This is a genomic window from Pseudomonas sp. 1912-s, from assembly GCF_029269205.1.
Taxonomy (GTDB): Bacteria; Pseudomonadota; Gammaproteobacteria; order Pseudomonadales; family Pseudomonadaceae; genus Aquipseudomonas.
Map to the genome: position 1 here is coordinate 1 of NZ_JARIXR010000021.1, position 57,140 is coordinate 57,140.

At 63.0% G+C, this 57,140-nt stretch carries 53 protein-coding genes and 1 pseudogene (1 of these 54 running past the window's edge); 37 read left to right on the plus strand and 17 right to left on the minus strand.

Going from position 1 to position 57,140, the window contains the following annotated elements; all coding sequences use genetic code 11:
- The 10 genes and pseudogenes from P3C29_RS22825 to P3C29_RS22870 form a co-directional block, all read left to right on the plus strand.
- Positions 1-248, plus strand: a pseudogene (locus tag P3C29_RS22825) (hypothetical protein); the annotation flags it as partial.
- 412 nt (positions 249-660) lie between these two features.
- Entirely contained in the window at positions 661-1,650 is a 990-nt protein-coding gene (paaA, locus tag P3C29_RS22830; RefSeq protein WP_003208897.1) for a 1,2-phenylacetyl-CoA epoxidase subunit PaaA, read from the plus strand.
- A gap of 27 nt (positions 1,651-1,677) precedes the next feature.
- Positions 1,678-1,959 carry a 1,2-phenylacetyl-CoA epoxidase subunit PaaB gene (gene paaB, locus P3C29_RS22835; protein WP_003208899.1) on the plus strand — a complete coding sequence of 94 codons (282 nt, stop codon included), beginning with the start codon at positions 1,678-1,680 and terminating at the stop codon, positions 1,957-1,959.
- An 8-nt stretch (positions 1,960-1,967) separates the two neighbouring features.
- Complete coding sequence (gene paaC / locus P3C29_RS22840) at positions 1,968-2,729, plus strand: 1,2-phenylacetyl-CoA epoxidase subunit PaaC (protein WP_275965506.1); 762 nt, start codon at positions 1,968-1,970, stop codon at positions 2,727-2,729.
- Positions 2,716-3,249, plus strand: a complete 534-nt coding sequence (gene paaD / locus P3C29_RS22845; RefSeq protein ID WP_201123164.1) for a 1,2-phenylacetyl-CoA epoxidase subunit PaaD — start codon at positions 2,716-2,718, stop codon at positions 3,247-3,249. Before paaC ends, paaD begins: the two co-directional genes overlap by 14 nt.
- Positions 3,250-3,282: 33 nt before the next feature.
- Positions 3,283-4,359, plus strand: coding sequence for a 1,2-phenylacetyl-CoA epoxidase subunit PaaE (gene paaE, locus P3C29_RS22850; protein ID WP_275965507.1), 1,077 nt, complete (start codon positions 3,283-3,285; stop codon positions 4,357-4,359).
- A 48-nt stretch (positions 4,360-4,407) separates the two neighbouring features.
- Positions 4,408-4,716 carry a DUF485 domain-containing protein gene (locus P3C29_RS22855; protein WP_275965508.1) on the plus strand — a complete coding sequence of 103 codons (309 nt, stop codon included), beginning with the start codon at positions 4,408-4,410 and terminating at the stop codon, positions 4,714-4,716.
- Positions 4,713-6,359: a cation acetate symporter gene (locus tag P3C29_RS22860; RefSeq protein WP_010173639.1), complete on the plus strand. Its 1,647-nt coding sequence runs from the start codon at positions 4,713-4,715 to the stop codon at positions 6,357-6,359. Before P3C29_RS22855 ends, P3C29_RS22860 begins: the two co-directional genes overlap by 4 nt.
- 29 nt (positions 6,360-6,388) lie before the next feature.
- Positions 6,389-8,443 (plus strand): phenylacetic acid degradation bifunctional protein PaaZ, encoded by a 2,055-nt coding sequence (gene paaZ, locus P3C29_RS22865; protein WP_275965509.1) that lies wholly within the window; start codon positions 6,389-6,391, stop codon positions 8,441-8,443.
- Between the two features lie 141 nt (positions 8,444-8,584).
- Positions 8,585-9,136 (plus strand): GNAT family protein, encoded by a 552-nt coding sequence (locus P3C29_RS22870; RefSeq protein ID WP_275965510.1) that lies wholly within the window; start codon positions 8,585-8,587, stop codon positions 9,134-9,136.
- Here the strand turns inward: P3C29_RS22870 and P3C29_RS22875 are convergent.
- The 5 genes from P3C29_RS22875 to P3C29_RS22895 form a co-directional block, all read right to left on the minus strand.
- Positions 9,133-9,609: an AAA family ATPase gene (locus tag P3C29_RS22875; protein ID WP_275965511.1), complete on the minus strand. Its 477-nt coding sequence runs from the start codon at positions 9,607-9,609 to the stop codon at positions 9,133-9,135. The genes P3C29_RS22870 and P3C29_RS22875 overlap by 4 nt on opposite strands.
- 14 nt (positions 9,610-9,623) lie before the next feature.
- Positions 9,624-10,457 carry a taurine dioxygenase gene (gene tauD, locus P3C29_RS22880; RefSeq protein WP_275965512.1) on the minus strand — a complete coding sequence of 278 codons (834 nt, stop codon included), beginning with the start codon at positions 10,455-10,457 and terminating at the stop codon, positions 9,624-9,626.
- A gap of 2 nt (positions 10,458-10,459) precedes the next feature.
- On the minus strand, positions 10,460-11,446 hold the full coding sequence (gene tauA / locus P3C29_RS22885) for a taurine ABC transporter substrate-binding protein (RefSeq protein WP_275965513.1): 987 nt from the start codon (positions 11,444-11,446) through the stop codon (positions 10,460-10,462).
- 162 nt (positions 11,447-11,608) lie between these two features.
- On the minus strand, positions 11,609-12,478 hold the full coding sequence (locus tag P3C29_RS22890; RefSeq protein WP_010173651.1) for an oxaloacetate decarboxylase: 870 nt from the start codon (positions 12,476-12,478) through the stop codon (positions 11,609-11,611).
- 132 nt (positions 12,479-12,610) lie between these two features.
- Positions 12,611-13,393: an SDR family oxidoreductase gene (locus P3C29_RS22895; protein WP_010173654.1), complete on the minus strand. Its 783-nt coding sequence runs from the start codon at positions 13,391-13,393 to the stop codon at positions 12,611-12,613.
- Between the two features lie 139 nt (positions 13,394-13,532).
- On the opposite strand from P3C29_RS22895, the gene P3C29_RS22900 reads away from it, so the two are divergent.
- Positions 13,533-14,681, plus strand: coding sequence for an aldose epimerase family protein (locus tag P3C29_RS22900; protein ID WP_275965514.1), 1,149 nt, complete (start codon positions 13,533-13,535; stop codon positions 14,679-14,681).
- Between the two features lie 45 nt (positions 14,682-14,726).
- On the opposite strand, the gene araH is transcribed toward P3C29_RS22900, so the two are convergent.
- The 7 genes from araH to P3C29_RS22935 all read right to left on the minus strand — a co-directional run bounded on the left by araH (position 14,727) and on the right by P3C29_RS22935 (position 23,216).
- The gene (gene araH / locus P3C29_RS22905) at positions 14,727-15,695 is read right to left on the minus strand and encodes an L-arabinose ABC transporter permease AraH (RefSeq protein WP_010173658.1); all 969 of its coding nucleotides are present in this window, start codon (positions 15,693-15,695) and stop codon (positions 14,727-14,729) included.
- A gap of 10 nt (positions 15,696-15,705) precedes the next feature.
- A complete protein-coding gene (araG, locus tag P3C29_RS22910; RefSeq protein WP_275965515.1) occupies positions 15,706-17,247 on the minus strand; it encodes an L-arabinose ABC transporter ATP-binding protein AraG in 1,542 nt (513 codons plus the stop codon).
- 64 nt (positions 17,248-17,311) lie between these two features.
- Positions 17,312-18,316, minus strand: coding sequence for a substrate-binding domain-containing protein (locus P3C29_RS22915; RefSeq protein ID WP_010173662.1), 1,005 nt, complete (start codon positions 18,314-18,316; stop codon positions 17,312-17,314).
- A gap of 56 nt (positions 18,317-18,372) precedes the next feature.
- A complete protein-coding gene (locus P3C29_RS22920; protein WP_275965516.1) occupies positions 18,373-19,248 on the minus strand; it encodes an SMP-30/gluconolactonase/LRE family protein in 876 nt (291 codons plus the stop codon).
- A 39-nt stretch (positions 19,249-19,287) separates the two neighbouring features.
- A complete protein-coding gene (locus P3C29_RS22925; protein WP_275965517.1) occupies positions 19,288-20,868 on the minus strand; it encodes an aldehyde dehydrogenase (NADP(+)) in 1,581 nt (526 codons plus the stop codon).
- 11 nt (positions 20,869-20,879) lie between these two features.
- Positions 20,880-21,872: an AraD1 family protein gene (gene araD1, locus P3C29_RS22930; protein WP_275965518.1), complete on the minus strand. Its 993-nt coding sequence runs from the start codon at positions 21,870-21,872 to the stop codon at positions 20,880-20,882.
- Positions 21,873-21,893: 21 nt separating this feature from the next.
- A complete protein-coding gene (locus P3C29_RS22935) occupies positions 21,894-23,216 on the minus strand; it encodes an MFS transporter (protein WP_275965519.1) in 1,323 nt (440 codons plus the stop codon).
- 192 nt (positions 23,217-23,408) lie between these two features.
- Between P3C29_RS22935 and P3C29_RS22940 the strand changes: the two genes are divergently transcribed.
- The 12 genes from P3C29_RS22940 (at position 23,409) to P3C29_RS22995 (ending at position 37,190) form a co-directional block, all read left to right on the plus strand.
- Positions 23,409-25,145 (plus strand): IlvD/Edd family dehydratase, encoded by a 1,737-nt coding sequence (locus P3C29_RS22940; RefSeq protein ID WP_010173667.1) that lies wholly within the window; start codon positions 23,409-23,411, stop codon positions 25,143-25,145.
- Between the two features lie 56 nt (positions 25,146-25,201).
- Positions 25,202-25,924 carry a FadR/GntR family transcriptional regulator gene (locus tag P3C29_RS22945; RefSeq protein ID WP_010173668.1) on the plus strand — a complete coding sequence of 241 codons (723 nt, stop codon included), beginning with the start codon at positions 25,202-25,204 and terminating at the stop codon, positions 25,922-25,924.
- 246 nt (positions 25,925-26,170) lie between these two features.
- A complete protein-coding gene (locus tag P3C29_RS22950) occupies positions 26,171-27,541 on the plus strand; it encodes an MFS transporter (RefSeq protein ID WP_275965521.1) in 1,371 nt (456 codons plus the stop codon).
- A gap of 20 nt (positions 27,542-27,561) precedes the next feature.
- Positions 27,562-28,551 carry a LysR family transcriptional regulator gene (locus tag P3C29_RS22955; RefSeq protein WP_275965522.1) on the plus strand — a complete coding sequence of 330 codons (990 nt, stop codon included), beginning with the start codon at positions 27,562-27,564 and terminating at the stop codon, positions 28,549-28,551.
- Positions 28,538-29,950 carry an aspartate ammonia-lyase gene (locus P3C29_RS22960; RefSeq protein ID WP_275965523.1) on the plus strand — a complete coding sequence of 471 codons (1,413 nt, stop codon included), beginning with the start codon at positions 28,538-28,540 and terminating at the stop codon, positions 29,948-29,950. The genes P3C29_RS22955 and P3C29_RS22960 overlap by 14 nt, the downstream gene beginning before the upstream one ends.
- 169 nt (positions 29,951-30,119) lie before the next feature.
- Positions 30,120-32,063, plus strand: a complete 1,944-nt coding sequence (locus P3C29_RS22965) for a methyl-accepting chemotaxis protein (RefSeq protein WP_275965524.1) — start codon at positions 30,120-30,122, stop codon at positions 32,061-32,063.
- A gap of 195 nt (positions 32,064-32,258) precedes the next feature.
- Positions 32,259-32,849, plus strand: coding sequence for an amino acid synthesis family protein (locus tag P3C29_RS22970; RefSeq protein ID WP_275965526.1), 591 nt, complete (start codon positions 32,259-32,261; stop codon positions 32,847-32,849).
- A 43-nt stretch (positions 32,850-32,892) separates the two neighbouring features.
- Positions 32,893-33,726 carry an alpha/beta fold hydrolase gene (locus P3C29_RS22975; protein ID WP_275965527.1) on the plus strand — a complete coding sequence of 278 codons (834 nt, stop codon included), beginning with the start codon at positions 32,893-32,895 and terminating at the stop codon, positions 33,724-33,726.
- A complete protein-coding gene (locus P3C29_RS22980) occupies positions 33,723-35,204 on the plus strand; it encodes an aldehyde dehydrogenase (protein ID WP_177046606.1) in 1,482 nt (493 codons plus the stop codon). Before P3C29_RS22975 ends, P3C29_RS22980 begins: the two co-directional genes overlap by 4 nt.
- Before the next feature lie 12 nt (positions 35,205-35,216).
- Positions 35,217-35,702 carry a flavin reductase family protein gene (locus P3C29_RS22985; RefSeq protein ID WP_177079414.1) on the plus strand — a complete coding sequence of 162 codons (486 nt, stop codon included), beginning with the start codon at positions 35,217-35,219 and terminating at the stop codon, positions 35,700-35,702.
- A gap of 169 nt (positions 35,703-35,871) precedes the next feature.
- Positions 35,872-36,624, plus strand: a complete 753-nt coding sequence (locus P3C29_RS22990; protein ID WP_177046610.1) for a GntR family transcriptional regulator — start codon at positions 35,872-35,874, stop codon at positions 36,622-36,624.
- Between the two features lie 2 nt (positions 36,625-36,626).
- Positions 36,627-37,190 carry an NUDIX hydrolase gene (locus P3C29_RS22995; protein WP_177079415.1) on the plus strand — a complete coding sequence of 188 codons (564 nt, stop codon included), beginning with the start codon at positions 36,627-36,629 and terminating at the stop codon, positions 37,188-37,190.
- A gap of 6 nt (positions 37,191-37,196) precedes the next feature.
- Here P3C29_RS22995 and P3C29_RS23000 read toward each other — a convergent pair whose 3' ends face one another.
- Entirely contained in the window at positions 37,197-37,490 is a 294-nt protein-coding gene (locus P3C29_RS23000; RefSeq protein WP_275965528.1) for a DUF1330 domain-containing protein, read from the minus strand.
- A gap of 69 nt (positions 37,491-37,559) precedes the next feature.
- On the opposite strand from P3C29_RS23000, the gene ribBA reads away from it, so the two are divergent.
- From ribBA to P3C29_RS23025, 5 genes are all read left to right on the plus strand, one after another.
- The gene (gene ribBA / locus P3C29_RS23005) at positions 37,560-38,669 is read left to right on the plus strand and encodes a bifunctional 3,4-dihydroxy-2-butanone-4-phosphate synthase/GTP cyclohydrolase II (RefSeq protein WP_275965529.1); all 1,110 of its coding nucleotides are present in this window, start codon (positions 37,560-37,562) and stop codon (positions 38,667-38,669) included.
- A 227-nt stretch (positions 38,670-38,896) separates the two neighbouring features.
- Positions 38,897-39,922, plus strand: a complete 1,026-nt coding sequence (locus tag P3C29_RS23010) for an ABC transporter substrate-binding protein (protein ID WP_177046617.1) — start codon at positions 38,897-38,899, stop codon at positions 39,920-39,922.
- Complete coding sequence (locus P3C29_RS23015) at positions 39,919-40,836, plus strand: ABC transporter permease (protein WP_275965530.1); 918 nt, start codon at positions 39,919-39,921, stop codon at positions 40,834-40,836. Before P3C29_RS23010 ends, P3C29_RS23015 begins: the two co-directional genes overlap by 4 nt.
- A 6-nt stretch (positions 40,837-40,842) precedes the next feature.
- Complete coding sequence (locus tag P3C29_RS23020; protein ID WP_275965531.1) at positions 40,843-41,652, plus strand: ABC transporter permease; 810 nt, start codon at positions 40,843-40,845, stop codon at positions 41,650-41,652.
- Between the two features lie 15 nt (positions 41,653-41,667).
- Positions 41,668-42,822 (plus strand): ABC transporter ATP-binding protein, encoded by a 1,155-nt coding sequence (locus P3C29_RS23025; RefSeq protein WP_275965533.1) that lies wholly within the window; start codon positions 41,668-41,670, stop codon positions 42,820-42,822.
- A 106-nt stretch (positions 42,823-42,928) separates the two neighbouring features.
- Here the strand turns inward: P3C29_RS23025 and P3C29_RS23030 are convergent, their stop codons facing one another.
- From P3C29_RS23030 to P3C29_RS23040, 3 genes are read right to left on the minus strand one after another with little or no spacing between them, the layout of a single operon-like run.
- The gene (locus tag P3C29_RS23030) at positions 42,929-43,678 is read right to left on the minus strand and encodes a PAS domain-containing protein (protein WP_275965534.1); all 750 of its coding nucleotides are present in this window, start codon (positions 43,676-43,678) and stop codon (positions 42,929-42,931) included.
- Complete coding sequence (locus tag P3C29_RS23035; protein WP_275965535.1) at positions 43,679-44,338, minus strand: response regulator; 660 nt, start codon at positions 44,336-44,338, stop codon at positions 43,679-43,681.
- On the minus strand, positions 44,307-45,377 hold the full coding sequence (locus P3C29_RS23040; protein ID WP_275965536.1) for an ATP-binding protein: 1,071 nt from the start codon (positions 45,375-45,377) through the stop codon (positions 44,307-44,309). The genes P3C29_RS23035 and P3C29_RS23040 overlap by 32 nt, the downstream gene beginning before the upstream one ends.
- Before the next feature lie 248 nt (positions 45,378-45,625).
- Between P3C29_RS23040 and P3C29_RS23045 the strand changes: the two genes are divergently transcribed.
- The 9 genes from P3C29_RS23045 (at position 45,626) to folD (ending at position 56,521) form a co-directional block, all read left to right on the plus strand.
- Positions 45,626-46,072, plus strand: a complete 447-nt coding sequence (locus P3C29_RS23045; RefSeq protein ID WP_275965537.1) for a dimethylamine monooxygenase subunit DmmA family protein — start codon at positions 45,626-45,628, stop codon at positions 46,070-46,072.
- Positions 46,069-46,998 carry a PDR/VanB family oxidoreductase gene (locus tag P3C29_RS23050; protein ID WP_275965538.1) on the plus strand — a complete coding sequence of 310 codons (930 nt, stop codon included), beginning with the start codon at positions 46,069-46,071 and terminating at the stop codon, positions 46,996-46,998. Before P3C29_RS23045 ends, P3C29_RS23050 begins: the two co-directional genes overlap by 4 nt.
- Positions 46,999-47,010: 12 nt before the next feature.
- The gene (locus P3C29_RS23055) at positions 47,011-48,027 is read left to right on the plus strand and encodes a DUF3445 domain-containing protein (RefSeq protein ID WP_275965539.1); all 1,017 of its coding nucleotides are present in this window, start codon (positions 47,011-47,013) and stop codon (positions 48,025-48,027) included.
- Between the two features lie 44 nt (positions 48,028-48,071).
- Complete coding sequence (locus tag P3C29_RS23060; RefSeq protein WP_275965540.1) at positions 48,072-49,202, plus strand: aminomethyltransferase family protein; 1,131 nt, start codon at positions 48,072-48,074, stop codon at positions 49,200-49,202.
- 30 nt (positions 49,203-49,232) lie between these two features.
- Positions 49,233-50,099, plus strand: a complete 867-nt coding sequence (gene purU, locus P3C29_RS23065; RefSeq protein WP_259198974.1) for a formyltetrahydrofolate deformylase — start codon at positions 49,233-49,235, stop codon at positions 50,097-50,099.
- A gap of 21 nt (positions 50,100-50,120) precedes the next feature.
- On the plus strand, positions 50,121-51,488 hold the full coding sequence (locus P3C29_RS23070; protein ID WP_275965541.1) for an NAD(P)/FAD-dependent oxidoreductase: 1,368 nt from the start codon (positions 50,121-50,123) through the stop codon (positions 51,486-51,488).
- 2 nt (positions 51,489-51,490) lie between these two features.
- Positions 51,491-53,800: an aminomethyltransferase family protein gene (locus P3C29_RS23075; protein WP_275965542.1), complete on the plus strand. Its 2,310-nt coding sequence runs from the start codon at positions 51,491-51,493 to the stop codon at positions 53,798-53,800.
- Positions 53,801-53,875: 75 nt separating this feature from the next.
- Positions 53,876-55,555, plus strand: coding sequence for an APC family permease (locus P3C29_RS23080; RefSeq protein ID WP_275965543.1), 1,680 nt, complete (start codon positions 53,876-53,878; stop codon positions 55,553-55,555).
- Positions 55,556-55,603: 48 nt separating this feature from the next.
- Positions 55,604-56,521 carry a bifunctional methylenetetrahydrofolate dehydrogenase/methenyltetrahydrofolate cyclohydrolase FolD gene (gene folD, locus P3C29_RS23085; protein WP_275965544.1) on the plus strand — a complete coding sequence of 306 codons (918 nt, stop codon included), beginning with the start codon at positions 55,604-55,606 and terminating at the stop codon, positions 56,519-56,521.
- A gap of 75 nt (positions 56,522-56,596) precedes the next feature.
- Here the strand turns inward: folD and P3C29_RS23090 are convergent, their stop codons facing one another.
- Positions 56,597-57,140: the final stretch of an ammonium transporter gene (locus P3C29_RS23090; RefSeq protein ID WP_275965545.1), read on the minus strand. 782 nt of this gene lie beyond the right edge of the window; only the last 544 of its 1,326 coding nucleotides appear in the window; its start codon lies beyond the right edge, outside the window; the stop codon is at positions 56,597-56,599.

Sequence of the window (57,140 nt, forward strand, 5' to 3'; positions counted from 1 at the left end):
AGATCAAAGATCAACAGCACAGCGGCCTACAGGCCGGCTTGAGTGGTGTGAAGCAAAGGCAACATCAAGATCAAAATCTACAGCGGGCACGGTCAAATGTGGGAGCTGGCTTGCCTGCGATGCAGACAACTCGGTACATCAGACACACCGAGGTGATGCCATCGCAGGCAAGCCGGCTCCTACAGAAAAGCAGCTCTGCTTTCGCTTTGGCTTTTGCTCTGGCTTCTACCACTCAAGCCGGCCTGTAGGCCGCTGTGCTCTTGCTTTTGATCTTGATCTGGCTCTGACTGCCCCAATAAGCCCGAGGCCGAACGCAGGGATTGAGGAGCGGGTAAACCGGCAGGACGCCGGTTTAGCCGCGACGGGGCAGGGACGCCCCGTCGCGGCGGCCCGCGGAGCAATGCCGGAGTGAGGGAACACCGAGCCTAGGCGAGGTGCCGACAGGCGGGGCAGAGCCCTTTGCTTACTTTGGGGCTTTTCCAAAGTGAGTCGCTGTAAGAGCGAAACCATAGGAAGCCGTTACCGAAGAAATGGATATACCCCCCACCCAAAGCGATACAAAACCCAATACCGACACTAAATTTTGTGTTTGATATTAATTTCCGTATCGCTTATAAAGTTCTCCATGCCTACGACAAAACACAAGGCGGGAGACCCCCCATGTACGCACAGCTTGTAGAAACCGGAGTAAAGCGCATCAAGGACCTCTCGGAGATGTCCGACCAGGAGCGCGCCTTCCAGGAAAAGATCGATGCCGAAATCAAGATCGAAGCCAAGAACTGGATGCCCGACGCCTACCGTCAAACCCTGATCCGCCAGATCTCCCAGCACGCCCACTCGGAAATCGTCGGCATGCTGCCCGAAGGCAACTGGGTCACCCGCGCCCCTACCCTCAAACGCAAACTGCAACTGATGGCCAAGATCCAGGACGAAGCCGGCCACGGCCTGTACCTGTACAGCGCCATGGAAACCCTGGGCGCCGACCGCGACGAAGAAATCGCCAAGCTCCACAGCGGCAAGGCCAAGTACTCCAGCATCTTCAACTACCCAACCCTGAACTGGGCCGACATGGGCGCAGTGGGCTGGCTGGTAGACGGCGCCGCGATCGTCAACCAGGTGGTGCTGCAGCGCACCTCCTACGGCCCCTACTCCCGAGCCATGGTGCGCATCTGCAAGGAAGAAAGTTTTCACCAGCGCCAGGGCTATGAGCTGCTGCTGACCATGATGCGCCAGGGCACACAGGCGCAAAAAGACATGGTCCAGGACGCGATCAACCGCCTGTGGTGGCCGTCGCTGATGATGTTCGGCCCCAGCGACGAACACTCCCCCAACAGCGCCCAGTCCATGGCCTGGAAGATCAAGCGCCAGAGCAACGACGAGCTGCGCCAGCGCTTTATCGACCAGACCATCCCGCAGTTGGAGTTGCTGGGCTGCACCTGCCCCGACCCGGACCTGAAGTGGAACGCCGAGCGCGGCCATTACGATTTCGGCGAGATTCAGTGGAGCGAGTTCTACGAGGTGCTCAAGGGCAATGGCCCGTGCAACCAGGAACGCGTCGCCACCCGCCGCAAAGCCATTGAAGACGGTGCCTGGGTGCGCGAAGCCGCCGTCGCCCACGCCCGCAAAAAACAGAACAAGAACGCCGCCTGATCGGCCACCTGATGTGGAGTCACCGTTATGTCTGAATGGACCCTGTTTGAAGTTTTCGTGCGCAGCAAGCACGGCCTGAATCACAAGCATGTGGGCAGCGTGCATGCCGCCGACACCACCATGGCTATCGAAAACGCCCGGGAGTTGTACACCCGGCGCAGTGAAGGCGTGAGCCTGTGGGTGGTGCCTTCGGCGCTGATCACCGCTTCGTCGCCGGACGAGAAAGACCCGCTGTTCGACCCCGCCGACGACAAGGTCTACCGCCACGCCAGCTTCTATGAGTTGCCGGCTGAAGTCGGACACATGTGAGGTCGACCATGAACACTGAAACCGATCTGATCGAATACCTGCTGCGCCTCGGCGACAGCGCCCTGATCCAGGGCCAGCGCCTGTGCCAGTGGTGCGGCCACGCGCCGGCGCTGGAAGAAGAGTTGGCGCTGATGAACGTCGGCCTCGACCTGGTGGGCCAGGCGCGCAATTGGCTGGAGTACGCCGCCGAGTTGCTGGACGACGGGCGCGACGCCGATCACCTGGCCTTCCGCCGGGACGAGCGCGCCTATCGCAACCTGCTGCTGGTGGAACAACCCAACGGCGACTACGCGGTGACCATCCTCAAGCAATTCCTGTATGACGCCTGGCACTTGCCGGTGTTGAGCGGCCTGGCCCAATCCAGTGACGAACGTATCGCCGGCATCGCCGCCAAGGCTGTCAAGGAAGTCACCTATCACCTGCGCCGCTCCGGCGAATGGGTGGAGCGCCTGGGAGACGGCACCGACGAAAGCCACACGCGCATGCTCGCGGCGATCCCCGAGCTGTGGCGCTTCACCGTGGAACTGACCAGCGCCGACGACAGCGAACAGCGCCTGAACGCCGCCGGCATCACGCCGGACTCCGCCCAGGTCGGCGCAGCGTGGCAGGCCAAGGTCAGCGAGATCTTCACCAGCGCCACCCTGCCCCTGCCGCCTGCCGCGAGCTACTTCTACCTGGACGCCCGCCGTGGCTTGCACAGCGAGCACCTGGGGATTTTGCTGGCGGAAATGCAATTCCTGCCCCGAGCGTACCCCGATGCAACCTGGTGAGCTGATCGCCAGCGACCAGGGCGCACGGCCGGCGCAACCCACCGACCTGGCCGCCGCGTGGGCCACCCTCGCCCAGGTCATGGACCCGGAAGTGCCGGTGGTGAGCGTGGTCGACCTGGGGATAGTGCGCGACCTTGACTGGCAGGCCGGTCATCTGCACGTGGTGGTCACGCCGACCTACTCCGGCTGCCCGGCCACTGAGGTGATCGAGGGCGATATCCGCGATGCCCTGGAGCAAGCGGGTTTTCGTGCGCCGCAACTGGAACGCAAGTTGACCCCGGCCTGGACCACCGACTGGATCACCCACAGTGGCCGCGAACGCTTGCGGGCCTACGGCATCGCACCGCCCCAAGGCAGTAGCAGCAAGCGCAGCCTGCTCGGCGAAAGCCCGGTGATTGCCTGCCCGCAATGCGGCAGCTCTCACACCGAAGTGCTCAGCGAATTCGGCTCCACCGCCTGCAAGGCGCTGCACCGCTGCCGCGACTGCCTCGAACCGTTCGACTATTTCAAGTGCATCTGAGGGGCCAGTGGCCCGCTTGGTTGGAGAACAACAATGAGCAAATTTCACAGCCTGACCATCAAGGATGTGCGCAACGAGACCCGTGACGCGGTGTCCATCGCCTTCGAGATTCCGCAGCACCTGCAAGACAGTTTCCACTTCACCCAGGGCCAGCACCTGGTGATGCGCACCCGGCTGGATGGCGAGGAAGTGCGCCGCTCCTATTCGATCTGCACCGGGGTCAATGACGGTGAACTGCGCATCGCCATCAAGCGCGTGGCCGGCGGTCGGTTCTCGGCGTTTGCCAATGAGCAGCTCAAGGCCGGGCACAGCCTGGAAGTGATGCCGCCCGCCGGGCATTTCCATGTGGACCTTGATCCCGCGCGCCATGGCAATTACTTGGCGGTGGCGGCCGGGAGCGGTATCACGCCGATCCTTTCGATCATCAAGACCACCCTGCAAACCGAGCCCCATAGCCGCGTGACGCTGCTGTACGGCAACCGTTCCAGCTCGGGAGCGCTGTTTCGCGAACAGCTCGAAGACCTGAAGAACCGCTACTTGCAGCGCCTGAACCTGATCTTCGTGTTCAGCCGCGAGCAGCAGGACGTGGACCTCTACAACGGCCGCATCAACGCCGACAAATGCGAGCAACTGTTCTCCCGCTGGCTCGACGTAAAAGCCCTCGACGCGGCCTTTATCTGCGGCCCCCAGGAAATGACCGAAACCGTGCGCGACAGCCTCAAGGCCAAGGGCATGGCGCCCGAGCGCATTCACTTCGAACTGTTCGCCGCCGTCGGCAGCCAGCACAAACGCGAGGCGCGTGAAGCGGCGCGGCAAGTGGATGCGGCGGTCAGCCAGATCACCGTGATCAGCGATGGCCGCGCCCTGGCCTTCGACCTGCCGCGCAACAGCCAGAGCATTCTTGACGCGGGCAACGCCCAGGGCGCCGAGCTGCCGTATTCGTGCAAGGCCGGCGTGTGCTCCACCTGCAAATGCAAGGTGATCGAAGGCGAAGTGGAGATGGACAGCAACCACGCCCTGGAAGACTACGAAGTAGCCGCCGGCTATGTGCTGTCGTGCCAGGCGTTCCCGGTCAGCGACAAGGTGGTACTGGATTTCGATCAGCTGTAACGCGTGCCGCAACACCACAACCACAACAATAAAAAGGAGCACACCGTCATGACCCCCGACGATATCGAACGCATCTGTCGACATCCCGATTTCATCCAGTTGGTACGCCGCAAACAAAACCTGTACTGGTCGCTGTCGCTGATCATGCTGGTGATCTATTTCGGATTTGTGCTGTTGGTGGCGTTCTCCCCGGCCACCCTCGGGCAGTCGTTGAGCGGCGGCGTGACCACCGTGGGCATGTTGGTGGGTGTGGTGATTGTGCTGCTGGCGTTCGCGCTGACCGGCTTTTATGTGTACCGCGCCAATCATGTGATCGACCCGCTGAACGACAAACTCAAGCAGGAGTGCGCAGCATGAGCCGGCTGGTGGCGTGGTTTCTCCTGCCTTTGGCGTTGGCCACGGACTTGGCGGTGGCCGCCGATGGCGCGTCCCGGCCATTGAACTGGAACGCCATCGGCATGTTCCTGGTGTTCGTGCTGTTCACTCTTGGCGTCACCCGTTGGGCCGCCCTGCGCACCCGCTCCGCCAGCGACTTCTATACCGCTGGCGGCGGCATGAGCGGTTTCCAGAATGGCCTGGCGATTGCCGGCGACATGATCTCCGCCGCGTCATTCCTCGGCATCTCGGCGATGATGTTCCTCAACGGCTATGACGGTCTGCTCTACGCCCTGGGTGTGTTGGCCGGCTGGCCGATCATCCTGTTCCTGATCGCCGAACGCCTGCGCAACCTGGGCAAATACACCTTTGCCGATGTGGTGTCCTACCGGCTGGAGCAAACGCCGGTGCGCCTGACCTCGGCCTTCGGCACCCTGACCGTGGCACTGATGTACCTGGTGGCACAGATGGTTGGCGCCGGCAAGCTGATCGAGCTGCTGTTCGGCATCGACTACCTGTATGCGGTAATGCTGGTGGGCGTGCTGATGGTGTTCTACGTGACCTTCGGCGGCATGCTCGCCACCACCTGGGTGCAGATCATCAAGGCGGTAATGCTGCTGTTCGGCACCACCTTCATGGCGTTCATGGTGCTCAAGCACTTTGGTTTCAGCACCGAAGCGATGTTCGCCGGGGCCACCGCCGTGCATGCCAAAGGCAACGCGATCATGGCGCCGGGCGGCTTGCTGTCGAACCCGATCGATGCGATTTCCCTGGGCCTGGGCATGATGTTCGGCACCGCCGGGCTGCCGCATATCCTGATGCGTTTCTTTACCGTCAGCGATGCCAAGGAAGCGCGCAAAAGCGTGTTCTACGCCACCGGTTTCATTGGCTACTTCTACCTGCTGCTGATCATCGTCGGCTTCGGTGCCATCGTCATGGTGGGCACCGATCCAAGCTTTCGCGATGCCAATGGCGCAATCATCGGCGGCGGCAACATGATCGCCGTGCACCTGGCCCAGGCCGTGGGTGGCAACCTGTTCCTCGGGTTCATTTCAGCGGTGGCCTTCGCGACCATCCTGGCGGTGGTGGCCGGGCTGGCGTTGTCCGGCGCATCGGCGGTGTCCCACGACCTGTATGCCTGCGTGATCCGCAAGGGCCAGGCCAGCGAGCAGCAGGAAATCCGCGTGTCGCGCATCGCCACGCTGTGCATCGGCGTGTTGGCGATCATCCTCGGCCTGCTGTTTGAGTCGCAGAACATTGCGTTCCTGTCCGGCCTGGTACTGGCAATCGCCGCCTCGGTGAATTTCCCGGTGCTGTTCCTCTCGATGTACTGGAAGGGCCTGACCACCCGTGGCGCGGTGACCGGCAGCCTGGCGGGGCTGGTCTCGGCCATCGTGCTGCTGGTGCTGAGCCCGGCGGTGTGGGTCAACGTGCTGCATTACGACAAGGCACTGTTCCCGTACTCCAACCCGGCCCTGTTCTCCATGAGCCTGGCGTTTTTCAGCGCCTGGGCCTTTTCCGTCACCGACCGTTCGCCCCGCGCCGCCATTGAGCGCGGCCGCTACCTGGCGCAGTTCATCCGCTCCATGACCGGCATTGGTGCCGCAGGCGCCAGCAAACACTAACTCTCTTTATCCAACCCGGAGGAATCGTGATGCCTCACGCCCCTACCCTGCAAAGTTTTATCGCTGGCCGCTGGATCGGCCAACACGGCGCCCAGGTGCTGCGCAGCGCCATCGACGGCCACGAGCTTGCGCGCACTCATGAAGAACGTCCGGACTTCGCCGAAGCCATCGAGCACGGGCGCCGCCAGGGTGTCAGCGGGCTGATGGCCCTGGACTTCCAGCAACGGGCCCAGCGCCTCAAGGCTATAGCCCTGTACCTGAGCGAGCGCAAAGAGCAGCTCTACGCCCTCTCCCACCACAGCGGCGCGACCCGTGCCGACAGCTGGATCGATATCGAAGGCGGCAACAGCACGCTGTTCACCTACGCCAGCCTCGGTTCGCGGGAATTGCCGTCGGGCAATATCGTCCACGAAGGCCCGGCAATGCAGTTGAGCAAGCTGGGGAGTTTCGCCGGTACGCACATCCTGGTGCCCCGTGGCGGCCTGGTGGTGCACATCAACGCGTTCAACTTCCCGATCTGGGGCATGCTGGAAAAATTCGCCCCGAGCTTTCTGGCGGGTATGCCGTGCATCGTCAAGCCGGCCAGCGCCACCAGCTACCTGACCGAAGCCGTGGTGCGCCTGATGGACGAATCCGGCCTGCTGCCACCGGGCAGCCTGCAACTGGTGATCGGCAGCACCGGCGACCTGCTCGACCGCCTGCAAGGCCAGGACGTGGTGACCTTCACCGGCTCCGCCGACACCGCGGCCAAGCTGCGGGTCAACCCGAACCTGATCCGCAACTCGGTGCCGTTCAACGCCGAGGCCGACTCGCTGAACTGCGCGATCCTCGCCCCGGACGTCACCCCGGACGACGAAGAATTCGAGCTGTTCATCAAGGAAGTCGCCCGGGAAATGACCACCAAGGCCGGGCAGAAATGCACCGCCATTCGCCGCGCCATCGTGCCGGCCAAACACATCGATGCGGTTGCCACTCGCCTGCGGGACCGCCTGAAAAAAGTCGTGGTGGGCGACCCGTCGGTGGAAGGCGTGCGCATGGGCGCGCTGGCCTCCCACGATCAACAGAAAGACGTGGCCGAGCGCCTGGAAAGCCTGTTGCAGAGCAGCGACATGCTGTTCGGCGCCCGCGACGGGTTTGAGCCGCGCGGTGAAAACGTCAGCCAGGGCGCGTTCTTCGCCCCGACCCTGCTGCAGGCACGCGACCCGCACGCTGAGGGTGGCGCCCACGACATCGAGGCCTTCGGCCCGGTCAGCACCCTGATGGCCTACGACGACCTGGACGAAGCCCTCGCCCTGGCCGCACGCGGCAAAGGCAGCCTCGTCGCCAGCCTGATCACCAAAGACCCGCAGATTGCCGCCAAAGCCATCCCGGTGGCAGCCGCCTGGCACGGCCGCCTGCTGGTGCTCGACCGCGAATCCGCCGCCGAGTCCACCGGTCACGGTTCCCCCCTGCCCCAGCTCAAACACGGCGGCCCGGGCCGCGCCGGTGGTGGTGAAGAACTCGGCGGCCTGCGCGCGGTGAAACACTACCTGCAACGCGCGGCGGTCCAGGGCTCGCCGACCATGCTGGCGGCCGTCACCGGCGAATACGTGCGCGGCGCCAAGGTCATCGAGACCGAAGTGCACCCGTTCCGCCGGTTCTTCCAGGACCTGCAGATTGGCGAATCGCTGCTGACCCACCGCCGCACCGTCACCGAGGCCGACCTGGTGAACTTCGGCTGCCTGTCAGGCGACCACTTCTACATGCACTTCGACGACATCGCCGCCAAGGAATCGCAATTCGGCAAGCGCATCGCCCACGGTTACTTTGTGCTGTCGGCGGCGGCCGGTCTGTTTGTGTCCCCGGCGCCGGGCCCGGTGTTGGCGAACTACGGGCTCGACACCCTGCGCTTTATCAACCCGGTGGGCATTGGCGACACCATCCAGGCGCGACTGACGTGCAAACGCAAGATCGACCAGGGCAAGAAGAGCCCGCAGGGCATTCCCCAGGGCGTGGTGGCGTGGGATGTGGAGGTGACCAACCAGTTGGGTGAGTTGGTGGCCAGTTATGACATCTTGACGTTGGTGGTGAAACGCGAGGAGTGATCGCTCAGACCAATGTGGGGCTCGACAGCTCCCACATTGGATCTCGGTTGATCAGGAGAGTGTGTTTGCCTCCCGCCTGATTGATTTTTTGCGCCGTACAACACACCGTAGGGATCGTTTTTCCAAAAGGTGACGCCCACCGTGTCCGACTTCCCCCTCATCAAAACCGAACGCCTGCGGCTCAGGGAACTGACACCGCAGGACGCAGCGGTGCTGTTTGCGATTCATGGCGATGCGGAGGCGATGAAGTGGTTCGGCACCGATCCGCTGACCGAGCCTCGGCAAGCGGAGCAATTGATCGAGCTGTTTGCCAGTTGGCGCACCTCGGCCAATCCGGGGGTTCGCTGGGGGATTGAGGACACCGCCACGGCAGCGCTGATCGGCACCTGTGGATTCTTCAAATGGAATCGTGGGTGGCGAAGCTGCGCCATCGGGTTTGAATTAGCGCAATCGGCACAAGGCCGCGGGCTCATGACGGAGGCGGTTTACGCCGCCGTTCAATGGGCGTTCCAGCACATGGCGCTCAACAGGATCGAAGCATTGGTCCACCCCGACAACACCCCGTCGCTGAACCTGCTTGAAAAAGCCGGGTTCGTGCGTGAAGGCACATTGAGGCAGGCCGGTTACTGGAACGGAAGTCACCAAGACCTGGTACAACTGTCGCTGCTGCGGGAAGAGTGCGAATACCTTTAGCCGCTTACAATCGTCTGTGCCCGCACAAACCCTTCGTCTTCATCAGGCGGTTCAAGCATATTGAACACGCTTTTCAACGCCTCCTCCGGCACCCTCTTGTCAGCGCTGCGTTGTGCGTTTCGCGCTAACGCCAGCTCCAAGGGTGCGCTCACCAGGATGCCCGTTACCGGGATTGCATATTCCCTGATGATGGAAAGCAGCTCCTCCCGATGACGCCGCGCCGGCAAGGCTGCATCAAAGACGATCGCCCCGCGCCCCAATCGCTCAAGGTTCTCCGACACCCAGCGCGACTTGCCAGCCCCTTGCACGCCCATGACCACATACACATGAGCGCCCTCTGACGCTTCTGAGAGCACGAGCCTCAACCGCGCATACGCGAGCTGCCATGCCTGTCGATTTCGCTCAGGCGTGAATTCCCTGCCGAACTCGGTTTCCAGATAGTCGTCCGGGTTGATCACCAGGGGCAGGTCCATCGACTGATCCTCCATCAAAAAGGCACGTCACCCAAAATCGTCGCGCGGTGCATCACCCGCCTTTGCGGCCGGTAATCATCAATCGCGTAATGCTGGGTAATGCGGTTATCCCAAAACGCTACATCATTCGCCTTCCACCGCCAACGCACGGTAAATTCCGGGCGGCTCACGTGGCTGAACAACAGCCGCAGCAGCGCCTCGCTTTCTGCCGCCTCAAGCTCGTTGATTCGCGTGGTGAAGCCTTCATTCACAAACAATGCCTTGCGACCCGTAGCGGGATGGGTCCTGACCACCGGGTGTGACAGCGGCGGGTGATCCTTCCTGGCTTTTTCGTAGCGTTCCAATGCTTCGGGCGTGCTGCCAAACCGTTCGGTGGGAAAGGACTTGGTCAACTCGTGGGTAGCGGTCAGGCCATCAAGCAGGCGCCGGAGGGGGGCCGATAACGCTTCGAACGCCGCCACGCCATTGGCCCACAACGTATCCCCGCCGAAGGCCGGCACTTGCCTGGCCGCCAGCACGGAGCCCATCGCCGGCACCGTGAGGAAGGTCACGTCGGTATGCCAGATGGCGTTGTCGCGTACATCGGTCACGGCGGTGTCGATCAGCAGCAGTTCCGAGTGCTGATCAACGTGCGGATAAATAGGATGCCGGTGCAAATCACCAAACCGCGCGGCAAACGCTACGTGCTGCGCTGGGGTAATGGCCTGGTTACGGAAGAACAACACCTGATGCTGCAGCAGTGCTTGCTCCACCCAGTCGCGCTGTTGGTCAGTCAGAGGCCGGGACATATCCAGCCCCTCAACCTCGGCGCCGATGGCAGGGCCAAGGGGATGAAGTGTCTGGCCCATGATTACTCTCCGACGAACTTGTCGCTGACAAAGGCTGAATAGTCCGGCAGGACCTTTTCGATTTTCCCCTGCTCCTTCAGAAATTCGGCGGTCTTGGCGATTTCCTTGGCAGTGCCGCCGGCGAGGTATTGGGCGCTTTTCTGTTCGGCGGCTGTCGGGAACGAAGAGCCTTCGAGCAGTTCGGGAATGTCCGCAGCGTTGGCCCCGGTGAGCCGGGCGATGCTCTTCACAGGGGCAGAGTCAGCGGTCCAGTCCTTTTTATGCGCCGCATAATCGGCAATGGCTGCCAGGCTGACCTTGGCAAAGTCGGCCACGACCTTGGGGTTCTTTTCGGCGAAATCCTTGCGTGCGACCCACACTTCAAAGGTCGGCGCGCCCCAGTTTGAAACCTCGCCAGCGTCGGTCAGGATCTTGCCGGTCTTGCGGATTTCACCCAGGGCAGGCGACCAGGTAAATGCCCCGTCGATATCGCCACGGGCCCAGGCGGCGGTGATTTGCGCCGGTGTCAGGTTGACGATGTTGACCTTGCGCGGGTCCAGGTTCCAGTGCTTCAGCGCACCCAGCAGGCTGTAATGGGAGGTCGAGACAAACGGCACGGCGACGGTTTTGCCGATCAGGTCGTCAGGGTTCTTGATCCCGCTGCCGTCGCGCACCACCAGAGCCTCGGAACTGCGAATCTGTGCGCTGACAATGAACGCCACCAACGGCATGTTGCGCGAAGCTGCTGCGGCCAGCGGGCTGGAACCCAGGTTGCCGATCTGTACATCGCCGGACGCCATGGCCGCCAACACGGCCGGGCCCGCATCGAATGCGCGCCAATCGATTTTCTGGCCAATGCCCTGTTCATATTCGCCATCGGCAATCGCGCGTTTGATCGGGTCGATGCCGTTGATGTAGCCGAAGGTGAGGTCAGCGGATTGAGCACTTAGGGAAAGGACAGCGAGGCCCACAGCCGAGAAGAGATTCCGGGCCAGTTTCAGCGTTTTCATTTTTATAGATTCCTGAGCGGATAAGACTTGAGCAGCGCGGTTCCCGGCTCTCCAAGGGTCAACTCAGTTAGATGATATTGATCTATAAAAAATAAAATAAATAATTTTATGGAATTAGCTTAGAGCCTCTGCAGGAGCGAGCTTGCTCGCTCCTGCAGGGTTTCACTCTTGAACGTCCATGAACTCTTTGGCCCAGTTCACGTAGGTATCGGGGAACGTGTAGGTATGGGTCAATTCGCTGGCCGTCAGGTTTGACGTGCTGCGCGTAAGGTTGCGCTGCTCGCGAAGGCTGTCGTAGGTGGCCTTGATCGAGGCGAAGTAGGCGCCGTGGCCCGCCACCACGATCCGCACGCCCAGTTTCGCCAGGCGTTCATTGTCGTTGAGGTTCGGGTTGGCGTAGGTCACCAGCATCAGCGGCACCGTCAGGCCTTCAGCGATCTGTTCAAGGTGGTCGAAGTCACGGATACCCACCATGCAGATGCCGTCTGCACCGGCCTCTTGATACGCCTTGGTACGATGGATAACGTCTTCCACCGGCAGCACGGCGGCGTTGGTCCGGGCGATGATCGAAAGCTGCGGGTCGACCCGCGCCTCCAGCGCCGCCTTGACCTTGCCCACGCCCTCTTCGGTGCTGATGAGGTCGGTGGATTTACGCCCGAACTGTGCGGGCAGCAAGGTATCTTCAATCGTCAGCGCCGAAACGCCCGCACGCTCCAGTTCCTGGACGGTGCGCATCACGTTCAGCGCATTGCCGTAGCCATGATCGGCGTCGGCAATCACTGGAAGTTGCGCCACCCGACCGATCCGGGTGGCCTGCTCGACGAACTCACTCAGGGTAATCAGCGCAAAGTCCGGTGCAGCCAGGACCTGCAGCGACGCCACCGAGCCTCCCAGGATACCGACTTCAAAGCCCAGGTCCGAGGCGATCCTGGCCGACATAGGGTCAAATACCGAGGCCGTGTGAAAGCAGTGTTGGGAGGCCAGCAACTCGCGAAACGAGCGCCGTAGATCCTGGTGGGAAATTTTCGACATGTTCACTCCTCACTGTCGCCGTATACGCGGGAACGACCAGTGCCAATTCAAAAGTAACGCTAGCGTATCACGCCGAAAAAAAATGGTTGATGACGTTTGAGAAACTTAGATATCACGTTTGGCACCGGCGTTTCAGACCCACCCCCCATCCACAATAAAATTCTGCGCCGAACACATCGCCGACACATCAGACGCCAGAAACAGCGCCATGTTGGCGATATGCTCGGGCTGCACACTGCCCGGCAGGCACTGGCTGCGGCTGATCAGTTCCCGGGCTGCATCGTCCACCCACATCGCCAGTTGCTTTTCGGTCATCACCCAACCCGGCACCAGGGTATTGACCCGGATCCGTCCAGGCCCCAGTTCCCGTGCCAGTGCGCGGGTCATGCCGTGGGCGGCGGCTTTGCTGGCGGCGTACACCGGGTAGCCGCTGGAGGCCATCATCCAGCCGACGGAACCCAGGTTAATGATCGACCCGCCTCCCGCGGCCTTCATCATCGGGACCACGGCCCTGGTGGCAAAAAAAGCGTGCTTGAGGTTGACCGAAATCAGCTGGTCGAACAGCGCTGAGTCGATTTGATCCAGGGTGTGCCGAACGTCGTTGGCGGCATTGTTCACCAGCACGTTGATCGGCCCCAGGGTTTGCGCAAGGCGCCCGATCGCGGCCTTGTAGGCGATCTCGTCGGTGATGTCGCAATGGGCGAATTCGACGGCATGGCCCTCGGCCGACAATATCGCCGCCAACCGGTCGCCCTGCCCTTGTGCCCGGTCCACAAACGCCACCTTGGCGCCCTGGCGTGCAAAGGCACGCACCATGGACTCGCCAATCCCGGAGGCGCCACCGGAAATCAACACGGTTTTATCCCGCAGGTCCGGGTACGTCGCGTGGGCTACAGGCTGTTTCTCAGTGTTCATGTGACGGTCACTCCGATCTATTTAGTCTTATTTTATATTGCAAATTTCGCGTTTATGTCTATATATCAGCACTGCATGTGATCGAAACACAATAAATAGTCGAACTATTTAATCAACAACAATAAAAGGTAGCTCCGTCATGCGGCAATCCCGATTCCTGCTTACCAGCCTCGGCCTCTCCCTGGCGATGGCCAGCCTTGGCGCTCATGCCGCTGGCCTGTCCAGCGAACACAAACCCTTCGGCAAAACCAATGACGGCACCGCCGTCGAGCAGTACGTGTTGCGTAACAGCCATGGCATGCAAGCCACGGTCATCACCTACGGCGCTGTATTGCAGTCGCTCAAGGTACCGGACAAACACGGTCAGTTCGCCGACGTGGTACTGGGCTTCGATAACGTCCAGGGCTATCAGGCCGGCACTGCGTTCTTTGGTGCGACCATCGGCCGGTTCGGCAACCGCCTGGCCAAGGGCGCGTTCGAACTGGACGGCAAGCACTTCCAGGTGCCCCTCAACGACGGGCCGAACTCGTTGCATGGCGGCGCCCAGGGCTTCGACAAGCACGTGTGGAAAGCCCAGCCCGTCAAACAAAAGGACTCGGTGGGCGTGACCTTGAGCTACCTGTCGAAGGACGGTGAGATGGGGTTTCCCGGCAACCTTAAAGTCGACGTCACTTATAGTCTGAACGACAAAAACGAGCTGCACATCGACTACAAGGCCACCACCGACAAACCCACGGTGCTGAACCTCACCAACCACAGTTACTTCAACCTCGCCGGCGCCGGTAACGGTGACGTGCTCAAACAGCTGGCCACCCTGCATGCCAGCCATTACACCCCGGTCAACAGCACCTTGATTCCCACCGGTGAGCTGGCCCCGGTCGCCGGTACACCGATGGACTTTCTCAAACCCACCGCCATCGGCCAGCACATCAAGGACGATCATCCCCAGCTGAAATTCGCCGAACCGAAACAAGGAGGCTTTGACTTCAACTGGGTGCTGGATACCCAGGGCGATGTGGGCAAAGTGGCCGTCGAGGTGAGCGACCCGCAGTCCGGCCGCCGCTTGCAACTCTATACCAGCGAGCCGGGCGTGCAGTTCTATACCAGCAACTTCCTCGACGGCTCGCTCAAGGGCAAGGGTGGCAAGCCTTACGCCCACTGGAGCGCGTTTACCCTGGAAACCCAGCACTACCCCGACGCGCCCAACCAGCCGAACTTCCCTTCCACCCGCCTCGACCCTGGCCAGGCCTACACCCATAACACCGTGCTGAAATTCTCCGCCGAGTAAACCGATGGGAGCTGCCGGGCTTCAGCGCGGCAGCTCCCACAGCGATCAACGTTGTTTCATGCGGTCGATCACCACGGCCAGCAGCAGGATCGAGCCCCGGATCACATACTGGTAGAAGGTATCGATGTTCTTCAGGTTCATCGCATTCTCGATGATCGCCAGGATCAGCACCCCGGCAATCACATGGCGAATCATGCCAACCCCGCCGCTCAACGACACCCCGCCCAGCACGCAGGCAGAAATCACCGTCAACTCAAAACCCTGGCCAATCATCGGCTGGCCGGAGGTCATGCGCGAGGCCAGGATCACGCCGGCCAGGGCGCCAATCACGCCGTGCACGGCGAAGATGATGATCTTGGTGCGATCCACGTTCACACCCGCCAGCAACGCCGCTTCCGGGTTGCCGCCGATGGCCATGGTGTTGCGCCCGTAGGTGGTGTAGTTGAGCAGCCAGCCGAAGAACAGGAAGCACACGATGGTGATCAGGATCGGCACCGGCACACCCAACAACTGGCCGTTGCCAAAGACAAAGAACGAATCCTGGGACACACCTACCGCCTTGCCATTGGCAAAGATATAGGCCAGCCCGCGCACGATCTGCATGGTCGCCAGCGTGGTAATCAGCGCATTCACCCGCAGCTTGGCGATCACGATTCCGTTGATCAACCCCACCACCAGGCCCATCAGCAGCGCTGCGCCGATACCCAGAAAAACGCTGTCGGTGTCGCGCATCACGATCGCCGCTACCACCCCGGCGCAGGCAATCACCGAGCCCACTGACAGGTCGAAATGCCCGGACGCCAGGCAATACAGCATGGTGCACGCGGCAATCCCGGTGGTGGAGATCGCCAGCCCCAGGCCGCGCATGTTGAGGGGCGACAGGAAGTTGTCGATCAGCAAGGTGCAGAGCACGAAGATCCCCACCGCTGCCAACAGCATCGCCCAGTTGTCCAGCAGGCTGCGCAGGTCCAGGGGCTTGCGCGCCGCAGGCAAAGCAGTGTTTTGGCTTGTCATAGTCACCTCGTCAGTTCCCCTGGCCGTCGGCGCGTTGGCGCGGCAGGGCCATTTGCAGCAGGTTGGATTCATTCGCGTGTTCGCGCAGCATTTCGCCGCGCATTGCGCCTTCACACAGCACCAGGATCCGGTCGGAAATCCCCATCACTTCCATCAGGTCGCTGGACACCACAATCACCGCAATTCCGCGAGCCGCCAGGTCGTGGATGATCTGGTAAATCTCGGCCTTGGCGCCGATGTCGATGCCCCGGGTGGGCTCGTCCAGAAGCAGGACTTTCATCGGCATCGACAGCCACCGACCGAGAATGGCCTTCTGCTGATTACCGCCGGAGAGGTACATGATCTTCTGCGCGGCCGTGGGCGTCTTGACCTTGAGCGCCTTGATCTGCGTGGCGGCGTTGTGCTTCTCCCAACCGCCGCGCAACAACCAGCCAAAGCGCGAATGTGCACCGCGCGCGCTGATATTGATGTTCTCGGCGACGCTGGACAGCGGCACGATGCCCTCCTTCTTGCGGTCCTCGGGGCACAGCAAGATGCCCGCATCGATGGCGTCACGGGGTGAGCGCAGGCGCAGGGCCGTGCCACACAGGTCAAGGCCGCCGGCGGTCGTGCGCTCCAGGCCACCCAGCAGCCGCAACAACTCGGTGCGCCCGGCGCCCACCAGCCCGAACAGGCCGAGAATCTCGCCCTGGTGGGCCTCGAAACTCACGGGCTCACGCAAGCCCGGGCCCAGCAGGCCAGTGACCTTGAGCGCCACCGCACCCCGCGCGCGGGGGCGGTAATCGTAGATGTCCTGAATGTCGCGACCGACCATGCAGGTCACCAACTGATCGTGGGTCAGCGTGCTCATGTCCTCGAAGGTGCGTACGTAGCGACCGTCCTTGAACACCGTCACCGCGTTGCAGATACGGAACACCTCTTCCATGCGATGGGACACGTACAGCACCACTTTGCCCTCGTCCCGCAAGCGGCTGATGATTGCCATCAGGCGGTCGATCTCCCGCGCCGACAGGCTGCTGGTGGGTTCGTCGAAGGCAATCACATGAGCGCCACGAGACAGCGCCTTGGCGATTTCCACCAACTGGCGCTGGCCCAGGGACAGCCGCCCGACTTTCTCCTGGGGGTCGATTTCATCCGCAAGGCCCTTGAGGCACGCCAACGCCTGCTGGCGCAACGCACTGCGATTGATCAAGCCAAAGCTGGCCGGCAAATGCCCGAGGAACAGGTTTTCGGCCACGCTCATTTCCGGCACCAGGTGCAACTCCTGGTGGATCACCGCGACGCCATTGGCGATGCTGTCCGCCGCACACTTGAAAGCCATGGTGCGCGCGCCGATCTGCACGCTGCCGCTGCTCGGCACGTACGCGCCGCCAAGGATTTTCAGCAGCGTGGATTTGCCGGCGCCGTTCTCGCCCATCAAGGCGTGGACCTGTCCGGGGTGGGCGCTGAAGCTGATGCCATCCAGCGCCTTGACCCCGGGAAACGTCTTGCCGATGCCGCTGAAGCACAGGCTGGCGCCGGCACTGTCGGGTTGTTTCAGTTGCGCGTGCATAAGCACCTCTTCACACAGGTCAGGCAGCCCTGTCAGCAGGGCCGCCGGGGAACGCCAGCGGTCTTCAGTTCCACAGACCGATCTTTTCCAGCTCCTGCTTGAAGTTCTCGCGGGTGATCAGCGTCACCTCGTCCATCGCCGTGTACTTCGGGGGTTCCTTACCGGTGGTGACCCACTCGAACATCATGCTCGCGGTGTTGTAGCCCTCGATGTGCGGGCTGGGCAGCATGGAGCCGAAGAAGCCGCTGTTGGCTTTCTTCAACTCGCCGATGGCGTCGGTGCCGTTGATGCCGATACCGATGACATTGGCGGCGGCAAAGCCGGCGCTTTCAGTCGCACGCACGCCGCCGAGCACGGTGTTGTCATTCATGCCGCCGATGATCAGGTTTTTCGCGCCGCCGGGCAGTTTCACCAGCGCCGAGTTGGTGGCGTCCATGCTGCCGGGGACGTCGAGGGTCTTGAGGGCGGCGAACAGAATGTGGTCGTCCGGGATACCCGCCGCTTTCAGGGACTTGACCGAACCGTCGGTGCGTTTTTTGCCGGTGTCGAGTTCGTTGTAGGTGTTGATCACCGCGTAGGTGTCTTTCCAGTCCCAGCCGCGTTTTTTCGCTTCAGTGGCCATGGCGCTGCCCTGCTTCTCGCCGACTTCAAAAGCAGCCATGCCCAGGTAAGGCACGTCCTCCATGAAGTTGCCCTTGGCATCGACAAAACGGTCATCCACAGCGATCACTTTCAAGCCGTTGGCTTTGGCCTTGGCCATGATGGCCGGGCCGAGGGATACGTCCGGCGGGCAAATCACAAAGCCCTTCGCACCATTGGCGGCCAGGCTGTCGATGGCCGAGAGGGTTTTCTCGCCGTCGGGCACGGCGATCTTGATCACTTCAAAGCCTTTGTCCTTGCCGGCTTTTTCGGCGAAAGCCCATTCGGTCTGGAACCAGGGCTCTTCGGCCTGCTTGACCAGAAAACCGATCTTCACCGGTTCTGCAGCCAGCAACAGGCTGCTGAGGCTGACGGCCGAGACCGCCACAGCGGCGCAGCACAGGGAACGGATACCACGACGACGTTTCATAGGGTGACTCCTTGTTGTTGTTTTTGAGTACGTTGAACAGCGGTGTAGCCCGGGGGTTATCCTGCAAACCGGTGGCAGATTTTCCCCGGCACATCGACCTCGATCGCCAGTACCGCACCGTCCAGCGGGTGATTCAGCGGGCTGGCGGCACTGGTGATGTACAAGGTCTTGAGATCAGGGCCTGCGAACACGCAACTGGTGGGCCGGCTGACCGGCAGCTCGATCACACGGTCGACTTCGCCACCCGGCGTCAACCGGAGCAGGCAACTGCCGTCCCAGCGGGCGTTCCAGATATAGCCTTCGGCGTCCATGGCCGAGCCGTCCGGGCCACCGCGCGGGTGAGGCCCAAACCAGGATTCTGCGGGTGCCAGCTGCCCAGCGTCGGTGATCGCGTGTCGATACAGCGTGCCGTCCAGGCTGTCGCCAAAATGCACCTGGGTGGCTTCGTCGTTCCACAACAAGGTGTTGGGAATCCCCAGGCCTTGCAGCAACGGCGTGACCTGCCCGTCGACATCCACCCGGAACAAGCCGCCGGAACGCCGCAGTACCGGCAGGTCTTCACCCTGTGCGCCGATATTGTTCTGCATGGTGCCCAACCACAGCCGTCCCCGGGCATCGCAACGGGCTTCGTTGGCACGGTTGCCCGGTTGCGGGTCGGCGACGCAGAGCAGGGTCAGGCGTGGATCGGTCGGCGCCGAATTGAGGTCGAGCCGATACACGCCGCTGCTCAGGGTCACCAGTGCGTCGCCGCTTGCACACGGGATAAAGGCCGAGACGGGCTCCGGCAGTTGCCAGGTGTTTAGTTGCCCGCCCTGCAGGCGCAACGCCTGCTGGCCGATGATATCCACCCAATACAGCGCCTGGTCCGGCACGTCCCAGAACGGGCCTTCGCCCAACCGGGCCCGGTGCGGTGTCACTGCGGTCCACGACATGAAACCTCCTGCGTTCTGGTTGTTTTCAGGCGGTAAGGGTTACAGCGCCTCGCGAGACGGCTGCCCATCCACCAGACGCTGAATGCGCAAGGGGTTGGCATTCTTCAGTGCGTCGGGAAGCAGGCTATCAGGGTAATTTTGAAAGCACACAGGTCGCAGGAAACGATCGATCGCCAGGCTGCCCACCGAGGTGCCGCGAGCATCTGAAGTCGCCGGGTAAGGTCCGCCATGGACCATCGCATCACACACCTCGACGCCCGTGGGGTAGCCGTTGAGCAGGATGCGGCCGACTTTCTGTTCCAGCAGCGGTGTCAATTCGCTGAACTGCGCGAAGTCTGCCGGCTCGCCAATGATTGTCGCCGTCAGTTGGCCGTGCAGGCCGTGCAACGCGGCACTCAGTTGCGCCTGGTCGGCGACCGCCACGAAGACCGTGGTGGGGCCGAACACTTCCTCCTGCAGCACTTCATCGCCGTTGATCAGCAGGCTGGCATCCGCTTTAAACAGTTGGGGCTGCGCCTGGTTGCCGGCTTGCGCCTGGCCAGCCAGGTGTTCAATGCCAGGGTGGGCGTGAAGCTTTTGCAGGCCTTTGCCATAGCTGCTTAACGTGCCGGCGTTGAGCATGGTTTGTGCCGGTTGGCCGCCCATTAACTGAGCGACCTGATGGATGAATGCACGGAACGCAGGCGACGCAATCCCGATCACCAGGCCCGGGTTGGTGCAGAACTGGCCGCAGCCTTGTACCACTGAGGCGACCAGGTCGCGGGCCACGGTGCCTGCCCGGTCTTGGAGGGCCTGGGGCAGGACGATAACCGGGTTGATGCTGGACATCTCGGCAAACACCGGGATCGGTTGCGGGCGCGCGGCCGCCATATCACACAGGGCTCGGCCGCCCTTGAGCGAACCGGTAAACCCCACGGCCTGGATCGCCGGGTGCTTGACCAGCGCTTCCCCCACACCGGCGCCGAAGATCATGTTGAATACGCCATCGGGCATGCCGGTGGTGTGGGCCGCCCGCAGGATCGCATCGGCCACCCGCTCGGCGGTGGCCATATGGCCGCTGTGGGCCTTGAACACCACCGGGCAGCCGGCAGCCAGCGCGGCGGCGGTGTCGCCACCGGCCGTGGAAAACGCCAAGGGAAAATTGCTCGCCCCAAACACCGCGACCGGCCCCAGACCGATGCGGTATTGGCGCAGATCCGGGCGTGGCAAAGGCTGCCGGTCCGGCAACGCCCGATCGATACGCGCACCGTAGAAATCACCGCGACGCAACACTTTGGCGAACAGCCGCATCTGGCCGCTGGTACGGCCGCGCTCACCCTGGATCCGCCCGGCGGGCAATGCCGTTTCGCGGCAGACCAGCGCGACGAAGTCATCGCCAAGGGCGTCCAGCTCATCGGCGATCGCCTCCAGGAACGATGCGCGATGCTGCGCACTCAGGGTTCGATAGGCCGGGTAAGCCGCCGCCGCAGCGCTGGCCGCAGCGTCGACTTCCTGCGCCGTCGCCTGGTAGAAATCAAAGGGCAAGGCCTCACCCGTGGTGGCGTCGACACTCTGGAGCGTGACGCTGCCGGCCGCGCTGCGCTGGCCGCCGATGTAGTTGTGGCCGCTGATCCGGGTCATGCCTGTCTCCTTTAAAGAATGCCTACGCGGGCGGGGGCCACGACGCTATCGACCACTGCGATGCCGTTGATCAAGGGCGCGCCGAATTCGGCCTGGCTGATTTCAAATACATCCCCGGGCCGGGTACGAATGCCTTCGGCAAACGACAGGGTTGCCGTGCCAAAGAAGTGGATATGCACATCCCCCGGGCGCAGGAACTGGGTGTATTTGAAGTGGTGGTATTCAAGGTTTTCCAGGCTGTGGCACATGTTGGCCTCGCCACTGAGGAATTCGCTCTGCCACAGCACCTCGCCGTTGCGCATGATGCGACTGGTGCCCGCCAGGTGCTGGGGCAGTTCACCCAAACGCAGCTCGGGCCCGTAGCTGCAACTGCGCAGTTTGGAGTGGGCCAGGTACAGGTAATTCTTGCGCTCCATCACATGGTCGGAAAACTCGTTGCCCACCGCGTAGCCCAGCCGGTAGGGCTTGCGGTCCTGGCCAATCACATACAGCCCGGCGATTTCCGGCTCTTCGCCGGCGTCTTCGGCAAAGGCCGGCACCGGGAACGGCTGACCCGGGCGCACCACGAAGCTGCCATCCCCCTTATAGAACCACTCCGGTTGCACACCCACCTCGCCAGAAGCGGGTTTGCCGCCCTCCACGCCCCATTTGAAGATGCGCATGCTGTCGGTCATCGCGCTTTCGTCACCGGCCTGCTGGTGCATTTTGTCCCGCGCCGACGCGCTGCCCAGGTGGGTCAGGCCGGTACCGCTGACCAGCATGTGCGCCGGGTCCGGGTGATCCAGTGGCGGCAGGATCCGCTGCCCGGCCAGCAACTCGGCATAGTCGTGGCTGGCCCCGAGCCCGAGGCGCTCCACCTGCTGGTGCAAGGTGACGCCGGCCTCGATGGCGGCGAGTGCCAGGTCGCGTACCGTGCGCACGGTTTGCACCTCGCGTACCTGCCCGCCCTCGACCACTCCCACCCGGCGTTCGCCGTTGTTCAATTCAAACTGCACTAAACCCATGAGTGTTCTCCTGATTGCCTATTAAGTACGCGTGGCGCCGCGGGCGCTGGCGGCGAACTGGTCGGGCGGCAGCACGTGCTTGCGCTCCAGCAGCCGATAGACCACGCCGGTCAGCACCACCCCCAACACCATCACGCACGCCAGGAAGTACAAGCCCGACGCGAGATTGCCGGTGTACTCCTTGAGGGCGCCGATCACGAACGGGCCGATGTAGCCGCCGAGGTTGCCGACCGAGTTGATCAAGGCGATGCCCGCCGCCGCACTGGCGCCGGCAAAGAACCGTCCCGGCAAGGTCCAGAACACTGCCGTGCAAGAGAACAGCGCGAATGCCACCAGGCACAGCGCTGCCAGTTGCCACAGCGGCGCCGTCAGCCAGGCGCTGAAGAACAGGCCGATGGCGCCCAACACGTAAAGCACCGCGAGGTGGCCATAGCGATCATTCAGGCGGTCGGAACTGCGCGGGACGATCAGCAAACCGATGATCCCGAAGACGTAGGGCACTGCCGACACGAACCCGGTGGTCAGGTCGCTGCCGCCGAACTGTTTGATCAGGGTCGGCAACCACAGGCCCAGGCCATAAATACTCAAGGTCACCGGCAGGTAGAACAGCGCCAGCAGCAGCACGCGTTTGTCTTTCAGCGCGTGCAGCGGGTTGCCGTGCCGGGTCTGGCCGTAGGCTTGCAGGTCTTTGGCCAGCTCGCCGGTGAGCCAGTCCTTCTCGACCTGGTCCATCCACCGGACCTGCTGCGGGCCGTCCGGCAGGTAACGCAACACCGGCCAGGTCAGCAGGATCGCCGGGGTGCCGATGACGATGAATAACCACTGCCAGCCGTGCAGGCCGAGGATCCCGTCCATGCCGAGCAAACCGCCCGCCACGGGGCCGGTGATCATCATGGCGATGGGTTGGGACAGGATGAACAGCCCGAGGATCTTGCCGCGGTGGCGTACCGGGAACCATTGGGTGATGTAGTAGAGGACGCCCGGGAAGAACCCGGCCTCGGCCGCGCCCAGCAGAAAACGCATCACATAGAAACTGTGGGGCCCCTGGACGAACGCCATGCCAATGGTGATGGCACCCCAGGTGACCATGATCCGCGCAAACCAGCGCCGCGCACCAAAACGGTCGAGCATCAGGTTGCTGGGGATTTCGAGAAGGAAGTAGCCAATAAAGAACAGCCCTGCCCCCAAGCCATACGCCGCATCACCGATGCCGACATCCGCACCCATGTGCAATTTGGCGAAGCCCACGGCCGAGCGGTCCACGTAGGCAATCAGGTACAGCAGGATCAGGAAAGGAATCAGTTTGAGCGTGATGCGACGTATCAGCCGCTGTTCCTGGCTCATGCGGGCAGTCTCCGATTGTTATTTTTATAGAGCGTTGCGGGTCGCCTCTCGCGGAAAACCGCCAGGGCCAGGCCTCGTTGAATCGGACTATATAGTATTACTATTTAATCAACAACACTTCCAAACCGGGGAATTTACGCCTATGTTAAGCCAAGATTAGATCAATATAGTCTTACAATAAGAGAACACACCATGTCCGAGAAAAAGCCCGTCCTGCGCTCCGCCAGCTGGTTTGGTACTGCCGATAAAAATGGCTTCATGTACCGCAGCTGGATGAAAAATCAGGGGATTGCCGATCATCAGTTCCATGGCAAGCCGATCATCGGGATCTGCAACACCTGGTCGGAGCTGACGCCCTGCAACGCGCACTTCCGCCAGATTGCCGAGCATGTGAAACGCGGGGTGATTGAAGCCGGTGGCTTTCCGGTGGAGTTCCCGGTGTTCTCCAACGGCGAATCGAACCTGCGCCCCACCGCCATGCTCACCCGCAACCTGGCCAGCATGGACGTGGAGGAAGCCATTCGCGGCAACCCCATCGACGGCGTCGTACTGCTGACCGGCTGTGATAAAACCACCCCGGCGCTGCTGATGGGCGCGGCCAGTTGCGACGTGCCGGCGATCGTCGTCACCGGCGGGCCGATGCTCAACGGCAAGCACAAGGGCCAGGACATCGGCTCGGGCACCGTGGTGTGGCAGCTCAGCGAACAGGTCAAGGCAGGCACCATCACCCTGGACGATTTCCTCGCGGCCGAAGGCGGCATGTCGCGCTCGGCGGGTACCTGCAACACCATGGGCACCGCCTCGACCATGGCCTGCATGGCCGAAGCACTGGGTACTTCCCTGCCCCACAATGCGGCGATTCCGGCGGTGGATGCGCGCCGTTATGTGCTGGCGCACATGTCTGGCATGCGTGCGGTGGAGATGGTGCGCGAAGACCTCAAGCTGTCGAAGATCCTGACCAAGGAAGCCTTTGAAAATGCGATTCGCGTCAACGCAGCCATCGGCGGCTCGACCAACGCGGTGATTCACTTGAAAGCCATCGCCGGGCGCATCGGCGTCGAGCTCGACCTGGACGACTGGACCCGCATGGGCCGCGGCATGCCGACCATCGTCGACCTGCAACCGTCCGGGCGCTTCCTGATGGAAGAGTTCTACTACGCCGGCGGCCTGCCGGCGGTGCTGCGCCGCCTCGGGGAAGCCAACCTGATCCCGCATCCGAACGCCTTGACCGTCAACGGCAAGTCCCTCGGCGAAAACACCAGGGAGGCACCAATCTACGGACAGGACGAAGTGATCCGCACCCTCGACAACCCGATCCGCGCCGACGGCGGCATCTGCGTGCTGCGCGGCAACCTCGCTCCCCTGGGTGCGGTGCTCAAGCCTTCGGCGGCCAGCGCTGAACTGATGCAACATCGCGGGCGCGCGGTGGTGTTCGAGAACTTCGACATGTACAAGGCACGGATCAACGACCCGGAACTGGACGTGGATGCCAACTCGATCCTGGTGATGAAAAACTGCGGCCCCAAGGGTTACCCGGGCATGGCGGAAGTGGGCAACATGGGCTTGCCGGCCAAACTGCTGGCCCAGGGTGTGACGGACATGGTGCGTATTTCCGATGCGCGCATGAGCGGTACCGCCTACGGCACCGTGGTGCTGCACGTGGCGCCGGAGGCGGCGGCCGGCGGGCCGTTGGCCACGGTGAAAGAAGGCGACTGGATCGAACTCGATTGCGCCAACGGGCGCCTGCACCTGGACATCCCGGACGCCGAACTGGCAGCACGCATGGCTGACCTGGCGCCGCCACAGCAGTTGATTGTGGGCGGTTACCGGCAGCTGTACATCGACCACGTATTGCAGGCAGACCAGGGCTGCGACTTCGACTTCCTGGTGGGCTGCCGGGGTGCCGAAGTGCCGCGTCATTCCCACTAATTGGGACGGGAGGAATGCTATGATGCCGCCAATTTCGCCAGAGTAGCCTTCCTGTTATGGATCAGCAGCCGACCAAGCCGCGCAAGAGCATGCACGCCCAAATCGTTCAGGACTTGGGCATGCACATCGTTTCCGGACGCTTCAAGCCCGAAGAACGACTGCCCATGGAGGCAAGCCTGTGCGAGGAATACAAAGTCAGCCGGTCGGTCTTGCGTGAAGCGACTCGGGTGCTGAGCGCCAAGGGCCTGGTGATCTCCAAGCCGAAGGTCGGCGCAGTGGTAAGGCCACGGGCGCAGTGGCACTTGCTGGACCCGGACGTGCTGTCCTGGCTGATGCAGTCGACGCCCCACAGCGAGTTTTTCAACACCCTGGCCGGTGTTCGGCGGATTTTGGAGCCGGAAATCGCCGCCATGGCCGCGACGACCGCCACCGACGCCGACATCGCCACCATCGAAAAAGCCTACCTCGGCATGGAAACCGCGAACACCCACGACGCGCTGTTACAGGCCGACCTGGACTTCCACCGAGCGATTGCCGACGCGACCCGCAACGACCTGCTCGCCTACATGTGCAACATGCTGTCGCTGCCGCTGCGCGAATCGATCAACATCACCAACCGCCGCCCGGACATCCAGGGCCTGAGCCTGCCCCGGCACAAGGCGATCCTCACCGCGATCCAGAACCGCGACGCCCTCGGCGCCCGGCATGCGTCCCTGGTGCAGCTGGATGACACACGCGTGGCGCTGGACACGGTGATGAATGTGCTGACCCCGCTGTAAGGCGGGCCTGATCCCGCCCTCCACGCCACTAGCCTCCTGCCCTTCCAGAACTGCCCCCGACAGGCCGCACTGCTCAGCCGGGCCACCGGTTTGACCCAGACCTTCACGAAAAACGGCGCCAAGTATCAGCTATCTTGATACTCAGCCGACGCCTGCTGATTTCGTGAAGTCGTCGCCCTAGACTCGCTCTCACCGGCTGCTGATGCACCGGATCCCACACCTATAAAAAAGCAAGTGGAGAGACGAATGAGTGGTCAAGTAGCGTTCGAAGACCTTCCGCTGAGCCGCTTCCATATCCGGACGGTGTTCAGCGGCACGGGTGGTCAGTTCAGCGACGGGTTCGTGCTGGGCATTATCGGGATCGCCGTGAGCATGGCGGCCGGGCCGCTGCAGTTGACGGCGTTGTGGATGGGGCTGCTGGGCGCCGCGTCCCTGGCCGGGTTGTTCCTCGGCAGCCTGTTTGCCGGGCCTATCGCAGACAAATTCGGCCGGCGCACGATCTTCGCCTGGGACATGTTGTTGTTCGCGGTGATTTCCGCCTCGCAGTTCTTTGTCACCTCCCCCGAGCAACTGCTGGCCCTGCGCCTGTTGCTGGGACTGGTGCTGGGGTTTGACTATGTGGTGAGCAAATCCCTGGTGACCGAGTTCGCGCCCCGCCGATATCGGGGGCGCTTGCTCAGTGTGCTGGCGGCGGCCTGGGCGGCGGGTTACGTGGCGGCGTACCTGGCAGGGTTTGCGGTCCGCGATATCGGCCCGGATGCCTGGCGCGTGATGCTCGCCCTCAGTGGCATCCCCGCGCTGTTGATCTTGCCGCTGCGCATGGGGGTTCCGGAGTCGCCGATCTGGCTGATGGCCCGGGGGCGCAGCGATGAGGCCCTGGCCATTGTGCGCAGCAAGTTCGGGCCACACGTGTATCTGCCCGCTCCGGTCGCCCAGGCCAGTGCGAAAAAACCGCGCGGCAGCTGGGGTGAGCTGTTAAGCCCGCGCTGGCGTAAAAACACCTTGGTGGGCTGTGTGTTCTATACCTGCCAGGTGATTCCGTTCTTTGCCTTGGGCACATTCGCCCCCAAAGTCCTGGAAGCGTTGAACGTGCAGGACAAGTTCGTCGGTGGGCTGGTCTACAACGTGCTGCTGCTGGTCGGCGCCCTGCTCGGCTTGCTGGTGATCGACCGCCTGTCCCGACGCGTGTTCCTGGTCGGCACTTTCTACCTGAGCGCCGCGGGCCTGGCGGTGCTGGCCTACGCCGGTTTCGGGCCCCTCGGGACCATCCTCGCCTTCGGCTTCTTCGCCTGCGTGATGGCGGCCGCGGTGAACCTGGAGTTTGTCTATCCACCGGAGTTGTTTCCCACTCACCTTCGCGCTTCGGGGATCGGCCTGGCCGTGGCCGCGAGCCGGTTTGGCTCGGCGGTGGCGACCTTCCTGCTGCCCGTCGCGGTGCAACATGTGGGGGTTCATGCGGCATTGGGCGCCTGCGTCGGCGTGTTGATCGTGGGCGGCGTGTTCTGCCACTTGTTTGCCCCGGAAACCAGCAAGGAAGATTTGTCTGGCGTCACGCCCGATATCGACCCGGGCTTGTCGCCGGCGCTGTCCAGCCCCGTGGGGCGCACCCCGAAGTAAACCATTGAAGAGGGATGACGATGTCAGCGAACAGGCTTATCGACATGTATGCGGTCCAGGTATTCATCGCGGTTGCCGAAGAGGGCAGCATGTCGGGAGCCGCCGCGCGCATGGGCATTTCCCAATCCGGCGTCTCGCAGATGGTGCGCCAGCTGGAAGAGGACCTGGGGGTGGTGCTGGTGGACCGCACCACCCGCCCGCTCGCCCTCACTTCGTTCGGCATCGCCTTGCGCAACCGGGGTTCCGTGTTGAGCGAGGAACTGTCCCATCTCAAGGCCCAGGTGATCGACGCCGGACGCGGCGTGAACCCGGACCTGCGCATTGGCCTGGTGGACTCCTTTGCGGCGACCTGCGGCTCGGTGTTCACCAAACAATTGCTGGGCAAGGTCGCGCAGTTGTCGATTCGCACAGGGCTCAGCCCGCAACAAGGCGAATCCCTGCTGCGCCGCGACCTGGACCTGATCGTCACCAGCGACCCGCTGATGGACGCCAACGATGTGATTCGCTACCGGCTGTTTTCAGAGAAGTACTTTGTGATCACACCCAGCCATCTGCGCACCGAAATCAACACAATCGAGGACGTGCGGGCGCTGGCCAATGTGCTGCCGGTAGTGCGTTTCAACCGGATGTCCCAGGTTGGCCTGCAGATCGAACGCCACCTGCGCAGCCTGAATGTACGAGTGCCCAACCGCCTGGAGCTGGACAACGCCGATGCGTTGACCTCGATGGTCGGGGAGGGCATCGGCTGGGCGGTGACCAGCCCGATGTGTTTTTTACAGGCGTCTTCCTGGGTAGACAAAGTGACCGCGCACCTGACCCCGGACCTGCAACTGCAGCGCTCGCTGTACCTGGTGGCGCGACGTGATGAATACAGCGCCTTTTTCGCCGATGCCTGCGAAACGGCGCGCAATGTGATCCTCCACTCCTTCCTGCCCAGGCTCAAGGCCCTGGACAAAGGGGTAGAGGCGTTAATCCAAATAGATGAGGGTGATGCTCGTGAGTACTTTTGATTCTGCCGCTGCACGACTGGAAACCGATTACGTCGGTGATGTGCACATTCCGGCCGGCAAGTTGTATGGGGTGAACTCGGTACGCGGGTTCGACAACCTCAGCGTGTCACCGTTGACCATCGCCCACTACCCTGCCTTTCGTGATGCCTTTGCACAGTGCAAATGGGCGGCCGCGCTGGCCAACCAGACCTGCGGCGTCATCGCCCTGCCCCAGTGCAAGGCCATTGTGCAGGCCTGCAGCGAGGTGATCGCCGGACAATGCGACGACTCGCTGATCGTCGACCTGCTGGAAGGCTCCGGCGGTACTTCCACCAACATGAACTTCAACGAGGTGATTGCCAACCGCGCCCAACAGTTGATGGGGCATGCCGCAGGTTCGTATGAGGTGGTGCACCCCAATGACCATGTGAACGCCTCACAGTCGACCAACGATGTTTACCCGGCCGCCCTGAAGATCGCAACGTACGCGATGCTCGGTCCATTGATCGATGAAGTGGAACAACTGGCAACCCGCTTCGACGAGAAAGCCGGGCAGTTTGCCGATGTCCTGCACCTGGGGCGCACCTGCTTGCAGGACGCCCAGCCGATGCGCCTGGGCCAGGTGTTTTCCGGGTATGCCGACCTCACCCATCGCCTGGGCGCGGAGCTTGCCAGCGTGCGCGACAAACTGCGCACCCTGCCCCTGGGCGGCACCGCCATCGGCACCGGGTTCGGCGCACCGGCGGCGTATCGTGCCTCGGTGTACCGGCACTTGGTACAGATCACCGGCATTGAGTACCAGGCACCGTCGAATGCCTTCGACGCGATGCAGAACATGGACGTGTTCTCCCGGGTTTCCGCCGAACTGCGCACCTGCTCGGCGTCCCTGGCCAAGATCGCCTCGGACCTGACCCTGCTGTCGTCCGGCCCTGTCGGCGGGATTGGCGAACTGAAGCTGCCCGAAGCCCAGGCCGGCTCGTCGATCATGCCCGGCAAGGTCAACCCGGTGCTGCCGATGGCCATGATTCAACTGAGCTTTGCGGTCATCGGCAACGACGTAGCGGTGGCACAGGCGGTGCAGGCTGGCCAGTTGGAGATCAACCACTACGAGCCATTGGTGGCTTCCCGTGTATTCGACAGCATTGCGCTGCTGACCCAGGGCATCCAGCGCTTCCGCGAAAAATGCGTCAGTGGGATAACGGCCGATGCACAACGCAATGAACAACACCTGAGCGACTCGATGGCGGTGGCCACCGCGCTGGTGCCGAAACTAGGGTACGCCCGCGTCAGCCAGCTGGCACGTCAGTCCGTGGCGCAAGGTCGCTCACTGCTGTCGATCCTGGAAGAGTCAGGGTTGATGAGCCAGGCCGAAGCCATGGCGGCGATCGAGCGCTCCTCACGACCCGTGTTCGAGGACTGAGGCCGCTGGCCTCCCCCACCATTTACCCCCCCCTCCAGCCTCAAGTACGTACCCCCGCAGTCGATATACAGGGGTACGCATGGCTAACACCGCCCTACCACAACACATGCGACGCTCGACCCAACTGTTTTCTCCTTGCCAAAAACTATAAATACCCGCGGGTGAAGTCATGAATATCAAGCAGAAGCTGACCTGGGCCTTTGCGGCCATCGCGTGCCTGCCGGTCATCCTGGTGGCCGTGCTCGTCGTACTGAATGTGCGCGACGGGGCCTTGGCCAATTTCCTCGACAGCAGTGGTCGCGAGATCCGACAGATCGACAATGGCATGAAGCAGTTCTTCGACGGCATCAGCCAGAACGTCGACTATGTGGCCAAGGACCCGCGCGTTGTCGCGGCCAAGGACCTCAAGAGCTACGCCGGCGCCGACGCCGCGCAAATCCCGCTGACCCCAACCAACAAAGACCTGCTGGCGATTTTCGACCAGTTCGCCAAAAGCCATCCGAGCACCGCCTACCTGTCCCTGGGCCTGAGCGACGGCGGCTACGCCAGTTGGCCTGACGACACCAAACTGAACAACTACGACCCGCGTGTGCGCCCCTGGTACAAAGCCGCCATCGCCGCGCCCGGCACCACCGTGCGCACCGGCGCCTACTACTGGGCACCGGACGATGTGGTGTTGATCGGCACCGTGCACACCGTTGCCGACGCCACCGGCAATATCCTGGGGGTGGTTGGCCTGGATGTGTCCCTCAAGCAACTCACTGAACTGGTGCGCAACATCAAGCTGGGCGACAGCGGCTACCTGATGTTGGTGGAGGCCAACGGCAACGTGCTGGTGGACCCGAGCGACGCCAAGCACAACTTCAAGCCCCTCGCCGACCTGGGCCCCAACTACGCCGAACTGGCCAAGCGCGGCGATGGCGTGACCCAGGTGGAGATTGACGGCGTGCCGTACATGGCCAACGTGGTCAGCTCCCAAGGCCTGGGCTGGCGCTTTATCGGGCTGATCAAGCGTGACGAAGTGATGGCCGGCGCGACGCGCCTGACCTGGCTGATCGTCGCCATCGCGGCGGCATTGGCGGTGGTCTTCGCCATCGTCGGCGCCAGCTTCGCCCGGGTGATCGTGCGCCCGATTCGTGGCGTGGCCGACGGCCTGCAGGAAATCGCCGAAGGTGAAGGCGACCTCACCCGCCAACTCAAGGTCCAGGGCAAGGACGAAACCGCCAGCCTGGCCGGCTGGTTCAACCAGTTCCTGAGCATGATCGCGCAGTTGGTGCAGCGTATCGGCAACGCCTCGTCCGACCTGCAAACCGCGGCGGCCGACACCCGTGAAGTCGCACACAACATGAACCAGGCCGCCGGCCGTCAGCGCGAAGCCGTGGAGCTGGTGAGCACCGCGTTCAACGAAATGGTGGCCACCGCCAACGAAGTCGCCCGTTCGTGCAGCGCGGCGGCCTCGAGCGCCGACGAAGGTTATCGGGATGTGCACGATGGCCAGCAGCACATCGGCGAAGCCACCGGTAGCGTGCTCAAGCTGAGCGAAGACCTGCAAAAGTCGACCCAGACCATGCAGTTGCTCGAACAGGACAGCAAGAACATCAACACCATCCTCGACACGATTCGTTCGATTGCCGAGCAAACCAACCTGCTGGCCCTCAACGCGGCCATCGAAGCCGCACGGGCCGGTGACCAGGGCCGTGGGTTTGCGGTGGTGGCCGACGAAGTCCGTGCCCTCGCCCGACGCACCGCCGACTCCACCGGCGAGATCGACAGCCTGTTGGGCAACCTCGCCCGCCGCACCCAGGAAGTCACCCTGCAGATGCAAGGCAGCCTGCAGGTCTCCCACACCAGCGTGGAACGCATCCAGCAGGCCCGCGACAGCTTCGACAAGATCCGGGGCTCGGTGGACTCGATTCGCGACCAGAATACCCAGATCGCCACGGCCGCCGAGGAACAGCATCAGGTGGCCGAAGAGATCAACCGGCACATCGCGCAGATCCATGCCGATGCCCAGCTGGTGGAAGGCTTTGCTAATTCGGCACAGACCGGCTCCGGGCGGTTGACGGATATTTCCGGCCAGCTCAAGGGCCTGGTAGGTCGATTCAAGTTCTAACCCCGCCTACAAGGCGGTGACGTGCTCACCGCCTCCGCACCCCATCACTCCTGTCCAGCCTCCCCCGCCCAGCGCGGGCGGGCTCGTTCCGGCCATTTGTCAGCTTGCCCCAGGGCAACACACATCACGCTATTGCGCTTCTCGTATTATGGTATACCATCATACGCAAATCACCTGCGTCAGATGGAGCCGTTCATGAGTTTCGAAATCCGCAAAATCGTCAGCTATGTAGAAGAAACCTTTATCGAAGGCGGCAAAGCCACGGACACGCCGGTCAAAATGGTTGGCCTGGCCGTTGTGCTTAAAAACCCGTGGCTGGGCCGCGGTTTTGTCGAAGACCTGAAACCGGAAATCCGCGCCAATTGTTCCGACCTCGGCGCACTGATGGTCGAGCGCCTGGTGGGCATCATCGGCGGCGCCGAGAAGATCGAAGCCTACGGCAAGGCGGCCGTGGTGGGTGCCGATGGAGAGATCGAACATGCCTCGGCGATCATCCACACCCTGCGCTTTGGCAACCACTACCGTGAAGCGGTCAAGGCCAAAAGCTACCTGAGCTTCACCAATAAGCGCGGCGGCCCGGGCACCTCGATCCAGATCCCGATGATGCACAAGGACGACGAAGGCCTGCGCTCGCACTACATCACCCTGGAAATGAAGATTGAAGACGCGCCCCGCGCCGATGAAATCGTCGTGGTCCTGGGCTGTGCCGACGGCGGCCGCCTGCACCCGCGCATCGGCAACCGCTACATCGACCTGGAAGAGCTGGCGGCTGAAAAAGCCCAGTAAGCAAGACCCGTCACTCAAACAAAAAGGCATGCAGGAGCGCTCCATGATTCGGCTCACCGCTGAACGTACCCCGGCTGGCACCAGTTACCTGGCGACCGGCCAAGGCCAGCCTGTGGTTTTGATCCACGGCGTGGGCCTGAATAAAGAAATGTGGGGCGGCCAGGTGGTCGGCCTCGCCACCCGGTACCGCGTCATTGCCTATGACATGCTTGGCCATGGCGCCAGCCCGCGCCCGCAGAGCGGTACGCCTCTGCTGGGCTACGCCGACCAACTGCTGGAACTGCTCGATCACCTGCAATTGCCCCAGGCGACGGTGATCGGGTTTTCCATGGGCGGCCTGGTGGCTCGCGCCTTTGCCCTGCACTACCCGGAGCGCCTGCAAAGCCTGGTGGTGCTCAACAGTGTGTTCAATCGTAGCCCGGAGCAGCGCGCCGGGGTGATCGCACGTACCGCCCAGGCCGCCGAACACGGGCCCGACGCGAATGCCGAAGCCGCCCTGTCGCGCTGGTTCAGCCGTGAATACCAGGCCGCCAACCCGGCGCAGATTGCCGCCTTGCGCCAGACCCTCGCGGGCAACGACCCTCAGGGTTACCTGACCACCTATGAGTTGTTCGCCACCCAGGACATGTACCGCGCCGACGACCTGGGCAGCATCAAGGCACCGACGCTGGTGGCCACCGGCGAGCTGGACCCCGGCTCGACACCGCAAATGGCCCGGCAACTGGCCGAGCGCATTCCCGGTGCGACCGTGGCCGTTTTGCCGGAGCAACGGCATATGATGCCTGTCGAATCGCCGCGTCTGGTCAACCAGCTGTTGCTGGGCTTCCTCGAAACGGCACACTCCCAACAACACCCGATAAAGGGGATCGTGGCATGACACTTGAACGCTTCCAGATGTGCATCGGCGGCGAATGGGTTGACGCCCTGTCCGGCAAGACCTTCGACAGCCTGAACCCGGCGCTGGCCGAGCCCTGGGCGCAGTTGCCCGATGCTGACGAAGCTGACGTGGAGCGCGCCGTGAGCGCCGCTCAAAGCGCCTTCGAAAGCCCCGCCTGGCGAGGCCTCACCGCCACCGCGCGGGGCAAACTGTTACGCCGCCTGGGCGACCTGATTGCCGAGAACAAAGAGCAACTGGCCCAGCTCGAAAGCCGCGACAACGGCAAGCTGATCCGTGAAACCCGCGGCCAGGTCAGTTACCTGCCGGAGTTTTTCCACTACACCGCAGGCCTGGCCGACAAGCTCGAAGGCGGCACCTTGCCGCTGGACAAGCCCGACCTGTTTGCCTACACCGTGCACGAAGCCATGGGCGTGGTTGCCGCGATCATTCCGTGGAACAGCCCGTTGTACCTGACCGCGATCAAACTCGCGCCCGCCCTGGCGGCAGGCAACACCATTGTGATCAAACCGTCGGAGCACGCCTCGGCGACCATCCTTGAACTGGCGCGCCTGGCGCTGCAAGCCGGCATCCCGCCGGGCGTAGTCAATGTCGTGACCGGCTACGGCCCGAGCACCGGCGCCGCCCTCACCCGCCACCCGCTGGTGCGCAAGATCGCCTTTACCGGCGGCGCTGCCACGGCACGGCATGTGGTGCGCAGCAGCGCCGAGAACTTCGCCAAGCTGTCCCTGGAACTGGGCGGCAAATCACCGAACATCATCTTTGCCGACGCCGACCTCGACAGCGCCATCAACGGCGCCATTGCCGGCATCTATGCCGCCTCCGGGCAGAGCTGCGTCTCCGGCTCGCGCTTGCTGGTGCAGGATGAAATCTACGACGAATTCGTCGAGCGCCTGGTGGCGCGCGCCCAACGCATTCGCATCGGCAACCCTCAAGACGACGCCAGCGAGATGGGCCCCATGGCCACCGCGCAGCAACTGGCCGTGGTCGAAGGCCTGGTGGCAGATGCCATCGCTGAAGGCGCGCGCCTGCGCACCGGCGGCAAACGCCCGCAGAACCTCGGCGAAGGCTGGTTCTACGAGCCGACCTTGTTCGAGTGCGACCGCAATTCGATGAAGATCATGCAGGAAGAAGTGTTTGGCCCGGTGGCGTCGGTCATTCGCTTCAAGGACGAAGCCGAAGCCCTGGCCATCGCCAACGACTCGCAGTTCGGGCTGGCCGCCGGTATCTGGACCCGCGACCTGGGCCGCGCCCACCGGCTGGCGCGGGATGTGCGCTCGGGCATCATCTGGGTCAACACCTACCGCGCCGTATCGGCCATGGCGCCCATCGGCGGCTTCAAGAACAGTGGCTATGGACGCGAAAGCGGCATCGATTCGGTGCTGGCCTACACCGAGCTGAAGACGGTGTGGATCAACCTTTCCCAGGCACCGATGCCTGATCCTTTCGTGATGCGCTAAGAGACCACAACCATGATCGAACCCGGCATTTACAAAGACGTCATGAGCTCGTTTCCCTCTGGCGTCACGGTGGTGACCACCCTTGACCCGGAAGGCGGCATCGTCGGCATCACCGCCAGCGCGTTCAGCGCGCTGTCGATTGACCCGGCCCTGGTGCTGTTCTGCCCCAACTATGCGTCGGACACCTACCCGATCCTGCGGGACAGCAAGCGCTTTGCGATTCACCTGCTGTCCGCAGACCAGACTGCCGAGGCCTATGCATTTGCCAGCAAAGGCAAGGAAAAAGCCAAGGGCATCGAGTGGCACCTCAGCGACCTGGGCAACCCGCTGCTGGCCAAGGCCACGGCGATCATCGAGTGCGAGTTGTGGCGCGAATACGACGGCGGTGACCACGCGATCATTGTGGGCGCGGTGAAAAACCTGATCCTGCCCGACCAGCCGGTGACGCCGATGATCTACCACAAAGGCAAGCTGGGCCCGTTGCCTACCCTGGCGTGAGGCGGCTGCCGGGGCCATTCGTGGGGCCGTGAGGGTTTGTCGCTTAAAGAACACAGCGTGATAAACTTGCCGAAGATTTTGGCCCTCAATCGGCCCGGCTGGCTCCTGAAGCCTTCGCCAAAGCCGGTGCCGAGGCCTCCAGTTAACCGCCCCATTCAGAGCAGACCCCATGAAACGCCTGCCACTCGACGACAGCTTCAAGGTCAATCACAACCCGGTCACCCTGCGCGAAATCGTGCTGGAAAAACTGCGCAGCGCCATCATGAACTTCCAGCTGTTGCCGGGCGACCGCCTGGTGGAGCGCGACCTGTGCGACCGCCTCGGCGTCAGCCGCACCTCGGTGCGCGAAGCCTTGCGTCACCTGGAGTCCGAAGGCCTGGTGGAGTTCGCCGATGCCAAGGGCCCGCAAGTCGCAATCATTACCCTGGCCGATGCCGTCGATATCTATGAACTGCGCTGCGTGCTCGAAGGCCTGATCGTGCAGTTGTTCACCCTGCGAGCCAAGGCCAAGGACATCAAGGCCCTGGAAAAAGCCCTCGAGGAAAACCGCAAGGCCCTCAAGGACGGTGAGCTGCAACAGGTCATCGACTCGGTACAGGGTTTCTACGACGTTCTGCTGGTAGGCTCCGGCAACCATGTTGCCGCCACCCAGTTGCGTCAGCTGCAGGCGCGTATCAGCTACCTGCGGGCCACGTCGGTGTCCCAGGAAAACCGTCGCGGTACCAGCAACCAGGAAATGGAGCGCATGGTGCAGGCGATCAAGAGCGGCGACCCGCTCGCGGCCCACCAAGCCTGCGTCGACCACGTGCGCGCCGCCGCCGCCGTTGCCCTGGATTATCTCAAGCGCAAGCAGGAAGAGACCGGCAAGATCCCCGAGATCACCCTGCCCATCGCGCTCAAAGAACCCCGCATAGGTCACTGACCGTGTTCACCCCTGGCTTTTGCCCGAAATGCGGCGGCAGTGACCTGGGTCACCAGCTGCCACCGGGCGATACCCATGAACGCCTGATGTGCCGCGGCTGCGGCTATATCCACTACGTCAATCCGAAGATCATCGCCGGCTGCATCATCGAGCAGGACGGCAAGTACCTGCTGTGCCAACGGGCAATCCCGCCACGCCCGGGCACCTGGACGTTGCCGGCAGGTTTTATGGAAGGTGGCGAAACCACGGAACAGGCGGCACTGCGGGAAGTCTGGGAAGAAAGCGGCGTGCGTGCGGAGATTGTGTCGCCCTACTCGATCTTCAGCGTGCCGAAGATCAGCGAGGTGTACATCATCTTTCGCGCCATTGCGCTGGAGATTACCGGCCAGTTCGGGCCGGAAACCCTGGACTACAAATTCTTCGCGCCCGAGGACATTCCCTGGGACAGCATCTACTACCCGGCGATCCGGCAGATCCTCGAACGCTATATCGAGGAACGCCAGGCCGGGGTGTATGGCATTTATATCGGTAATGACGACAGCGGCAGGATTCACTTTATCCGCTGATACGCTTCAGGGTGCCAAGCCTTCCACAATGATGATCTGCGCTTGGGCCACACCCTCGCGGTGCGCCTTCGCCTCCTGATACTCCTCAGATTCGTAGCACGCCACCGCCTGGTCGTAGCTGTCGAATTCGATCACCACATTGCGCTGCGTTGCAGGCCCGCCTTCCATCGCGGCGCTGCGCCCGCCCCTGGCCAGAAAACGCCCGCCAAACTTCGCAAACGCCGCTGGCGCACGCTGGGTGTACTGCGTGTATTGCTCGGCATCCGCCACATCCACATGGGCAATCCAGTACGCCTTCATCGTGACATCCTCTACATTAAGTTTTGTGGTATACCATAATACATACAACCAACAACCCGAGCACGTTACATGACCTTCAACAGCATCGCAGAAATCATCGAAGACTACCGCCAGGGCAAAATGGTACTCCTGGTGGACGACGAAGATCGGGAAAACGAAGGCGACCTGTTGCTGCCTGCCGACTGCTGCACCGCCGAGGCGATCAGCTTCATGGCCCGCGAAGCCCGTGGCCTGATCTGCCTGACGCTCACCGATGAACATTGCCAGCGTCTCGGCCTGGAACAGATGGTGCCGAGCAACGGCAGCGTGTTCAGTACCGCGTTTACCGTGTCCATTGAAGCGGCCGTCGGCGTGACCACCGGAATCTCCGCCGCCGACCGCGCGCGCACCGTGGCCGCTGCCGTCGACATGAGTGCCGGGCCGGCCGACATTGTGCAACCGGGGCACATCTTCCCGCTGCGCGCCAGGGACGGCGGGGTACTGACCCGCGCCGGCCACACCGAAGCCGGTTGTGACCTGGCGCGCCTGGCAGGGCACACGCCGGCCTCGGTCATCGTCGAAGTGATGAACGATGACGGCACCATGGCCCGCCGGCCCGACCTGGAAGCATTCGCCCGCAAGCACGGGATCAAGATCGGCACCATCGCCGACCTGATTCACTACCGTTTGAGCACCGAGCGCACCGTGGTGCGCATTGGCGAACGCGACCTGCCGACGGTGCACGGCACGTTCCGCCTGATCACCTTCGAAGACCGCATCGACGGTGGCGTGCACATGGCAATGATCATGGGCCAGTTGCGTCGTGACGAACCGGCCCTGGTACGAGTGCATGTGATCGACCCGCTGCGCGACCTGGTGGGCGCTGAATACAGCGGCCCGTCCAACTGGACCTTGTGGGCCGCCTTGCAGCGAGTGGCCGCCGAAGGCAGCGGCGTGGTGGTGGTACTGGCCAATCATGAGTCATCCCAGGCATTGCTCGAGCGCGTGCCGCAACTGACCCAGGCGCCCCGGCAATTCAACCGTTCGCAATCGCGCATCTATTCTGAAGTAGGCACCGGGGCGCAGATCTTGCAGGACCTCGGCGTCGGCAAACTGCGCCACCTCGGTCCGCCCCTTAAATATGCCGGTTTGACGGGCTACGACCTTGAGGTGGTGGAGAGCATCGCGTTCACCGAATGACGGATAACCGGTAAGGCAAAATGCTTGCACAAAGTTTGGAATACCATAATATGACATCCCATAGACCGAACGTTTCTGCCAAGTGCGCCCGCCAGGGAAAGCACCAATAACAGCCCTTGGCACGGTCGCCTTCCGGGGCCTTGATTAGAGGCCCTGCTGGACCTACTGCTCCCGATAGGCGGGCACTACCAAGCCCGCTCAATAACAAAACAAATGAGGGCGTGAAAATGGTGTTGAACAAACGTGTCACCGCAGTGCTGTTCGCGGGCTTATTGGCCACGGCCACTCATGCGGCCCTGGCGGCCGAAAGCGTCAATTTCGTGAGCTGGGGCGGTAGCACCCAGGACGCTCAGAAACAGGCCTGGGCCGACCCGTTCAGCAAGGCCAGCGGCATCACCGTGGTCCAGGATGGCCCCACCGACTACGGCAAACTCAAGGCCATGGTCGAAAGCGGTAACGTGCAGTGGGACGTGGTGGACGTCGAAGCCGACTTCGCCTTGCGCGCCGCCGCCGAAGGCTTGCTTGAACCCCTGGATTTCTCGGTGATCCAGCGCGACAAGATCGACCCGCGCTTCGTGTCCGACCACGGTGTGGGTTCGTTCTTCTTCTCCTTCGTGCTGGGCTACAACGAAGGCAAGCTCGGCGCCGGCAAACCCCAGGACTGGTCCGCCCTGTTCGACACCAAGACCTACCCTGGCAAACGCGCACTCTACAAATGGCCAAGCCCTGGCGTGCTTGAATTGGCCCTGCTGGCCGACGGCGTACCCGCCGACAAGCTGTACCCGCTGGACCTGGACCGCGCCTTCAAGAAACTCGACACCATCAAGAAAGACATCGTCTGGTGGGGTGGCGGTGCGCAGTCGCAACAGCTGCTGGCCTCCGGCGAAGTCAGCATGGGCCAGTTCTGGAACGGGCGCGTTCACGCCCTGCAGGAAGACGGCGCGCCCGTGGGCGTAAGCTGGAAGCAGAATCTGGTGATGGCCGACATCCTGGTCGTACCCAAAGGTTCGAAAAACAAGGCGGCGGCCATGAAGTTCCTGGCCAGCGCCAGCAGCGCCAAAGGCCAGGCGGACTTCTCCAACCTGACCGCCTATGCACCGGTGAATATCGACAGCGTGCAGCGCCTGGATTCAGTCCTGGCACCCAACCTGCCGACGGCGTATGCCAAGGACCAGATCACCCTCGATTTCGCCTACTGGGCCAAGAACGGTCCGGCCATTGCGACACGGTGGAATGAATGGCTAGTCAAATGAAAATGACCGCAACCACGCCCGCCGGAAGCGCCCTGGACGCTGCCGGCAAGGCTGGCGGTAAAGCCGTAACGCCGTCCCTGGCGCAGCGCTGGCGCGGTTCCAGCAACCTGATCCCGGCCCTGCTGTTCCTCGGCCTGTTCTTTCTGGCACCACTGATCGGCTTGCTGCTGCGCGGCGTGCTGGAGCCGGTTCCGGGGCTTGGCAACTATGAACAGCTGTTCGCCAACTCGGCCTATGCGCGGGTGTTGCTCAACACCTTTTCAGTGGCGGGCCTGGTGACCCTGTTCAGCCTGTTGCTGGGCTTTCCCCTGGCGTGGGCCATCACCCTGGTGCCCCGCGGCTGGGGGCGCTGGATCCTGAACATCGTGCTGCTGTCGATGTGGACCAGCCTCCTCGCCCGGACCTATTCCTGGCTGGTGCTGTTGCAGGCTTCAGGCGTGATCAACAAGGCGCTGATGGCGATGGGCATCATCGATCAACCCCTGGAGATGGTGCACAACCTGACCGGCGTGGTGATCGGCATGAGCTACATCATGATCCCGTTTATCGTACTGCCGTTGCAGGCGACCATGCAGGCCATCGACCCGATGATCCTGCAGGCCGGCTCCATCTGCGGCGCCAGCCCCTGGACCAACTTCTTCCGGGTGTTCCTGCCGTTGTGCCGGCCGGGGCTGTTTTCCGGCGGGCTGATGGTGTTTGTGATGTCCCTCGGTTACTACGTCACCCCGGCGCTGCTCGGCGGTGCGCAGAACATGATGCTGCCTGAGTTCATCATTCAGCAGGTGCAGTCGTTCCTCAATTGGGGCCTGGCGAGTGCCGGCGCCGCGTTGCTGATCTTCATCACGCTGGTGTTGTTCTACTTCTACCTGAAGCTTCAGCCGGAATCCCCGGTTGGCGCCAGCAACGCGAGGTAAGCCGTCATGCTCCTGACCCCCAATGCAATGAGCCGCAGGATGCGCTTGGGCCTGTACACCACCACCGGCGTGATTGGCCTGTTCCTGCTGCTGCCGATCGTGTTCATCGTGCTGCTGTCGTTCGGCTCGTCCCAATGGCTGGTGTTCCCGCCGCCCGGCTGGACGCTGAAATGGTACGGCCAGTTCTTCTCCAACCCCGACTGGATGAACGCTGCCGTGGCCAGCCTCAAGGTCGCAGTGCTGACCACGGTGTTCTCCGTGGCGCTGGGCCTGCCCACGGCATTCGCCCTGGTGCGCGGGCGCTTTCCCGGCCGCGAATTGCTCTACGGCCTGTTCACCCTGCCGATGATCGTGCCGCTGGTGATCATCGCGGTGGCGGTGTACGCGCTGTTCCTCAAGCTCGGCTACACCGGGACGATGTTCGCCTTTGTGGTCAGTCACGTGATTGTCGCGTTGCCGTTCACCATCATCTCGATCATTAACTCGCTGAAGCTGTTCGATCAGTCGATTGAAGACGCAGCCGTGATCTGCGGCGCCTCGCGCCTGCAGGCGGTGTTCAAGGTGACCTTCCCGGCGATTCGCCCCGGCATGGTGGCGGGTGCGCTGTTCGCCTTTCTCGTCTCATGGGACGAAGTGGTGCTCAGCGTGATGATGGCCAGCCCGACCCTGCAAACCCTTCCCGTGAAAATGTGGACCACCCTGCGCCAGGACCTGACGCCTGTGATCGCCGTCGCGTCGACGTTGCTGATCGGCCTCTCGGTGTTGGTCATGGTGATTGCCGCCGCCGTTCGCCGGCGCACAGAAACCCGGCTCTGAGCCCTGGAGAACAACATGAGTGCAGTGATCAAAGCGTCCGCGCAAGGCAACGAGCAACCCCTGGTAAGCCTGCGCAACCTGAACAAGTACTACGGCGAGTTTGCCGCCGTGGACAACATCTCCCTGGACATCCAGGACGGCGAGTTCCTCACCTTCCTCGGCTCCAGCGGCTCGGGCAAAAGCACCACGCTGTCGATGCTCGCCGGCTTTGAAACGCCGAGCAGCGGCGAGATCCTGGTGGGCAACCAATCCCTGGTCAATGTGCCGCCCCACAAGCGCGACATCGGCATGGTGTTCCAGCGCTACTCGCTGTTCCCGCACTTGTCGGTGCGCGACAACATCGCCTTCCCCCTGGCGATTCGCAAACTGGCGAGTGCCGAGCGCGAGAAGCGTGTCGACGCGATGCTCAAGCTGGTGCAACTGGAGGSGTTCGYCCATCGCCGCCCTTCGCAACTCTCCGGCGGCCAGCAACAGCGCGTCGCCATCGCCCGGGCGCTGGTGTATGAGCCGCGCATCCTGCTGATGGACGAACCCCTCGGCGCCCTCGACAAGAAACTGCGGGAAGACTTGCAGGACGAACTGCGCCAGTTGCATCGGCGCCTGGGCATCACCATCGTCTACGTGACCCACGACCAGGAAGAAGCCATGCGCCTGTCCCAGCGCATTGCGATTTTCAGCCACGGCAAGATCGTCGGCCTGGGCAGCGGTTTCGACCTGTACCAGAACCCGCCGAACGCGTTTGTCGCCTCGTTCCTCGGCAACTCGAACTTCCTCAAGCTCAAGGCCCAGGGCAATGCCGTCGGCGCGTTCGAAGGCCAATCCCTGTCGATTCGACTGACCACCGGGCTGCACATCGATCAGGACGTACTGCTGATGGTGCGCCCGGAAAAAGCCCTGGCGCTGAGCGTCGAGCAGGCGGCCGGGCAACCATTGGCGGCGGGCTGGAACGAAGTGTCGGCGATGGTGGGCGAAGTGCTGTTTCTCGGCGAAAGCCAGACCTGCAGCGTGAAAACCCTGGGCGGCACTTCGATGACGGTCAAGGCGTTGTCCGCCGCGGGCATGCCGCTCAAGGCCGGCGACCCGGTGCGAGTGCGCTGGGCCACGGCGGATGCGTGTGTGTATACGCAGTGGGCGGAGAGTGATCTGAACAAGGCGGCCGGCGCACATTGAGTCACCATTGTGGGAGCGGGCTTGCTGTGGTGAGGGGGCTTGTCCCCCGTCGGGTTCACCACAGATTGATGGGGCTGCTTCGCAGCCCAACGCGGGGCAAGCCCGCTCACCACAAGGTTTTGCGTTCGAAAATCGCCCCCTCGATCCCCAGCACCTCGCGGGTATCGGCATAGATCCCCACCCCTTTCTCCCACACGTGCTTGATCGACTGATCCGCGCAGCGAATCTGGTAATTGAGCTCGAACGGCTCTCGCCGCGACAGGGCATATTGCACTTCGCGCCAGACGTAGTCGGCGTCCTGCGCCAGGATCAGGCTGTTGTAGGTGAACTCATGGTTGTCCACCAGCCGCTCGGCGGGATAACCGGTCAATTGCAGGCACCCGGCGCTGACAAACTCCATGGTCCAGTCGCGGTTGTTGCGACCGCGATAGATCAGCCCCGGCATGCTGTCGAGCAAACTCATGCTGCTGCGCTGGCTGGCCTGCAAGGCAATTTCGCGGCGCTTGTGCGCGGTCACATCCCCGGCCGCCAGGTAGAACCCCTGCGGGCCGCGCTTGAGGTTCACCTCAAACCAGCGTAGCTCGCCGCAAGGATGTACAAAGCGCAGGCGCTGGTTGAATGAGGTATCGGGCCGCCGACGCAGTTCATTCAAAGCCTGGCGCCATAACGGGCGATCTTCATGGTGCACGTAATCCAGCAGATTGCGCTCCGCCCCCGGTTGCCCCATCAGTTCGGCCCAGGCCAGGTTAAAGTGTGCGATCTGGCCGTTGTCCCGCAGTTCCAGCAGCGCGGCGGGGAAGCGATCCATCAGGTGCACGGGGGGCGTCTGCACAAACGCTTCAGGGCTTTCCCTCATCTAATGGCGCTCCTCGTGTTTCATCAATGCGCCGCTATGCACCCAGGCGGCCAGCTCCAGCCGCGAATGCAGGCCGAGCTTCTGCAGCAGGCTGCGCACGTAGATTTTTACCGTGCCGTCGCTGATCCCCAGTTCCCGGCCGATCTGTTTGTTGCTCATGCCGGCGGCGATCAATGCCAGGGTCTGCCCTTCCCGCTCGGTGAGGTTATCGCTGCCCGAGGCCTCGCAATGTTGCGTGGGCTTGGCCTGATCGGCCAGCAGGGCAATCAGTGTCGAATCCAGCACGATCGCGCCCTTGTGGCAGTTGCGCATATACGCCAGCAAGGCGTCGGGCTCGGTTTCCTTGAGCACGTAACCGCTGGCGCCCAGACGCAAGGCCGCAAGCAGTTCAGCGCGGTCCATCGACGCCGTCAGCACCACCACCTGGCAATCGAGGCGCAACTGGCGCAGTTCATCCAGCACCTGCAAACCGCTCAGGCCCGGCATGTGCAAATCCAGCAGGACCTGCTGTGGCGTCAGGCTCACCGCCAGGTTGATGCCCTCACGGCCACTGGCCGCCTGCCCCACCACTTCGAAGTCGTCACTGGCACCGAACAACTGCGCCAGGCCTTTGCGAAACAATGGGTGATCATCGATCAGTAATAAGGTTGTGCAATTCATCGAGACTCCCCTGTGGCAGGTCTTGGTTGCGGCGCAGGCCGAGGTGCACGCGCACCCCATGCGGGCGGATCGCTTCAATGCTCAGCCGCGCGCCGATGCTGGCGGCACGTTCGCGAATAATTGCCAGGCCGAAATGGTTGTCTTCACCGCAGGCCGGGCTCAAGCCAATGCCGTCATCCTCCACCGACACCGAGGCATCACCGTCCTGGGTCTGGCGTAATTCAATGCGTACGTGCCGCGCGTGGGAATGCCGCACCGCGTTGGCCAGGGCTTCGCGAATGATCTGCAGAATCTGCAATTCGGTTTCCGGGTTCAACGCATCGTCGGCCAGGCGGTTGTCCAGTTCGAACACGATGATGCAACGCCGCGAGAACTCCGCAACGGAGTCGGCCAGGGCCTGGCGCAGCGAGCGCCCGTCCATGGTCAGGCGTGCGCTGGTGATCAGCTCACGCACCTGGCGCTGCAGTTGGCTCAAGCCCGCGCACAGGTCCTGCAGACTGGCGCTGGCTCGCGCCGGCTCGCCCAATTGCGACTGCAACCCATGCGCCTGGAACGACAGGTAACCCAGCTGCTGCGCCACCGAATCGTGCAGCTCACGGGCCAGGGCACCGTGCCGGGACGTTGCCTGTTTGCGCTGTTGCTCAAGGGTGTGGCTGCGCAAACGCACGGTGACACCGACCGCCTGCGCGGCCTCCTCCATGAGTTGCCGCCAGCTGGCACCGGCCCGCCGGCGCGTGTCGAGCAGCAACGCCCCCTTCTGGCCCTCGGACAAGGCGCACACCAGCCGGTGCACGCCCCGTTCCCGGCACGGGCCGCACGCCTGGGGCGTATCGGCGACGGTCGCGTTACGCCAGGGGCAGCCCGCCACGTCCTGGCAGCCCTCGATCAACCCGCGCCGGGCCGGCCCCAGGTCTTCACCGCCGAGGATCAGGTTGAGCTTGCCGGCGGGCAACAATGCGTCGAAACGGTCCAGGAAAACCGACAAGGCACCGTCAGCGTGCGCCTCGCCCAAGGGCAACCCGGCCAACAGCCTGCGCACGCTACGCGCTTGTTCGGGGCGCACAGGCCCCAACCAGAGCGGCCACCCTTTTGGTCGTATCAGCACTCTCGATAACTCCCCGTCCCGGTTGCTCAACGTCAGCTTAAGGCCAGCAACTTCCATGCCCCGAATGGCTGTCGCGCAAGGCTTATCTCCAAAGGCATAGCCCTTTTTCCAGATTGAGAAGATTTTCCCCATAGGAAACTATCTCTCCCAACAGGAAACAAAACGCACCTTGGAGAGCCCGCATGACCCACACCCACAACCGCCCCATCGTGGTGATGCAATCGGCGACCGTTGGCATGGAGGTTGTCGCCGGACTGGACCAGCCGTTGCTGCTGAACGGTGAACAACCTGACTTCGCCTGGCGCTTGCAGCAGGCACTGGCCAGCGCCACCGTGGGTTGTCGGCTCTACCTGCTGGGCGATGAAGCCTTTGTGTGGCGCCTTCACGGCCAGGCCCGCGCCGCCGGCCTGGAAGACGACGAAATCCGCCTGACCTGCTCGCTGCCAGGCCAACGCCTGGTGTATTGCGCGCACTGTGGCCTGATCCAGGCTACCGGGCCGGAGCCGCTGTTGAACTGCATCGGCTGCCATGTGGGGCTGGAGGTGCGCACGCATTTTTCCAGGCGCCTGGGGGCTTATTTCGGCGTGTGCAATAACCCCGACAAGCCCTATGCGGGGTTCCAGCCATGAGCGCGGCCCTCAATGTGCAGGTGAGCGCGGCAAGAATGCTCACGCCGGTGGTACGCGAGTTCACCCTGGTGGCCTGCGACGGCACCCTGCCCGGCTTCTCGCCCGGCAGCCATGTGCAGGTGCATCTGCCGCTGGCCGAAGGCAAGGTACGCAATGCCTATTCACTGACCAGCGACCCGGCGCACAACCAGCACTACCGCATCGCCGTGCGCCTGCAAGACGTGTCCCGTGGCGGTTCGCAGTACCTGCATCGGCAGGTGCAGGTCGGCGACACCTTGCAGATCTCGCCACCGGCCAATCTGTTCGCCCCCCACGCCACGGCCCGCCTGCACATCCTGATCGCTGCCGGCATCGGCATCACGCCGTTCATGGCGTACATCGCGGCCCTCGAACAACAGCAGGCCGAGTTCGAACTGCATTACCTGTTCAGGCCGGGCCTGAGCGACGCCTACCTCGACGAGTTGCAACAGCACCTCGGCGCACGCCTGCACACCTACGACGGGCGCCCGGACCTGAGCCGTATCCTCGGCAACCGGCCGTTGGGCAGCCATGTCTACACCTGCGGCCCGCAGTCCCTGCTCGACACGGTCGAGCACCAGGCCACGCGCCTCGGTTGGCCGCCCAAACGCGTGCACTCGGAAGCGTTCAAGGGCGCGCAACCGGGCCAGCCGTTCGACCTGCACCTGCTGCGCAGTGATCGGCGCCTGCGGGTCGAGGCCGAGCAGAGCCTGCTCGAAGCCCTGGAAACCGCCGGGTTGCAGGTACCCAACCTCTGCCGTGGCGGCGTGTGCGGCCAGTGCATGACACGCCACATGGGCGGCGCCATCGAACACCGCGACAGCTTCCTCACACCGGCCGAGCAGGCCGACTTTCTGATGCCCTGCGTTTCTCGCGGCAACGGCCCATGCGTTTCGCTGGACCTCTAGGAGTTGTTGACCATGCCTCTACCATCGAGCCCTGTGCTGAGTTATCGGGACGACTTCAGCTTTCACAACAGCCCGACGGCGATCCGCCGCTTCCCCTTCCCGTTTACCGAAGACAGTTACCTGTACTCGGTGAATATCGAGCCGGCAACCTCACGCGACCCGGGCTCGATCTATGAACATGGCTTCGACATCGACGAGCACTACCGCTCGGAAATGGCCGAACGCGCGCTGGTGCTGGACAAGGACCCGCGTCGCTACCTGGTGATGCCGCACATGCAAGTGGCCGCCTGGGATGCGTTACAGATGCTGATGGAACACCTCGCCGCCGATTACCCGCATTGGTTCAGCCTGGCACGTGATGGCGACCGCTGGCATTGGCGCAACCGCCTGCTGGAGATCAACCAGCACTTTGTATTCGGCGACGCCACCAGCCTGCCCTGTGGACCGCTGGAGTTTATCGGGCGCCAGGTGCAGGGGGATTTCGCCTTGCTCGACCAGCGCGACGGCGACCTCTACATGGACGCCGGCCTGATCACCGGCCCGGCCGACTGGTCCCTGGCATTCGACGCCGGCATGAGTTTCAAGCAGTGGCACGCACCGGTGCCCATGGCCCATCAGATGGGCGTGTTCGAGCGTGCGCTGAAGTACCTGCTCAACCTGCAGGCGGGCCAGCCAGTGCGGCGCCTGAACTGGACCCTGACCATCAACCCGCGCCTGGATTCATCCCCCGAGACCTTTCACGAATGGGGTGCGGACCGCGGCCAGATCACCGCCCGCAATGTGGGCCAACAGGTGCACCTGCGGGTCGAGTTGCAAGTGATGGCGCGCCTGCCCCGCAGCAATGCGGTGATGTTCAGCATCCGCACCTACCTGATCAGCATGGAGGAGCTGGTGACCCAGCCCGGCTGGGGCTGTCGCCTGCACCGCGTGCTGCGCGACCTGCCCGACCCCATCGCCGACTACAAGGGCATGACCCGCTACCGGCACACGTTGGTGGAGTGGCTGAGCCAGTTCGACCCGCAGGCCTGACCTCCGCTTTTTCCCGGCTCTCTTTTTTCCCAAAGGACCCTCACATGACCCATTCATGGCGTATTTCTGCATTGGCCGAGCGGCACCGCGCGCTCGGTTCGAACCTCGAAGACTGGAACGGCATGGGCACCGCCTGGACCTACAGCAGCGAGCTGGCCGACCACCACCAGGCGATCCGCACCCGTGCCGGGCTGATGGACGTGTCGGGGCTGAAAAAAGTCCACTACGTCGGGCCCCACGCCGAGAGCCTGTTGCAGTGGGCAACCACCCGCGATATCGCCAGGCTCTACCCCGGCAAATCGGTGTACGCCTCGATGCTCGACGAAGACGGCAAATTCGTCGACGACTGCATCGTCTACCGCACCGGACCCAACGCATTCATGGTGGTGCATGGCGCCGGCACCGGGCATGAAATGCTCGTGCGCTCAGCCCAGGGCCGGCAAGTGGCGGTGCTGTTCGATGACGACCTGCACGACCTGTCGCTGCAAGGCCCGCTGGCGGTGGATTTCCTCGCCGAGCACGTGCCCGGCATTCGCCAGTTGCCGTACTTCCACCACCTACAAACCCGCCTGTTCGACCGCCCGGTGATGATCTCCCGCACCGGCTACACCGGCGAGCGCGGCTACGAGATTTTCTGCAAAGCAGCCGACGCGCCTTTCCTGTGGGACAGCATCCTCGAACAAGGCGCGAGCCTGGGGATTATCCCGTGCGCCTTCACCGCCCTGGACTGGCTGCGGGTGGAAAGCTCGCTGATGTTTTTTCCCTACGACAACTCGCAGATGTACCCCTTCGCCGACCAGAAAGCCGGTGACACCCTTTGGGAGATGGGCCTGGATTTCACCGTCTCCCCTGGCAAACAAGCATTTCGCGGCGCCGAAGAACACCTGCGCCTGCGCGGCCAGGAGCGTTTCAAGATCACCGGCGTGCTGCTCGACGGCGTACGCCCTGCCGAGGCCGGCGACACCCTGTGGCAAGGCGGCCAGCAGGTCGGCGTGATCACCTGCGGCATGTATTCGCGCCTGAGCAAACGCTCGATGGCCATCGCACGCATGAACGTCGCCTGCTCCGAGCCCGGCGTTGCATTGCAGGTGCGCGGCAGCCTCGAGGGCACCGCCACTACCCACGCCCTGCCCTTTGACGACCCGGAAAAAACCAAGCGCACGGCCAAGGGCTGAGCCTTCCCACACTTGATTCAGGAGCCTTCGATGGACGCCTCCAGCGAACATTACATTCTCAAGATCACCTGCCCGGCGGCGTCCGGGATTGTCGCCGCGATCAGCGCCTGCCTGGCCCGCCAGCAGTGCTATATCAGCGAGCTGGCGCAATTCGACGACGAGTTCACCGGGCAGTTTTTCATGCGCGCGGTGTTCCGCTTCAACACCGGGGTCAGCGGTGATATCGGTGCCCTGCGCGAAGGCCTGGGCGATCTCGCCGGGGGCTTCGACATGCAGTGGCAGTTGTTCAGCTCGCGCCAACCGACCCGCGTGCTGCTGATGGTCAGCAAGTTCGACCACTGCCTAACCGACCTGCTCTATCGCCACCGCAAGGGCGAAATGGACATGCACATCACCGCCGTGGTCTCCAACCACCTGGACCTGCGGGCCATGGCCGAGCGCGAAGGCATCCGCTTCATCTACCTGCCCATCACCAAGGACAGCAAGGCCAGCCAGGAAGCCGAGTTGATGCGCATCGTCGAGGACACCCAGACCGACCTGGTGGTGCTCGCCCGCTACATGCAGATTTTGTCCGACGGCCTGTGCCAACAGCTCTCGGGTCGGGCGATCAATATCCATCACTCGTTCCTGCCCGGGTTCAAGGGCGCCAAGCCCTATCACCAGGCCTACGACCGTGGCGTGAAGCTGATCGGCGCCACCGCCCACTACGTCACCAGCGACCTCGATGAAGGGCCGATCATCGAGCAGGAAATCCAGCGCGTCGACCATACCCACCTGCCCGACTCGCTGGTCGCCATTGGCCGCGACACCGAAACCGTCGCCCTTTCCAAAGCCCTGAAATACCACCTGGAGCACCGGGTGTTCATCAACCAGGACAAGACAGTGATCTTTCGCTGAAACCCTTCAGGAGGCACGCTCATGACTCTACGTGTAGCAATCATCGGCGCCGGCCCGTGCGGCCTGGCACAACTTCGCGCCTTCCAGTCGGCCCGCGACCAGGGCACCGCCATTCCCGAACTGGTGTGCTTCGAGAAACAGCAGGACTGGGGCGGCATGTGGAACTACACCTGGCGCACCGGCCTGGACGAGAACGGCGAGCCGGTGCACGGCAGCATGTACCGTTACCTGTGGTCCAACGGCCCCAAGGAATGCCTGGAGTTCGCCGACTACACCTTTGAAGAGCACTTTGGCCGGCCCATCGGCTCCTACCCGCCCCGTGAGGTGCTGTGGGACTACATCAAGGGCCGGGTCGAAAAAGCCGGCGTGCGCGACTACATCCGCTTCAACAATGTGGTGCGCCAAGTCACCTTCGACGAACAGACCCAACGCTTCACCCTCTACGCCCACGACTACAGCAACGACACGCTGACCTGTGAGGAATTCGACTACGTGGTCAACGCCTGCGGCCACTTCTCAACGCCCAAGGTGCCGTACTTCGACGGCTTCGAACAGTTCGCCGGGCGCATCCTGCATGCTCATGATTTTCGCGAGGCACTGGAGTTCAAGGACAAGGACCTGCTGATTGTCGGCAGCAGTTATTCGGCCGAGGACATCGGCTCGCAGTGCTACAAATACGGCGCCCGCAGCATCACCAGTTGCTACCGCACCGCGCCCATGGGCTATGCCTGGCCAGACAACTGGGAAGAAAAGCCGCTGCTCACGCGCATGGAAAACAACCGCGCGTACTTTGTCGATGGCAGCAGCAAACACATCGATGCGGTGATCCTGTGCACCGGCTACAAGCATCACTTCCCGTTCCTGCCGGATGAGCTGAGCCTGAAGACCGACAACCGCCTGTGGCCGATGAACCTGTACAAGGGCGTGTTCTGGGAACCCAACCCGCGCCTGATCTACCTGGGCATGCAGGACCAGTGGTACTCCTTCAACATGTTCGACGCCCAAGCCTGGTACGCTCGCGATGTGATCCTGGGGCGCATCACGCTGCCGGGCCAGGCCGAACGCGCCGCCGACAGCCAACAGTGGCACGCACGGGAACAGACCCTGGAAACCAACCAGCAGATGTTCGAGTACCAGGGCGCCTACATCCAGCACCTGGTGGACGCCACCGACTACCCGAATTTCGACATTGCCGCCGTGAACGAAACCTTCCTGCACTGGAAGCATGACAAGGCGGAAAACATCATGGGCTACCGCGACAAGTCCTATCGATCGCTGATGACCGGCACCCAATCGCCACCCCACCACACACCGTGGTTGCAGGCACTGGATGACTCGATGGCGGCGTACCTGGGTGAGCCCGCGACGCCCATCAAGTCGGTCGGCTGATGATGAATGCACCTCGTGTTTCTCATCCCCGAGAGCCCGGGCTGTTCGCCCGCGCCCCCCAACTGGAACGTTACCGCGTGGCCGCCGGCGGGGTGACCCTGGTGGACTTGCAGCCCGGCGACGGCCTGCAAGTGATCGACATCGAAGGTCGGCAAACCTGCGAACTGCTGGCCCTCGATGCCGACGGGCGCAGTGCGTTGGCCAGTTGGGCACTGCACGGCACAACGGCTTGCCGCGTGACCCGGCGTATAGGCCAGGCGCTCAACCGGCGCGGCATCGACCCGCAACGGTTGCCGCTGGCCGCCTCGCTGTGGGACGACGACAGCCCGCCCGGCCATAGCTGCCATTTCACGGCCCATGACCGTTTGCTGGTGATCGTTGCCGCCCCGGCCGAGCCCACCGCCGTTGACCGGCAATACCGGCCGAGCGAACTGCGCCTGCGGGTAACACGAGTCAACACCTCCCCCCTCTGGGTGCCTGCCCTGCCTGAACCGTTGGGCGAGGTGCTGGACGAATTCACCCTGCGCGCCGGCACGGCCCACAGCTACACCGTCGCCAAGGGGCAGTACGTGCAAGTGCTGGATGTAGCCGGGCGCCAATGTTCGGACTTTGTCGCCCTCGACCGTCGCGCCCTGGATCGCGGGCTGGAGCTGGACCTCGACCAGACCGTCACCCGCACGCTGAACGGCAGCGCCTACCCGGCACCCGGGCTGTTCTCGAAGTTCTTCGACCGGAACATGCAACCGATGCTGGAGGTGGTGCAAGACACCGTCGGCCGCCACGACTCCTTCGCCCTGGCCTGCGCCGCACGCTATTACGAAAGCCATGGCTATTTCGGGCACGACAACTGCAGCGACAACCTCAGCCAGGTGCTATCGCCCTATGGCGTCCAGGCCCGCAAGGGATGGCCGGCGATCAATTTTTTCTTCAATACAGGGATCGACGCGCACCAGCAGATGACCCTCGACGAACCCTGGTCGCGTCCCGGCGATTACGTGCTGTTGCGGGCCACCGCCGACCTGCTGTGCGCCAGCACTTCATGCCCGGATGACATCGACCCTGCCAATGGCTGGGACCCGAGCGACATCCACGTCCGCATCTACAGCGAGAAGGAGCGTTTTTCCATCGCCATGAGCACTCGAACAACGGCCGATGCCGACCCGATTCTGACCCGTGAGTCTGCGTTCCACTCACGCACAAGCCGCCTCACCGGCAGCTTCACCGACTACCGCAACTGGTGGCTGCCGTTGCGCTACGACAGCTACGGCGCCATCGAGGAATACCTCGGTTGCCGCGAACGGGTAGCGGTGATGGATCTCACCGCCTTGCGCAAATTCGAAATCATCGGCCCTGACGCCGAGAGCCTGTTGCAGTACTGCCTGACCCGCGACGTGCGGCGCCTGGCGGTGGGCCAAGTGGTCTATTCCGCCATGTGCCACCCCCACGGCGGCATGCTCGATGACGGTACCTTGCTGCGCCTGGGCCCGGACAATTTCCGCTGGGTCTGCGGTGAAGACTACGCCGGGGTGTGGCTGCGGGAACAGGCAAAGAAACTGGGCATGAAGGTGTGGGTCAAGTCCGCCAGCGAGCAGATCCACAACCTGGCGGTGCAGGGACCGATGAGCCGCGAGCTGCTTAAACAGATGGTCTGGACCCCACCCACCCAACCGGGCCTGGAAACCCTCGGCTGGTTCCGCTTCCTGGTGGGACGGCTGGACGGTTTCGACGGCTGTCCGTTGATGATTTCCCGTACCGGCTACACCGGCGAACTGGGTTATGAAGTGTGGTGCCAGCCCGAAGACGCCGAACGGGTGTGGGACCGCATCTGGCAACTCGGCCAACCCTTGGGGCTCGTCCCCCTTGGCCTGGAAGCGCTGGACATGCTGCGCATCGAAGCCGGGCTGATTTTTGCCGGTTACGAGTTCAGCGACCAGACCGACCCGTTTGAGGCGGGTATCGGGTTCAGCGTGCCGCTGAAAAGCAAAACCGATGATTTCATCGGGCGCGACGCCCTGTTGCGGCGCAGTGCGCACCCCACCCACAAGCTTGTAGGCCTGCAACTGAGCGGCAACGAGGCCGCCCACCATGGCGACCCGGTGTACCAGGGCCGGGCCCAGGTGGGGGTCATTACCAGTGCCTGCCGCTCCCCGCTGCTGGCCAGCAACATCGCGTTGTGCCGGGTGGATGTGGCGTGCGCCGAGCCCGGCACGGTACTCGAGATTGGCAAAGTCGATGGCCTGCAGAAGCGCATCAGCGCCACGGCCAGCGCAGCGATTTTCTATGACCCGGACAAAAGCCGGGTGCGCAGTTGATCGTTCCGATACGCGTGTGCGCCACCCCATTTTGACTGCCCTACTTAAACGCTATTCAGACATGGGAATACAGAGATGGAAGCGACGACGTTCGAGGCAGTACCGCAGGCCGCCAGTTCGGTGGGCAGCCTGCACCGCAAGATCGATTGGCGCGGGGCGTTCTGGGTCGCCAGTGGCGTGCCCGCCCTGGTGCTGTTCTCTATTGGCGCCATTGCTGCGACGGTCGGCAAGCCGGCGTGGATCGTGTGGATCGTGTCGATCCTGTTCGGATTTATCCAGGCATTCACCTATGCCGAGATCGCCGGGTTGTTCCCCCACAAGTCCGGTGGCGCCTCGGTATACGGCGCCGTCGCCTGGGTGCGCTACAGCAAGCTGATTGCACCGGTTTCGGTGTGGTGCAACTGGCTGGCATGGTCGCCGGTGCTGTCCATCGGCTCGGGGCTGGCGGCGGGTTATATCCTGACCGCGCTGTTTCCCGCCGATGCGCTGATCAACACCTGGCAACTGACCCTGCTGGACCTGGGCTGGGTCAAGAGCGGCCTGTCGCTGCGGATCAACGCGACCTTCGGCATCGGCCTGTTGATTCTGCTCACGGTGTTTGCCGTGCAGCACGGCGGCATCCTGCGTTCGGCGCGCCTGACCCTGGTGCTAGGCGTCACCTCGCTGATTCCGCTGCTGTTGGTGGGCGTGGTGCCGTTGTTCACCGGGGATGCGGCCCAGGCCAATTTCCTGCCGCTGTACCCCCTGGCCCATGATGCGGCCGGGCAAGTCATCGATGGGCCCTGGGATATTTCCGGCTGGTCGCTGATGGCCGGCGGCCTGTTCATGGCCGCGTGGTCCACCTACGGTTTTGAAACGGCGGTGTGCTACACCCGGGAGTTCAAAGACCCCAAGCGCGACACGTTCAAAGCGATTTTCTACGCCGGCTTGCTGTGCATCCTGGTGTTCACCCTGGTACCGCTGGCGTTTCAAGGCAGCCTGGGGCTGGGCCAACTGGTGACCCCGGCGGTGCTCGACGCCAGCGGCGCAATCGTCACGCCGGCGGTGTACAGCGGCCTGTTGTCACCGGCGATCTACAGCGGCATGGGGGTTGGCCAGGTCATGGCCGACAGCATTGGCGGTGGCAAGGTGGTCGCCAATATCGTGCTGATCATGCTGGTGCTGGCGACGTTGCTGGCGATCATGACCTCGATGTCCGGCTCTTCGCGCACCCTGTATCAGGCGTCGGTGGACGGCTGGCTGCCCAAATACCTGGGACGTACCAACGAACACGGTGCGCCCACGGCGGCGATGTGGACCGACCTGTCGTTCAACCTGCTGCTGTTGCTGATGTCCGACTACGTGTTCGTGCTCGCGGCCTCCAACGTCAGCTACATCATCTTCAACTTCCTCAACCTCAACGCCGGCTGGATCCACCGCCTGGACCGCCCCGACTGGGTGCGCCCGTACAAGGCGCCCACCGTGCTGCTGGCGGCGGGTGGCGTGCTGAGCTTCGTCAACCTGGCCTGCATGGGCCTGGGCGCAGATATCTGGGGCGCGGGCACGCTGGTCACCGGTTTGCTGCTGGCGCTGCTGATCCTGCCGGTGTTCTGCTACCGCCACTACGTGCAGGACAAGGGCCGCTTCCCCGCCGCGATGCTCAGCGACCTGTATATCCAGGCCGATGACGGGCAAAAGCGTGCCGGCTGGCTGCCCTACGCCACGCTGATCGCCGGTGTGCTGGTGGTGTATGGCTGCCATCAGCTGGTAGCCTGATCTCAACGCTGAGGGAGCAACCCCTCAGCGCCTTTACTCCTCCAGACAATGGTGACGCTTTTGACCAGCTCTCTCTCCACGCTTGCCCGCGATATCGACGGCAAAGCCATCGCTGCCCAGGTTCTCGACGAGGTTCGCGAAGAGGTTCAGGTGCTTGCCACGCAACAGATCTACCCGGCGCTGGCCGTGCTGCTGGTGGGCGACGATCCGGCCAGCCACGTCTATGTGCGCAATAAACTGCTGCGGGCCAAGGAAGTCGGGATTCGCTCCCTCGAATACCGGCTGCCGGACGACGCCAGCCAGGCGCACGTGCTGGAGCTGATTGCCCGGCTGAACGCCGACCCTGCGGTCAACGGCATCTTGGTGCAGTTGCCCCTGCCGGGCCATATCGACGAAGCCTCAGTGATTCATGCGATCGACCCGATCAAGGACGTGGATGGCTTTCATCGGGAAAACGTCGGAGGGCTGGTGCAAGGTCTGGAAGTGCTCACACCCTGCACCCCCAGCGGCTGCATGCGTCTGCTGCACGAAACCTGCGGCGATCTGAGCGGCTTGCACGCGGTGGTGATTGGCCGTTCGAACATTGTCGGCAAGCCCATGGCAACCCTGTTGTTGCAGGCCAATTGCTCGGTCAGCGTGGTGCACTCGCGCAGTGTCGATGCACCGGCGTTGTGCCGCCTGGCAGACATCGTGGTCGCCGCCGTGGGCCGGCCACAACTGATCGACGCCAGCTGGCTCAAGCCCGGAGCGGTGGTGATTGATGTGGGGATCAACCGTATCAGTACCGAGACCGGCACGCGGTTGGTGGGGGATGTGGACTATGCGAGCGCACGCACCGTGGCCAGTGCGATTACCCCGGTGCCGGGAGGTGTGGGACCGATGACGATTGCCTATCTGCTGAAGAACACCCTGGTGGCCGCCCAGTTGCAGCGGGCCGCCCAGCCCCATGAGCTGGCGGTGAGCTGAGCGACACCGCAAAACCAATGTGGGAGCGGGCAAGCCCGCTCCCACATTTTTGAGCGGTGTAAGTCAGCCGGATGATCAGTGGTTGTAGGCCCGCTCGTTGTGCTCGGCGAGGTCGAGTCCCATCTCTTCCACCGACTCATGGGCGCGCAACCCAACCAGTGCATTGACCACCTTGAGAATGATCCAGCTGATCACGAAGCAATACACCGTGGTCAGCAGCACCCCCTTGATCTGGGCAACCACCTGGCCGCCCATGGTCACGCCTTCCACCAGCCCGCCCATGGACGGTACGCAGAACACGCCGGTCAACACCGCGCCGATCATGCCGCCGATGCCGTGCAAGCCGAACACATCGAGGCTGTCGTCATAACCGAAACGACGCTTCAACACCGTCACGCTCAAGTAGCAGAACACCCCGCACAGCAGGCCGATGGCCAAGGCACCGCCGACGCCCACATAGGCACAGGCCGGGGTGATCCCCACCAGGCCGGCAAGGGCACCGCTCGCCAGGCCCAGGGCACTCGGCTTGCCGACCTTGAACCACTCGGTGAACATCCAGCCAAGAATCCCGGCGCACGCGCCCAGTTGGGTGTTGAGCATGACAATTCCCGAGGTGCCG

Excerpts from the sequence above, each read along its gene's own strand:
- paaA (WP_003208897.1), top strand. The coding sequence starts at position 661 with ATGTACGCACAGCTTGTAGAAACCGGAGTAAAGCGCATCAAGGACCTC.
- paaB (WP_003208899.1), top strand. The coding sequence starts at position 1,678 with ATGTCTGAATGGACCCTGTTTGAAGTTTTCGTGCGCAGCAAGCACGGC.
- paaC (WP_275965506.1), top strand. The coding sequence starts at position 1,968 with ATGAACACTGAAACCGATCTGATCGAATACCTGCTGCGCCTCGGCGAC.
- paaD (WP_201123164.1), top strand. The coding sequence starts at position 2,716 with ATGCAACCTGGTGAGCTGATCGCCAGCGACCAGGGCGCACGGCCGGCG.
- paaE (WP_275965507.1), top strand. The coding sequence starts at position 3,283 with ATGAGCAAATTTCACAGCCTGACCATCAAGGATGTGCGCAACGAGACC.
- P3C29_RS22855 (WP_275965508.1), top strand. The coding sequence starts at position 4,408 with ATGACCCCCGACGATATCGAACGCATCTGTCGACATCCCGATTTCATC.
- P3C29_RS22860 (WP_010173639.1), top strand. The coding sequence starts at position 4,713 with ATGAGCCGGCTGGTGGCGTGGTTTCTCCTGCCTTTGGCGTTGGCCACG.
- paaZ (WP_275965509.1), top strand. The coding sequence starts at position 6,389 with ATGCCTCACGCCCCTACCCTGCAAAGTTTTATCGCTGGCCGCTGGATC.
- P3C29_RS22875 (WP_275965511.1), bottom strand. The coding sequence starts at position 9,609 with ATGGACCTGCCCCTGGTGATCAACCCGGACGACTATCTGGAAACCGAG.
- tauD (WP_275965512.1), bottom strand. The coding sequence starts at position 10,457 with ATGGGCCAGACACTTCATCCCCTTGGCCCTGCCATCGGCGCCGAGGTT.
- tauA (WP_275965513.1), bottom strand. The coding sequence starts at position 11,446 with ATGAAAACGCTGAAACTGGCCCGGAATCTCTTCTCGGCTGTGGGCCTC.
- P3C29_RS22890 (WP_010173651.1), bottom strand. The coding sequence starts at position 12,478 with ATGTCGAAAATTTCCCACCAGGATCTACGGCGCTCGTTTCGCGAGTTG.
- P3C29_RS22895 (WP_010173654.1), bottom strand. The coding sequence starts at position 13,393 with ATGAACACTGAGAAACAGCCTGTAGCCCACGCGACGTACCCGGACCTG.
- P3C29_RS22900 (WP_275965514.1), top strand. The coding sequence starts at position 13,533 with ATGCGGCAATCCCGATTCCTGCTTACCAGCCTCGGCCTCTCCCTGGCG.
- araH (WP_010173658.1), bottom strand. The coding sequence starts at position 15,695 with ATGACAAGCCAAAACACTGCTTTGCCTGCGGCGCGCAAGCCCCTGGAC.
- araG (WP_275965515.1), bottom strand. The coding sequence starts at position 17,247 with ATGCACGCGCAACTGAAACAACCCGACAGTGCCGGCGCCAGCCTGTGC.
- P3C29_RS22915 (WP_010173662.1), bottom strand. The coding sequence starts at position 18,316 with ATGAAACGTCGTCGTGGTATCCGTTCCCTGTGCTGCGCCGCTGTGGCG.
- P3C29_RS22920 (WP_275965516.1), bottom strand. The coding sequence starts at position 19,248 with ATGTCGTGGACCGCAGTGACACCGCACCGGGCCCGGTTGGGCGAAGGC.
- P3C29_RS22925 (WP_275965517.1), bottom strand. The coding sequence starts at position 20,868 with ATGACCCGGATCAGCGGCCACAACTACATCGGCGGCCAGCGCAGCGCG.
- araD1 (WP_275965518.1), bottom strand. The coding sequence starts at position 21,872 with ATGGGTTTAGTGCAGTTTGAATTGAACAACGGCGAACGCCGGGTGGGA.
- P3C29_RS22935 (WP_275965519.1), bottom strand. The coding sequence starts at position 23,216 with ATGAGCCAGGAACAGCGGCTGATACGTCGCATCACGCTCAAACTGATT.
- P3C29_RS22940 (WP_010173667.1), top strand. The coding sequence starts at position 23,409 with ATGTCCGAGAAAAAGCCCGTCCTGCGCTCCGCCAGCTGGTTTGGTACT.
- P3C29_RS22945 (WP_010173668.1), top strand. The coding sequence starts at position 25,202 with ATGGATCAGCAGCCGACCAAGCCGCGCAAGAGCATGCACGCCCAAATC.
- P3C29_RS22950 (WP_275965521.1), top strand. The coding sequence starts at position 26,171 with ATGAGTGGTCAAGTAGCGTTCGAAGACCTTCCGCTGAGCCGCTTCCAT.
- P3C29_RS22955 (WP_275965522.1), top strand. The coding sequence starts at position 27,562 with ATGTCAGCGAACAGGCTTATCGACATGTATGCGGTCCAGGTATTCATC.
- P3C29_RS22965 (WP_275965524.1), top strand. The coding sequence starts at position 30,120 with ATGAATATCAAGCAGAAGCTGACCTGGGCCTTTGCGGCCATCGCGTGC.
- P3C29_RS22970 (WP_275965526.1), top strand. The coding sequence starts at position 32,259 with ATGAGTTTCGAAATCCGCAAAATCGTCAGCTATGTAGAAGAAACCTTT.
- P3C29_RS22975 (WP_275965527.1), top strand. The coding sequence starts at position 32,893 with ATGATTCGGCTCACCGCTGAACGTACCCCGGCTGGCACCAGTTACCTG.
- P3C29_RS22980 (WP_177046606.1), top strand. The coding sequence starts at position 33,723 with ATGACACTTGAACGCTTCCAGATGTGCATCGGCGGCGAATGGGTTGAC.
- P3C29_RS22985 (WP_177079414.1), top strand. The coding sequence starts at position 35,217 with ATGATCGAACCCGGCATTTACAAAGACGTCATGAGCTCGTTTCCCTCT.
- P3C29_RS22990 (WP_177046610.1), top strand. The coding sequence starts at position 35,872 with ATGAAACGCCTGCCACTCGACGACAGCTTCAAGGTCAATCACAACCCG.
- P3C29_RS23000 (WP_275965528.1), bottom strand. The coding sequence starts at position 37,490 with ATGAAGGCGTACTGGATTGCCCATGTGGATGTGGCGGATGCCGAGCAA.
- ribBA (WP_275965529.1), top strand. The coding sequence starts at position 37,560 with ATGACCTTCAACAGCATCGCAGAAATCATCGAAGACTACCGCCAGGGC.
- P3C29_RS23010 (WP_177046617.1), top strand. The coding sequence starts at position 38,897 with ATGGTGTTGAACAAACGTGTCACCGCAGTGCTGTTCGCGGGCTTATTG.
- P3C29_RS23015 (WP_275965530.1), top strand. The coding sequence starts at position 39,919 with ATGAAAATGACCGCAACCACGCCCGCCGGAAGCGCCCTGGACGCTGCC.
- P3C29_RS23020 (WP_275965531.1), top strand. The coding sequence starts at position 40,843 with ATGCTCCTGACCCCCAATGCAATGAGCCGCAGGATGCGCTTGGGCCTG.
- P3C29_RS23030 (WP_275965534.1), bottom strand. The coding sequence starts at position 43,678 with ATGAGGGAAAGCCCTGAAGCGTTTGTGCAGACGCCCCCCGTGCACCTG.
- P3C29_RS23035 (WP_275965535.1), bottom strand. The coding sequence starts at position 44,338 with ATGAATTGCACAACCTTATTACTGATCGATGATCACCCATTGTTTCGC.
- P3C29_RS23045 (WP_275965537.1), top strand. The coding sequence starts at position 45,626 with ATGACCCACACCCACAACCGCCCCATCGTGGTGATGCAATCGGCGACC.
- P3C29_RS23050 (WP_275965538.1), top strand. The coding sequence starts at position 46,069 with ATGAGCGCGGCCCTCAATGTGCAGGTGAGCGCGGCAAGAATGCTCACG.
- P3C29_RS23055 (WP_275965539.1), top strand. The coding sequence starts at position 47,011 with ATGCCTCTACCATCGAGCCCTGTGCTGAGTTATCGGGACGACTTCAGC.
- P3C29_RS23060 (WP_275965540.1), top strand. The coding sequence starts at position 48,072 with ATGACCCATTCATGGCGTATTTCTGCATTGGCCGAGCGGCACCGCGCG.
- purU (WP_259198974.1), top strand. The coding sequence starts at position 49,233 with ATGGACGCCTCCAGCGAACATTACATTCTCAAGATCACCTGCCCGGCG.
- P3C29_RS23070 (WP_275965541.1), top strand. The coding sequence starts at position 50,121 with ATGACTCTACGTGTAGCAATCATCGGCGCCGGCCCGTGCGGCCTGGCA.
- P3C29_RS23075 (WP_275965542.1), top strand. The coding sequence starts at position 51,491 with ATGAATGCACCTCGTGTTTCTCATCCCCGAGAGCCCGGGCTGTTCGCC.
- P3C29_RS23080 (WP_275965543.1), top strand. The coding sequence starts at position 53,876 with ATGGAAGCGACGACGTTCGAGGCAGTACCGCAGGCCGCCAGTTCGGTG.
- folD (WP_275965544.1), top strand. The coding sequence starts at position 55,604 with ATGGTGACGCTTTTGACCAGCTCTCTCTCCACGCTTGCCCGCGATATC.